At 66.8% G+C, this 57,671-nt stretch carries 49 protein-coding genes and 1 pseudogene (1 of these 50 only partly in view); 14 read left to right on the top strand and 36 right to left on the bottom strand.

Annotated features, from left to right (window positions below; genetic code table 11):
* The 14 genes from ACVW00_RS00480 to ACVW00_RS00415 form a co-directional block, all read right to left on the bottom strand.
* Window positions 1–1,659: the 5' portion of an AMP-dependent synthetase/ligase gene (locus ACVW00_RS00480; protein WP_457108941.1), read on the bottom strand. It extends 117 nt beyond the left edge of the window; the window shows 1,659 of its 1,776 coding nt (coding positions 1–1,659); the start codon lies at window positions 1,657–1,659; its stop codon lies off the left edge, out of view.
* On the bottom strand, window positions 1,656–2,573 hold the full coding sequence (locus ACVW00_RS00475) for an SDR family NAD(P)-dependent oxidoreductase (RefSeq protein WP_457108940.1): 918 nt from the start codon (window positions 2,571–2,573) through the stop codon (window positions 1,656–1,658). Before ACVW00_RS00475 ends, ACVW00_RS00480 begins: the two co-directional genes overlap by 4 nt.
* Window positions 2,566–3,702 carry an acyl-CoA dehydrogenase family protein gene (locus tag ACVW00_RS00470; protein WP_457108939.1) on the bottom strand — a complete coding sequence of 379 codons (1,137 nt, stop codon included), beginning with the start codon at window positions 3,700–3,702 and terminating at the stop codon, window positions 2,566–2,568. Before ACVW00_RS00470 ends, ACVW00_RS00475 begins: the two co-directional genes overlap by 8 nt.
* Before the next feature lie 29 nt (window positions 3,703–3,731).
* A complete protein-coding gene (locus ACVW00_RS00465) occupies window positions 3,732–4,907 on the bottom strand; it encodes an acyl-CoA dehydrogenase family protein (RefSeq protein ID WP_457108938.1) in 1,176 nt (391 codons plus the stop codon).
* Between the two features lie 60 nt (window positions 4,908–4,967).
* Window positions 4,968–6,056: a CaiB/BaiF CoA transferase family protein gene (locus tag ACVW00_RS00460; RefSeq protein WP_457113058.1), complete on the bottom strand. Its 1,089-nt coding sequence runs from the start codon at window positions 6,054–6,056 to the stop codon at window positions 4,968–4,970.
* 16 nt (window positions 6,057–6,072) lie between these two features.
* The gene (locus tag ACVW00_RS00455) at window positions 6,073–7,632 is read right to left on the bottom strand and encodes a class I adenylate-forming enzyme family protein (RefSeq protein WP_457108937.1); all 1,560 of its coding nucleotides are present in this window, start codon (window positions 7,630–7,632) and stop codon (window positions 6,073–6,075) included.
* The gene (locus ACVW00_RS00450) at window positions 7,629–8,063 is read right to left on the bottom strand and encodes a Zn-ribbon domain-containing OB-fold protein (protein ID WP_457108936.1); all 435 of its coding nucleotides are present in this window, start codon (window positions 8,061–8,063) and stop codon (window positions 7,629–7,631) included. The genes ACVW00_RS00455 and ACVW00_RS00450 overlap by 4 nt, the downstream gene beginning before the upstream one ends.
* Window positions 8,060–9,244 (bottom strand): thiolase C-terminal domain-containing protein, encoded by a 1,185-nt coding sequence (locus tag ACVW00_RS00445; protein WP_457108935.1) that lies wholly within the window; start codon window positions 9,242–9,244, stop codon window positions 8,060–8,062. Before ACVW00_RS00445 ends, ACVW00_RS00450 begins: the two co-directional genes overlap by 4 nt.
* On the bottom strand, window positions 9,245–9,643 hold the full coding sequence (locus tag ACVW00_RS00440; protein ID WP_457108934.1) for a MaoC/PaaZ C-terminal domain-containing protein: 399 nt from the start codon (window positions 9,641–9,643) through the stop codon (window positions 9,245–9,247).
* Window positions 9,640–10,146 (bottom strand): FAS1-like dehydratase domain-containing protein, encoded by a 507-nt coding sequence (locus tag ACVW00_RS00435; protein WP_457108933.1) that lies wholly within the window; start codon window positions 10,144–10,146, stop codon window positions 9,640–9,642. The genes ACVW00_RS00440 and ACVW00_RS00435 overlap by 4 nt, the downstream gene beginning before the upstream one ends.
* A 368-nt stretch (window positions 10,147–10,514) precedes the next feature.
* Complete coding sequence (locus tag ACVW00_RS00430; RefSeq protein WP_457108932.1) at window positions 10,515–11,606, bottom strand: NAD(P)-dependent alcohol dehydrogenase; 1,092 nt, start codon at window positions 11,604–11,606, stop codon at window positions 10,515–10,517.
* Between the two features lies 1 nt (window position 11,607).
* On the bottom strand, window positions 11,608–13,089 hold the full coding sequence (locus tag ACVW00_RS00425; protein ID WP_457108931.1) for an aldehyde dehydrogenase family protein: 1,482 nt from the start codon (window positions 13,087–13,089) through the stop codon (window positions 11,608–11,610).
* 5 nt (window positions 13,090–13,094) lie between these two features.
* Window positions 13,095–15,467 carry an acetyl-CoA acetyltransferase gene (locus tag ACVW00_RS00420; protein WP_457108930.1) on the bottom strand — a complete coding sequence of 791 codons (2,373 nt, stop codon included), beginning with the start codon at window positions 15,465–15,467 and terminating at the stop codon, window positions 13,095–13,097.
* A gap of 52 nt (window positions 15,468–15,519) precedes the next feature.
* On the bottom strand, window positions 15,520–17,949 hold the full coding sequence (locus ACVW00_RS00415; RefSeq protein WP_457108929.1) for a CaiB/BaiF CoA transferase family protein: 2,430 nt from the start codon (window positions 17,947–17,949) through the stop codon (window positions 15,520–15,522).
* Between the two features lie 139 nt (window positions 17,950–18,088).
* Here ACVW00_RS00415 and ACVW00_RS00410 point away from each other — a divergent pair, with 139 nt between their 5' ends.
* The 3 genes from ACVW00_RS00410 to ACVW00_RS00400 all read left to right on the top strand — a co-directional run bounded on the left by ACVW00_RS00410 (window position 18,089) and on the right by ACVW00_RS00400 (window position 21,412).
* The gene (locus ACVW00_RS00410; RefSeq protein ID WP_457108928.1) at window positions 18,089–19,009 is read left to right on the top strand and encodes a LysR family transcriptional regulator; all 921 of its coding nucleotides are present in this window, start codon (window positions 18,089–18,091) and stop codon (window positions 19,007–19,009) included.
* Window positions 19,010–19,865: 856 nt separating this feature from the next.
* Complete coding sequence (locus ACVW00_RS00405; RefSeq protein ID WP_457108927.1) at window positions 19,866–20,138, top strand: helix-turn-helix transcriptional regulator; 273 nt, start codon at window positions 19,866–19,868, stop codon at window positions 20,136–20,138.
* A 5-nt stretch (window positions 20,139–20,143) separates the two neighbouring features.
* Window positions 20,144–21,412 carry a site-specific integrase gene (locus tag ACVW00_RS00400; RefSeq protein WP_457108926.1) on the top strand — a complete coding sequence of 423 codons (1,269 nt, stop codon included), beginning with the start codon at window positions 20,144–20,146 and terminating at the stop codon, window positions 21,410–21,412.
* Window positions 21,413–21,957: 545 nt separating this feature from the next.
* Here the strand turns inward: ACVW00_RS00400 and ACVW00_RS00395 are convergent.
* The 9 genes from ACVW00_RS00395 to ACVW00_RS00355 form a co-directional block, all read right to left on the bottom strand.
* Complete coding sequence (locus ACVW00_RS00395) at window positions 21,958–23,487, bottom strand: AMP-binding protein (RefSeq protein ID WP_457108925.1); 1,530 nt, start codon at window positions 23,485–23,487, stop codon at window positions 21,958–21,960.
* 262 nt (window positions 23,488–23,749) lie between these two features.
* Window positions 23,750–24,637: a pyridoxal 5'-phosphate synthase lyase subunit PdxS gene (gene pdxS / locus ACVW00_RS00390; protein WP_457113057.1), complete on the bottom strand. Its 888-nt coding sequence runs from the start codon at window positions 24,635–24,637 to the stop codon at window positions 23,750–23,752.
* A 110-nt stretch (window positions 24,638–24,747) separates the two neighbouring features.
* Window positions 24,748–25,944, bottom strand: a complete 1,197-nt coding sequence (locus ACVW00_RS00385; protein ID WP_457108924.1) for a serine hydrolase domain-containing protein — start codon at window positions 25,942–25,944, stop codon at window positions 24,748–24,750.
* Window positions 25,941–27,032, bottom strand: a complete 1,092-nt coding sequence (locus ACVW00_RS00380; protein ID WP_457108923.1) for an ABC transporter ATP-binding protein — start codon at window positions 27,030–27,032, stop codon at window positions 25,941–25,943. The genes ACVW00_RS00385 and ACVW00_RS00380 overlap by 4 nt, the downstream gene beginning before the upstream one ends.
* Before the next feature lies 1 nt (window position 27,033).
* The gene (locus ACVW00_RS00375) at window positions 27,034–28,041 is read right to left on the bottom strand and encodes an ABC transporter ATP-binding protein (protein ID WP_457108922.1); all 1,008 of its coding nucleotides are present in this window, start codon (window positions 28,039–28,041) and stop codon (window positions 27,034–27,036) included.
* Window positions 28,038–28,928, bottom strand: a complete 891-nt coding sequence (locus ACVW00_RS00370) for an ABC transporter permease (RefSeq protein WP_457108921.1) — start codon at window positions 28,926–28,928, stop codon at window positions 28,038–28,040. Before ACVW00_RS00370 ends, ACVW00_RS00375 begins: the two co-directional genes overlap by 4 nt.
* On the bottom strand, window positions 28,928–29,863 hold the full coding sequence (locus ACVW00_RS00365; protein ID WP_457108920.1) for an ABC transporter permease: 936 nt from the start codon (window positions 29,861–29,863) through the stop codon (window positions 28,928–28,930). The genes ACVW00_RS00370 and ACVW00_RS00365 overlap by 1 nt, the downstream gene beginning before the upstream one ends.
* 81 nt (window positions 29,864–29,944) lie before the next feature.
* Window positions 29,945–31,582 carry an ABC transporter substrate-binding protein gene (locus ACVW00_RS00360; protein WP_457108919.1) on the bottom strand — a complete coding sequence of 546 codons (1,638 nt, stop codon included), beginning with the start codon at window positions 31,580–31,582 and terminating at the stop codon, window positions 29,945–29,947.
* Window positions 31,583–32,427: 845 nt separating this feature from the next.
* Window positions 32,428–33,471 (bottom strand): LacI family DNA-binding transcriptional regulator, encoded by a 1,044-nt coding sequence (locus ACVW00_RS00355; RefSeq protein ID WP_457108918.1) that lies wholly within the window; start codon window positions 33,469–33,471, stop codon window positions 32,428–32,430.
* A 232-nt stretch (window positions 33,472–33,703) separates the two neighbouring features.
* Here ACVW00_RS00355 and ACVW00_RS00350 point away from each other — a divergent pair, with 232 nt between their 5' ends.
* From ACVW00_RS00350 to ald, 5 genes are all read left to right on the top strand, one after another.
* Complete coding sequence (locus ACVW00_RS00350) at window positions 33,704–35,023, top strand: DegT/DnrJ/EryC1/StrS family aminotransferase (RefSeq protein ID WP_457108917.1); 1,320 nt, start codon at window positions 33,704–33,706, stop codon at window positions 35,021–35,023.
* A 53-nt stretch (window positions 35,024–35,076) separates the two neighbouring features.
* The gene (locus ACVW00_RS00345) at window positions 35,077–36,060 is read left to right on the top strand and encodes an SDR family oxidoreductase (protein ID WP_457108916.1); all 984 of its coding nucleotides are present in this window, start codon (window positions 35,077–35,079) and stop codon (window positions 36,058–36,060) included.
* Window positions 36,057–37,127: a Gfo/Idh/MocA family protein gene (locus ACVW00_RS00340; RefSeq protein WP_457108915.1), complete on the top strand. Its 1,071-nt coding sequence runs from the start codon at window positions 36,057–36,059 to the stop codon at window positions 37,125–37,127. The genes ACVW00_RS00345 and ACVW00_RS00340 overlap by 4 nt, the downstream gene beginning before the upstream one ends.
* Entirely contained in the window at window positions 37,124–38,011 is an 888-nt protein-coding gene (locus ACVW00_RS00335) for a sugar phosphate isomerase/epimerase family protein (RefSeq protein ID WP_457108914.1), read from the top strand. The genes ACVW00_RS00340 and ACVW00_RS00335 overlap by 4 nt, the downstream gene beginning before the upstream one ends.
* A gap of 234 nt (window positions 38,012–38,245) precedes the next feature.
* Entirely contained in the window at window positions 38,246–39,373 is a 1,128-nt protein-coding gene (ald, locus tag ACVW00_RS00330) for an alanine dehydrogenase (protein WP_457108913.1), read from the top strand.
* A gap of 203 nt (window positions 39,374–39,576) precedes the next feature.
* Here ald and ACVW00_RS00325 read toward each other — a convergent pair.
* From ACVW00_RS00325 to ACVW00_RS00315, 3 genes and pseudogenes are all read right to left on the bottom strand, one after another.
* Window positions 39,577–39,953: pseudogene (locus tag ACVW00_RS00325) on the bottom strand (IS30 family transposase); the annotation flags it as partial.
* An 82-nt stretch (window positions 39,954–40,035) separates the two neighbouring features.
* Window positions 40,036–41,034 carry a Gfo/Idh/MocA family protein gene (locus ACVW00_RS00320; RefSeq protein WP_457108912.1) on the bottom strand — a complete coding sequence of 333 codons (999 nt, stop codon included), beginning with the start codon at window positions 41,032–41,034 and terminating at the stop codon, window positions 40,036–40,038.
* Window positions 41,035–41,062: 28 nt separating this feature from the next.
* Window positions 41,063–41,263, bottom strand: coding sequence for a hypothetical protein (locus ACVW00_RS00315; RefSeq protein WP_457108911.1), 201 nt, complete (start codon window positions 41,261–41,263; stop codon window positions 41,063–41,065).
* Window positions 41,264–41,875: 612 nt separating this feature from the next.
* Here ACVW00_RS00315 and ACVW00_RS00310 point away from each other — a divergent pair.
* From ACVW00_RS00310 to ACVW00_RS00300, 3 genes are read left to right on the top strand one after another with little or no spacing between them, the layout of a single operon-like run.
* Window positions 41,876–42,619: a GntR family transcriptional regulator gene (locus ACVW00_RS00310; protein ID WP_457108910.1), complete on the top strand. Its 744-nt coding sequence runs from the start codon at window positions 41,876–41,878 to the stop codon at window positions 42,617–42,619.
* Between the two features lie 26 nt (window positions 42,620–42,645).
* On the top strand, window positions 42,646–43,902 hold the full coding sequence (locus ACVW00_RS00305; RefSeq protein WP_457108909.1) for a CaiB/BaiF CoA transferase family protein: 1,257 nt from the start codon (window positions 42,646–42,648) through the stop codon (window positions 43,900–43,902).
* Window positions 43,899–44,780 carry a Cgl0159 family (beta/alpha)8-fold protein gene (locus ACVW00_RS00300; protein ID WP_457108908.1) on the top strand — a complete coding sequence of 294 codons (882 nt, stop codon included), beginning with the start codon at window positions 43,899–43,901 and terminating at the stop codon, window positions 44,778–44,780. Before ACVW00_RS00305 ends, ACVW00_RS00300 begins: the two co-directional genes overlap by 4 nt.
* Window positions 44,781–44,824: 44 nt before the next feature.
* On the opposite strand, the gene ACVW00_RS00295 is transcribed toward ACVW00_RS00300, so the two are convergent.
* The 4 genes from ACVW00_RS00295 to iolD form a co-directional block, all read right to left on the bottom strand.
* Complete coding sequence (locus ACVW00_RS00295; RefSeq protein ID WP_457108907.1) at window positions 44,825–46,294, bottom strand: aldehyde dehydrogenase family protein; 1,470 nt, start codon at window positions 46,292–46,294, stop codon at window positions 44,825–44,827.
* 89 nt (window positions 46,295–46,383) lie between these two features.
* Window positions 46,384–47,238 (bottom strand): 5-deoxy-glucuronate isomerase, encoded by an 855-nt coding sequence (locus ACVW00_RS00290; protein WP_457108906.1) that lies wholly within the window; start codon window positions 47,236–47,238, stop codon window positions 46,384–46,386.
* The gene (locus ACVW00_RS00285; protein ID WP_457108905.1) at window positions 47,238–48,194 is read right to left on the bottom strand and encodes a carbohydrate kinase family protein; all 957 of its coding nucleotides are present in this window, start codon (window positions 48,192–48,194) and stop codon (window positions 47,238–47,240) included. The genes ACVW00_RS00290 and ACVW00_RS00285 overlap by 1 nt, the downstream gene beginning before the upstream one ends.
* A gap of 71 nt (window positions 48,195–48,265) precedes the next feature.
* Window positions 48,266–50,155, bottom strand: a complete 1,890-nt coding sequence (gene iolD / locus ACVW00_RS00280) for a 3D-(3,5/4)-trihydroxycyclohexane-1,2-dione acylhydrolase (decyclizing) (protein ID WP_457108904.1) — start codon at window positions 50,153–50,155, stop codon at window positions 48,266–48,268.
* 315 nt (window positions 50,156–50,470) lie between these two features.
* Here iolD and ACVW00_RS00275 point away from each other — a divergent pair, with 315 nt between their 5' ends.
* The gene (locus tag ACVW00_RS00275) at window positions 50,471–50,725 is read left to right on the top strand and encodes a hypothetical protein (RefSeq protein ID WP_457108903.1); all 255 of its coding nucleotides are present in this window, start codon (window positions 50,471–50,473) and stop codon (window positions 50,723–50,725) included.
* 350 nt (window positions 50,726–51,075) lie between these two features.
* Here the strand turns inward: ACVW00_RS00275 and ACVW00_RS00270 are convergent, their stop codons facing one another.
* Entirely contained in the window at window positions 51,076–51,906 is an 831-nt protein-coding gene (locus ACVW00_RS00270; RefSeq protein WP_457108902.1) for a hypothetical protein, read from the bottom strand.
* A 281-nt stretch (window positions 51,907–52,187) separates the two neighbouring features.
* On the opposite strand from ACVW00_RS00270, the gene ACVW00_RS00265 reads away from it, so the two are divergent.
* Together ACVW00_RS00265 and ACVW00_RS00260 are read left to right on the top strand one after the other, a co-directional pair.
* Window positions 52,188–52,538 carry a hypothetical protein gene (locus ACVW00_RS00265; RefSeq protein ID WP_457108901.1) on the top strand — a complete coding sequence of 117 codons (351 nt, stop codon included), beginning with the start codon at window positions 52,188–52,190 and terminating at the stop codon, window positions 52,536–52,538.
* A gap of 85 nt (window positions 52,539–52,623) precedes the next feature.
* Window positions 52,624–54,105, top strand: coding sequence for a hypothetical protein (locus tag ACVW00_RS00260; RefSeq protein ID WP_457108900.1), 1,482 nt, complete (start codon window positions 52,624–52,626; stop codon window positions 54,103–54,105).
* Between the two features lie 144 nt (window positions 54,106–54,249).
* On the opposite strand, the gene ACVW00_RS00255 is transcribed toward ACVW00_RS00260, so the two are convergent.
* The 5 genes from ACVW00_RS00255 to ACVW00_RS00235 form a co-directional block, all read right to left on the bottom strand.
* Window positions 54,250–55,242 carry a helix-turn-helix domain-containing protein gene (locus tag ACVW00_RS00255; RefSeq protein ID WP_457108899.1) on the bottom strand — a complete coding sequence of 331 codons (993 nt, stop codon included), beginning with the start codon at window positions 55,240–55,242 and terminating at the stop codon, window positions 54,250–54,252.
* Window positions 55,243–55,349: 107 nt separating this feature from the next.
* Entirely contained in the window at window positions 55,350–55,730 is a 381-nt protein-coding gene (locus ACVW00_RS00250; protein WP_457108898.1) for a hypothetical protein, read from the bottom strand.
* A gap of 236 nt (window positions 55,731–55,966) precedes the next feature.
* Window positions 55,967–56,680: a hypothetical protein gene (locus ACVW00_RS00245; protein WP_457108897.1), complete on the bottom strand. Its 714-nt coding sequence runs from the start codon at window positions 56,678–56,680 to the stop codon at window positions 55,967–55,969.
* Complete coding sequence (locus tag ACVW00_RS00240) at window positions 56,680–56,838, bottom strand: hypothetical protein (RefSeq protein ID WP_457108896.1); 159 nt, start codon at window positions 56,836–56,838, stop codon at window positions 56,680–56,682. Before ACVW00_RS00240 ends, ACVW00_RS00245 begins: the two co-directional genes overlap by 1 nt.
* Window positions 56,839–57,292: 454 nt before the next feature.
* Complete coding sequence (locus ACVW00_RS00235) at window positions 57,293–57,595, bottom strand: hypothetical protein (protein WP_457108895.1); 303 nt, start codon at window positions 57,593–57,595, stop codon at window positions 57,293–57,295.
* Window positions 57,596–57,671: the final 76 nt, after the last annotated feature.

The following is a 57,671-nucleotide window of genomic DNA, read 5'->3' as shown; positions in this document are numbered from 1 at the left end:
CTTCTTGATCTGCTCGGGCCGGCTGAGGCGGGCATTCGCCGCGTCGACCGCCTCGGTGATGCGCTCGAGGAGCCGCGGCTCGGTCGCGAGCTCGCCGGGCGAGAGGTGGCCGAGTCCCGCACCGTGCGCCCACTGCACGACGTACTCACGGTCGAGGACGATCAGCGCGACGAGGTACGGGCGCGCGTCGCCGACCGAGCACGCCTGGCTGATGAGGGGACTCGCCGACACGATCGCCGACTCGACGGTCACCGGCGAGATGTTCTTGCCCGACGCGTTGACGATGATCTCCTTCTTGCGCCCGACCACGCTCAGGTAGCCGTCCTCGTCGATCGCTCCGAGGTCCCCGGTGGCCAGCCATCCCTCCGCGTCGATCGCCGCAGCCGTTGCCTCCGGGAGGTTGAGGTAGCCCTTCATGATCCCGGGCCCGCGCAGGAGGATCTCGCCGTCGTCGGCGAGCCTGAGCTCCATCCCGCGCGATGCCGTGCCGACGGTGCCGAACCGGATCCGGTCGGGACGGCACGCCGTACCGGCAGCAGAGCTCTCGCTCAGGCCGTAGGCCTCGCCCATCGGGATGCCGATCGCGTGGAAGAAGCGCATCAGCGGGCCGGGATTGGGCGCGGTCGCGACGACGGCGACGCGGAGCCGGTCCAGACCCACCGACTCCTTCCAGGGCCCGAACAGCTCGCGCCGGGCGACGTCCGTGCGCGCCACGAGATCCGGCGGAACCTCCCGGCGGTCCTGCTCGAGGTCGACGCGCTGCTCACTGAGCGCCAGCTCGGCCAGGACGCGGTCGCGGTGCGCCTCGTCGAGGTCCAGCAGCCAGCTCTCGAAGGAGCTGCGCAGCTTCTCGAAGACGCGGGGCGGTCCGCTGAAGAAGTCGGGCCGGATGTCTGCGACCGCCTCCGCGATCAGGCGTGGGTTGTCGACGGTGACGATCTCCCAACCCTGGACGACCGCTGTGACGTAGCCGCTGCACCGTCCGCCGACGTGGGCGAACGGGAGCCAGGAGACCACGGTGCTGCCCTCGGGCACGCGCTGCGCGTCGAGCGTCGCCTCGGCGGTGCTCAGCACGTTGCGGTGGGTGAGCATCACGCCCTTGGACGGGCCTGTGGTCCCGCTGGTGTAGATCAGCGCGAGGACGTCCTCCGGTTCGGGGGTCGGTACGTCGGCCAGGTCGTCCGCGTCGCCGGGAAGCCCGCCCAGCTCGGCGAGGGCGGACCAGCCGCTGACCGGCTCGCCGTCCAGCTGGAACCGGTGCGCCGGGAGCCGCACCCCTTCGAGCGTGCTCATCAGGCCGGGCTCGGCGATGAGCATCGACGCGCCCGAGTCGTCGAGCACGTGCTGTTGCTGCTCGGGTGACGACGTGAAGTACAGCGCGACCGAGATGACGCCGAGCCGCACGAGCGCCAGGTCGATCGCGTAGAACTCGGGCCGGTTGCCCATCAGCAGGGCGGCGGTCTGGCCACGACGCAGTCCCAGGCGGTGGAAGGCAGCGGCGTACGCGACGGCGCGTGCGTCCAGCTCGGTCCAGGTCCAGGTGAGGGCGCCGTCGTGCCTGCGGACCGCCACCTCTTCGGGGCGCCTGCGGACGGTGTCCTGGAAGGCCGCCCACACGGTCGGCGGCATGTGGTCGACGATGAGCTCCGGCTGCCTCATGAGGTCTTCTCGACCCCGGACAGCGCCTCGTCGAGGCGAGCGGCCACGGTGCCGACGTCCCAGTTGGCGTCACTGGTGAGCCTCCGGTCCTCGGCCAGGGACCAGGGCAGCACTTCCCTGATCTCGCCGCCACGGACCGCGAGGACCCGCCCGGTGACCGTGCAACCCTCGGCGGCGAGGTGCGCCACGAGCGGCGAGACGTTGTCGGGGCTGTACTCGTCGAGCTCACCGTCGGCGACCACTGCACGCATGCGCTCACCGATCGCACCCGGTGTCGCCTCGGTCATCCGCGTGCGCGCCCCCGGAGCGATCGCGTTGACGCGTACGCCGATCCGGCTGAGCTCGGCGGCCGCGATGATCGACATCGACGCGATGGCGGACTTCGCCGCGCCGTAGTTGGTCTGCCCCGGCAGCACGACGTACGTGCCCGACGCCGAGGTCGTGTTGATCACCGAGGCCGCGACCTGGCGGCCCGCCTTGGACTCGCCGTGCCAGTGCGCGACCGCGTGGCGCAGGACACCGAAGTGACCCTTGAGGTGCACCGCGACCACGGAGTCCCAGTCGCCCTCGGTCATCCGGTGGAAGAAGTTGTCCCGCAGGATGCCGGCATTGTTGACCAGCACGTGGAGGTCGCCGAACTCGTCCAGGGCCTGCGCGACGAGCCGTCCGGCGCCGTCGAACGTGGAGATGTCGTCGTGGTTGGCGACCGCCACACCACCCGCAGCCGTGATCTCGTCGACGACCGACTGAGCCGGAAGCACGTCGGCCCCGCTGCCGTCGGCCGAGCCACCCACGTCGTTGACGACGACGCGGGCGCCCTCACGGGCGAGCAACAGCGCGTGCGAGCGGCCCAGCCCCCGGCCGGCACCGGTCACGATCGCGGTGCGCCCTCGCAGGGTCTGCGGATCAGCCATGGTCGGCCGCCTCACGGTCGGCGGCGACCCCGTCGGCCAGGGAGCGCCCCAGCGTCCGCAGCTGGTCGCGCGCGGTGCCCAGCGTCAGCTCGATGTACTTGCCGAACCGGTAGTAGCGGTGCAGGTCGTAGTCGAGGTCGATGCCCATCCCGCCGTGCAGGTGGTGCGCCGAGTGCAGCACCCGATGGCCCGCCTCGCCCGCCCAGTACTTCGCGATCGCGACGGCCCTGGCCGCACCCGGTTCACCGCTCGCCAGCATCCAGGCGGCCTGCAGCGAGGTGAGGCGGACCGCCTCCACGTCGATGTACGCGTCGGCGAGACGCTGCCGGACCGCCTGGAAGGCCGCCAGCGGCTGACCGAACTGCGTGCGCCCCGAGGTGTAGTCGGCGGTCATCCGGAGCGCCTTCGCGCAGACCCCCGCCTGCAACGCTGCCAGCCCCGTCTCGGCCCGGAGCATCGCGTCCTCCAGGACGCCGGCGCCCAGGTGACCGACGGGCTCGACGGGAGCGTCCACGAGGGTCAGCTGCGCGACCGGCCGCCCGGACACGGAGAGCTGTTCCTGCCAGGTCACTCCGGGCGCGCCCGGATCGACGATGAACAGGCCGGTCCGGCCGTCCGGGACGGATGCCGAGACCAGCACACAGTCGGCCTGGAGTCCCATCGGCACCTGCGTCTTGAGGCCGGTGACGGTCCAGCCGCCGGCCTGCGTGGCGCGGCTCCGAGGACTCAGGCGGTCGTGTCCACCCGGCTCGATGAGTGCGGCCGTCAGCACGGCATCACCGGAGACGACCCCTGGAAGGTGCCGCTGCTGCTGGTCGAGCGAGCCGTGGCGCACGATCGGGTCCGCCCCGAGCACGAGTGACTCCCACAGGGGGACCTGCGCGTTCGTCGCGCCCACCTGCTCGAGCACCTGGTGCAGCTCCAGGAAGCCCAGGCCCGCTCCGCCGACGGACTCGGGCAGAGCGGCTCCGAGCACGCCCGCGCGCGCCAGCGTGCGGTAGGCGTCGGCGTCGAACCACACCCCCTGGTCCGACAGCGCGGACCAGCGAGCGGCGCCCGAGTGGTCGCCGAGGATCTCGGCCGACAGGTCGCGCAGCGCGATGGCTTCGGCAGTGAGGTCGAAGTCCATGTTCAGCTCCTTGGGTGGTGGATGGCCGGTCAGCGGCCGGGACGAGGGAGGCCGAGACCGGCGCGGGCGATGATCTCCCGCTGGACCTCGTTGGTCCCGCCCCCGAAGGTCATGAGCACGGCCCATCGCATGGCGACCTCGAGGCTGTCGTGCAGGGCCCCGGTCGTGCCGTCCGTGAGCAGTGCATCGGGGCCGACGACCTCCATCAGCAGGCGGAACGCCTCGACGTACATCTCGGTGCCGTACACCTTGACCGCGGACGCGTCCGCTGCCTTGATCTCGCCGGTCTCCGCCGCCCAGGCGACGTGCCAGTTGAGGAGCTGCAGGACCTCGACCTTGGCCTCGACCTCGGCGAGGTTGGTCTGGACCCACTCCTGCTCGATCAGCGGTCTGCCGTCCGACCCGGTCACACCGCCTGCCCACCGCGCGACCTCCTGGAGGCGGCGGTGCAGGACACCGGCCGGCGCGATCGAGACGCGCTCCGAGTTCAGCTGGCTGGTCATCAGCTGCCAGCCCTGGCCCTCCTCGCCCACGAGGTTCTCGACCGGCACCCGGACGTCCTCGTAGTAGGTGGCGCTGGTGAACCCGTCGCGCAGGGTACGGATGGGCGTCCAGCTGAACCCGGGGGTGTCGGTCGGCACGATGATGATCGAGATGCCTTCGTGCTTGGGCGCCTCGGGGTCCGTGCGGACCGCCAGCCACAGGAAGTCGGCGTGGTGGATCAGGCTCGTGAACATCTTCTGCCCGTTGATCACCCACTGGTCGCCGTCACGCACCGCGGGCATCGCCAGCGAGGCGAGGTCGGTCCCGGCCCCCGGCTCGGTGTAACCGATCGAGAAGTGGATCTCGCCGGCCGCGATGCCCGGCAGGTAGCGCTCTCGCTGCTCCTGCGTCCCGTACCGCATCAGCGTGGGCCCCACCGAGTTGGTCGTGAGGTGAGGGATCGTGACACCCGCGAGCTGCGTCTCCTCGAAGAAGATGTAGCTCTCCATCGGCGACAGGCCCCGACCGCCGTACTCGGGCGGCCACGACACGGTCAGCCAGCCGTCCTTGCCGAGCTGTCGGATCGCCTCGCGGTAGTGCCGGCCGTCGTCCTGCTCGACCCCGGCGAAGGCGGCTCGCATCTCAGGGGTCAGCAGCTGGCGGTAGTAGTCGCGGATCTCGTCGCGGAACTTCTCCTGCTCCGGTGTGTACGCAAGACGCATGTGGGGCTCCTCGGGCTCAGACGACGTCGATGGTGTGGACGGGGCGACGGTCGGCGCCCGTCATGCCGGACACCCCCACAGCGCTGTGCCGTCGTGCTGCCCGAGCGGACCGGGTGGGGTGGGACGGGCCGCGGGAGTGCGTGAGAAGCGCGGCGCAGGTGCGGACTGGACGACACCGCCGACCTCGATCAGGACCTCGCGCTCGACGATGTGCGGGTGGCGCAGGCCCTCGTCGAAGGACAGCACGGGGGTGACGCATGCGTCGGTGCTGTCGAACACCGCCGCCCATTCCTCGCGCGATCGGGTGAGGATCGCGTCGGCAATCCGGACGCGCAGCCTCGGCCACCCGGCCCGGTCGTACTGGTCCGGCAGTGTCGCCGGGTCCAGGCCGAGCCGATCGAGCAGGATCGCGTAGAACGCCGGCTCCAGGCAACCGACCGCGACGTACCCGCCGTCAGAGCACGGGTAGACGTCGTAGAACGGCGCGCCGCCGTCGACCACGTTGCTGGCCGGCTCCTGCACCCACTCGCCGCGGCCACGGAGGCTCCAGAACGCCTGGGTCAGCAGGGCGGTGCCGTCGATCATCGCCGCGTCGACGACCTGCCCGCGCCCCGACGAGCTGCGCTCGAAGAGGGCCGACAGGATGCCCACGAGCAGCAGCATGGAGCCTGCGCCGTAGTCCCCCACGAGGTTGAGGGGCACTGTCGGCGGCTGTCCGCCACCGCGTCCGATCGCCGACAGTGCGCCGACGAGCGAGATGTAGTTGAGGTCGTGGCCGGCCCGCTCGGCCAGCGGCCCGTCCTGCCCCCAGCCGGTCATGCGTGCGTAGACGAGGCGCTCGTTGCGGGCCAGGCATGCGTCCGGCCCGATCCCGATCCGTTCGGCCACGCCCGGCCGAAAGCCCTCGATCAGCACGTCCGCCCTGTCCGCCCAGCGCAGCACCCGCTCGAGACCCGCCGGGTCCTTCAGGTCTGCGGTGACCGATCGCCGGTTGCGCAGCAGCTGGTCGGTCGCCGGGTCCGCAGCACCCAGCAGCGTCCCGCCGGGCCGGTCGACCCGGATGACGTCGGCTCCGAGGTCGCCGAGGACCATCGCGGCATGCGGGCCGGGGCCGATGCCGCCGAGCTCGAGCACCCGCAACCCCGCCAGAGGTCCGCTCCCTGCCTCAGTGATGGGGTCCGTCCTCTGTCCGGGCGGTCAGCCGGTCGAGGATGACGCGCTTGAGCACCTTGCCCGACGCGGTGCGGGCGAGGGGCTCGGAGGTGATCACGACCTTCTTCGGGCACTTGTAGTCGGCGATCAGGCTCCGACAGCCGTTGATGACCTCGTCGGGTTCCGTCGGCCGGAGCGGGTCGGTGACCACGACGGCGACGACCTCCTGCCCCCATACCTCCGACGGGACGCCGACGACCGCGACCTCGACCACGCCCGGCAAGGTGGCCAGTGCGGCCTCGACCTCCGGCGGGTAGACGTTGAGACCGCCGGTGATGATGAGCTCCTTGGAGCGGCCGACGATCTCGAACAGCCCGTCGCCGTCCTCGCGCACCAGGTCACCGGTGGCCAGCCAGCCGTCGCGGAACGTCGCCTCGGTCGCCACGGGGTCGTTCCAGTAGCCGGTCATGACCTGTGGACCCCGGAGCAGCAGCTCGCCCACGGTGCCCGGCTCGACGTCCGAGCCGCTCTCGCGGCTCACGACGCGCGTGCTCATCGCATAGCTCGGCCGGCCGGCCTTGCCCGCACGGCGGCAGTCCCTGACGTGCAGCTGCAGACCGGCTCCGCACGACTCGGTGAGCCCGTAGCCCTGCGTGATGGCTATGCCTCGGGCCAGCCAGGTCTCGATGAGGTCGACCGAGACCGGGGCACCGCCGACGCGTGCCTGGCGCAGGCTGGTCAGGTCGGTGCTGGACCACGCGGGTGCCTCCGCCATGCGCTGGGCCATGACCGGCACGCCGTGGAAGATCGTGGCCCCGTGGCGCTCGATCGCCGCGAGCGCGTGTTCCGGGTCGAACCGGTCGATCACGATGAGCTCACCACCGGCGTGGGCCATCGTCATCAGGGCGTTCAGGCCGCCGGTGTAGCACAGCGGGAGCGGCGTGATGACCCGGTCGCTCGCGCGGATCTCGTGGAGCAGGATCGGGTCCAGGGTCATCCAGTGGAACGCAGCGTGGGTCAGCTGCACGGCCCGCGGTGCGCCCGTCGAGCCGGAGGTGAAGCAGAGGAAGCCGAGGTCGTCCCACCGGGGTCCGGCCGGCGACGTCTCGACGGCCGGATCCGGGTCGGGCTCTGCGGGCCACTCGGCCGGCCGGCTCAGCGGGACCGAGGTCCCGGAGTCCGCCACCAGCTTCTCGAACTCCTCACCGACGACGAGGAGGGCCATCTCGACGTGCTCCACGGCGAACGCCAGCTCGCGAGCGGCGTACCTGATGTTGACCGGGACGAACACCGCACCGATGCGGGCGGTCGCGTGGACGGCGACGACGTGGTCGATCGAGCTGCCCAGCAGGCAGCCGACTCGGTCCCCAGCCGCCACGCCGCGGTCGTGCAGGTGCCCGGCCAGCGCCCGGACGCGCAGCTCGAGCGCCTGCCACGTGATCGAGGCGCCGCCCACGACGGTGACGGCGACGCCCTTCGGGTTGACCTCGGCCCACCGACGGACCCACGCGCTGACGCCCTCCACCACGAGTGGAGCAGTCGGCGGCACGTGGGCCGTGGCGACGTGCGTCATCCGTGAGCGCGCCACTGGAGGAGTGCGTACCCGTCGTGCTGCTCGAACTCCCCGTCGACACGGGAGCCGATCTGCACGTCCTGGTCCTTGGGTCCCAGCAGGTTGCCCACCATGCGCACGCCCGTGCCGTCGACCTCGACGAGGACGGCGATGTACGGCACCGCATCGGCGAGCGCGGGCGTCACGGGGTGCCAGACGCGCTCCCAGGAGTAGATCGTCCCGACGGGCTCGACCTCGGCCCACTCCAGCTCCTCGCCGAGGCACCGGTGGCAGATCCACTCCGGCCCCCACTGGAACGCATCGCACGGGATGCACCGCTGCAGCCGCAGCACCCCCTGGTCGAGGGCTTCCCAGAACGGCACGTCGAGCCCGTCGTTCATCGGTTCCGGCGCCGGCAGCGCGCCGGCCGGGAGATAGGTCTGTCCGCTCACAGCGTGTCCTCCGAGCCCATCAGCAGGTTCGACACCGGCGTGACCATGGGTCCGCTGTTGACGAACGAGACATTGACGTCCTGGACCTGGTTGACGGCGGTCCCCCGCAGCTGGCGGACACCCTCGACGATCAGCTCCATGCCGTGCATGTAGCACTCGGCGAGGTTGCCCCCACTCGTGTTCAGCGGCAGCCGGCCGCCGCCGACCGAGAGGTTCTCCACCGAGACGAACTCGTCGACCTCCTCCGGCTCGCAGAAGCCGTGCTCCACCAGGCTCATGACGACACCGCCGGTGAAGTTCTCATAGCTCTGCGCCACGTCGACGTCGTGCGGCTTCAGGCCGGCGGACTCGAAGAGTCGCGGTCCCGCGGCACGGAAGTTCGACGATCCGTAGTGCGGTGCGTTGTGGCTCCAGGCCTCGTAGCGGTTGTCGCTGCCCTGGGACACCGCAAGGATGTGGGCCGGCCGCTGGCTGAGAGCCCGGGCCCGGTCAGCGGTGGTCACGATGACCGCAGCCGCCCCGTCGTTCTCCTGGCAGCAGTCGAAGAGCCGCCACGGCTCGACGATCCACCGGGATTCGTCGTACTTCAACGACGACAGCGGTCGTCCGGCCATCACCGCCCGGGGATTGCTCTGCGCGTGTGCGTACGACGTCAGCGAGACCGCCTTCTGGGCGGCAGCACCACGGCCGCCGTTCTCGTGCATCCAGCGCTGGAACTTCATCGCGTACATCTGGGCGGGCACCATCACGCCGTACGGCTGGGTGAAGGCGAGCTCTCCGCTGACCGTGGCCGCTCCACCGCCCCGACCGAACCGCTGGAACTGGCCCTGGGCCAGCCCCCGGTAGACGACGACGGCGCTCGCGAGTCCGGATGCCACCGCGGCCGCGGCGTTCATCACGGCGCCTGAGCCACCACCGCCGCCACCACCCCACACCATCGAGGCGTGCTTCAGCTCCTTGACGTTGAGCGCCGAGGCCAGCCGCGCGGGCGTGTTGCGGTCGTTGGAGAAGGACGCGAAGCCGTCCAGTTCCTGTGGCGCCAGACCGGCGTCGGCACACGCCGCCAGGATCGCGTCGAGAGTCAGCTTGAACTCGGAGTCCGGTGACTTGCCCCACCGGTAGTACGTGGTCTCCCCGACCCCGGCGATCGCGGTCTTCCCGCGGATGGTCTCGTAGGACATCTAGCTGTTCTCCTTCATCGTCCTCGTGGCGGGCGAGTCGGTGACCAGCACCAGCGCCTCCGCCGTGATCTTGAGCTCCCCGGACTCGTTGCGCGCCGAGAGCCGGACCTGCCTGACGTCCCTCTGCTCCGTCGGCTCGGAGCCGTCGACCGCGAGGTCGAGGGTCTCCCCGGGCCACACCTGGGCACGGAAGCGCACCGTGAACCGCTGGACGGTCGACGCGCCGAACTCCTCGGCGAGGACGCGGGAGAGGTAACCAGCACCCAGAAGGCCCATCGCGAAGACGCCCGGCAGCCCCAGCGAGCGGGCGTAGACGTCGTCGTGGTGGACGGGGTTGAAATCGCCGCCGGCGCCGGCGTACCGGACGATGTCGGTGCGGGTGATCGGTCCGACCCTCATGCGCCCACCGTCTGCTCGGTCTCGATGGCGGTCAGCCGTTCGCTCAGGACCTTGGTGCCGGTGTCGTCGCGGTACACGACCTCCCGGACGACGATGCGCATGCCACCGCCGCGCCGACCGGTCTTCCGCTCGTCGGAGATCAGGCTCATGGTGCCGCGGAGGCGGGTGCCTGCGACGACGGGCGCGTGGTACTCCCACTCGTGCGCACCCTGCACGACGCGGCCCATGTCCATGCCGAGGTCGTCGACCAGGTAGGAGCCACCCGTGCGCGATGCGTCGGCGAAGTGGGCCGAGACCACGGAGAAGGTCAGCGGGGCGGGAATGCCGTCGTAGCCGCGAGAGCGCGCGACGTCGGCGTCCCGGTAGACCGGGTCGTCCTCACCGATCGCCTTCGCGAACTCCAGGATCTTGCCCTGCTCGACGAGCAGGTCGAAGGTCGTGATCTCGTGCGGCAGGTCGAACGTCGCTGCCCCACCTGCGCGTGAGATTTCGGCGTCCGGCATCGAGGGGCCTCTCGTTCAGCGGTGCTCGTCTGGAGGAGCCGACGAGGTGACGGCCGTCACGCCCGTGGCTGCCCTCAGTCTTGACGCGACGCGCACGCCGAGGCATCGGCCAACTGTTCGCAAAATGAGCGGCTCACCATCCAAATGGCTTCCGACCCGGTTCGGGGGCCGCGGACGCGCCGGCTCTCAGCGCCAGGCGCGTCAGAGCATCAGGATCGCGAGGATGATCACCAGGACCATTCCGACGCGGAGGCCGACGTTCATGCGGCCCACCCCCTGTCCCCGGTTCGCCGAGCCCTTGTGCGCTCAGGACGAAGTACCCCGCAGGACGCCGGAGGAATCGGGCAGCGGGGGCTGGGGTCGTCGGTTCAGTCCCCGAACACCAGCACCGGTTTGACGGCCGATCCGTCCCGCATGCCGGCGACGGCACGGTCGATGTCCGTGAAGGGAAACGTCGTGACGATGCGCTCCATCGGCAGCCGGCCCTCGCGATACCACTCGACGAGCCGAGGGATGAACGACTGCGGGTCCGCGTCGCCCTCGATGGTTCCACGCACGGTCTTCCCGCCGCCGATGAGGTCGGGCACGTCCAGGGTGACGTCGGCCCCGAGCCCCACCACGACCAGGGTGCCCCGCGAAGCGAGGGCCTGCGCAGCAGCGCGGATCACCGCCGGGATCGCCGTCGTGTCCACGGCATGGGTCGCGCCGCCTCCGGTGACGTCGCGAACGGCATCGAGGACGTCCGGGCGTGCGCCGTCGATGACGTGGGTGGCGCCCACCTCGAGGGCGGTCTCGCGCCTCGATGCGGAGAGGTCGACGCCCACGATGGTCTCGACCCCGCGAATGGCACCGGCCATGACGGCTGCCATGCCGACGCCGCCGAGGCCGAAGACGACGAGCCGGCCGTTCGGCGGCGGCTGCAGGACGTTGACGACCGCTCCTGCCCCGGTCTGGATCCCGCAGCCGAATGCCGCGACCTGGGTCAGGTCGATGTCGGGGTCGATGACGACCGCGTTCCGGCGGGAGGACAACGCGTACCGGGCGAAGCTGGACTGGCCGAAGAATGCTCCGGAGACCTGGCCGTCGGATCCGCCCAGGGTGGGCGAGCCGTCCAGCCGGCCACCGGACACGTTCGCCTCCTGGAACCGCGAGCAGTACGCCGGGGCCCCCTCGGCGCACGGGCCGCAGCTGCCGCAGCTCGCGAAGCTCAGCAGGACGGTGTCGCCCGGGCGAACGTCCGTGACCCGGTCACCGACCGCCTCGACCACGCCCGCGCCCTCGTGGCCCAGGACGATCGGGACCCCTTCGGGCCACATCGCCCGGAGGGCGAGGTCGGTGTGGCACAGCCCGACCGCCTCGACGCGCACGAGCAGCTCGTCGGGTCGTGGCTCGTCGAGGTCGAGCTCCTCGATGACGAACGGCTTCTCGGCGTGCGTGCTGACGGCGGCCAGGGTCTTCACGTCATGCGTCCTGTCGTGCGGTGCCGTCGGCCGTGCGGCGGAGACGCTGGAGCGCCTCCTGGCGGGCCTCTTCCACGTGAGCCCTGACAGCGTCGGCTGCCTCCTCGGAGCTCGCCGGCGCGCCCAGCATCCCGGTCATCCCGCCGGGGATGCGCGACTCGGCGACCGCCCGCCGATGGCTGAACGTGTCGAATCCGGCCTTGCCGTGGTAGCTGCCCATCCCGCTCTGTCCGACCCCTCCGAAAGGTACGTCGGGCAGGCTCAGGTGGACGGCGAAGTCGTTGCGCGTGATGCCGCCGGACGCAGTCCCGGCGCGGAAGGTGCGGAAGTCGTCGGTGTCGTCGCCGTACCAGTAGGCGACGAGCGGTGAGGGCCGGGCGCTGATGTAGCCGACGGCGTCACCGATGTCCTCGTACGGGTAGACGGCGAGCACCGGACCGAAGATCTCGTCGTGGGCCACCTCCATGTCGTCGGTCACGCCGAGCAGCAGGGTCGGCGCGATCCGCCGAGTCGCCGGATCGGGCAGACGCCGGGCATCGGCCTCAGAGACGCCCAGCACCGCCGTTGCTCCCTTGTCGAGAGCGTCGCTGATCAGTGCCGTCACGCGGACGAAGTTCTTGTCGTTGACGATCGTCGTCACCGCGGGGTTCGTGGGGTAGTCGGGAAGCAGTCGCAGGAAGGCCCTGCGGGTCTCGGACACGAACTGGTCGACCATGCTCTCGGGGACGAAGACATAGTCGGGGCACAGGCACACCTGGCCACCGTTGACCATCCGTGACGCTGCAATCCGCTCAGCCGCGAACGGGATGTCTGCGTCGTGGCCCACCACGACGGGGTTCTTGCCGCCGAGCTCCAGGGTGACCGGGGTGAGGTTCTCGGCCGCGGCCCGCTGCACGAGCTTCCCGACCGCCGGGGAACCGGTGAAGAACAGGTGGTCGAAGGGCAGGGCGGAGAAGGCCGTCGCGATGTCGAGACCTCCGTTGACGACGACGAGCTCGCGAGGGTCGAACTCCTCCTCGATGGCTCGTGCAAGGACCGCCCCCGCACGGCTGTTCACGTCCGAGAACTTGATCATCACCCGGTTCCCCGCGGCCAGCGCCTCAGCCGCCGGTTGGACGACGAGCCCCACGGGGAAGTTCCAGGGGCCGATGACGCCGACGACGCCCAACGGCGTGACGTCGATGGTCGTCGGCATCGCCAGCGCTTCGGAGCCGCAGACCTCGACCCCTGCCATCCACTCCTCCAGGTGGTCCTGAACGTGACGGATGTTGCCGATGGCGCTCGCCACATCCGCGAGCAGGCTGAAACCGCGTGGCCGGTGACCGAAGTCCGCGTCCAGGGCCTCGGCCAGGTCGTCGGCTGCTCCGAGGAGGGCAACCAGCAGGCGGTCCAGCCGGTTGCGACGAACGTCCGCGCTCGGGAGCCCGTCAGCGAGGTACCCGGCTCGTTGCGCCTCGAACAGACCCGTCAGGTTCGTGCCCACGGGATTCATCGGTTGCGCCAGACAGGTGGTCGCTTCTCGGCGAAGGCGGTGATCCCTTCGACAGCATCCTCGGTCGCGAGGAGCTCGTCGATCAGCCGGCTGCGATGGCGTACGGCGTCGACGGCGTCGGCCATCCCGGCGGTCTCCGCCATGAGGGCGAGTGAGATCCGCACCGAGGTCGGCGATCCGGCGAGGACGCGTGCGGCGAGTGCGCGCGCGCCGTCGAGGGCCTGGCCCGGCGGGGTGACCTGGTTGACCAGGCCTCGCTCGACGGCCTCGCCCGCGCCGACCCGGCGGCCGGTCAGGATCATCTCCGTGGCGACCTTGGGAGGAATGGTGCGGGGCAGCCGGATGACACCACCCGCCCCGGCGACGAGGCCCACGTTGACCTCGCTGAGTGCGAACTGTGCACTCTCGTCGGCAACGATCAGGTGACAGGCCAGCGCGATCTCGCACCCGCCGCCCATGGCGAACCCGTTGACGGCCGCGATGACCGGCTTGGTCATGTTCGCGCGGCTGGTCAGGCCGGCGAACCCGTTCAGCGGAACCCACATCGGCTTGCCCGAGGCGGAGTACACGAGGTCGTTGCCGGCGCAGAAGGCCTGTGTGCCCGCGCCGGTGAGGATCGCGACCCACAGATCGGGGTCCTCGAAGTAGACGTCGAAGATCTCGTCGAGCTCCGCGTTGGCCATGGGGTGCAGGCTGTTGCGCGCCTCGGGCCGGTTGATGGTGACCTCGAGCAGGTGGTCGTCCCGCCGTACGATCACGTGCTCGTAGTCGTCCCGAAGCACCTTCGGCCGCGCCGGGAACAGAGTCGCCATGCGTTCGGGGGTCTTCGTGACCCGGTTGCCGAAGCCGAACGACCGCACGAACAGCCGCTGCCCGACCGGCTGGTCGCCCTCGAGGAAGTCGGCCATCTCGTCGTCGCCGTCCGGCGTCATGGCGAGGAACCGCTCGCCGGTGGCCTCGAGCCGGCCGACGACGATGCCTGACCGGGACCCGTCCCGGTCGTACTTCACCGTGAAGGTCTCGACCGTGGCCCAGCCGTCCGCCCGCTCAGGCCGGGGCACGTCGGGGACGGCATCGAGCTCTGCCTGCAGAGCGGCGCTGCGGTCCGGCTGCCAGGCTGCCGGTGTCGTGGAGTACACACCCACGGAGTACTTGCTCAGCGTGCCCCCGTTGGCACCGACGAAGCCGTAGCTGCCGGGGGCGGTCCGCGCTCGGTGGACGGTCTCGGCGATGCCGTGCATGGAGTAGTTGTTCCCGGCGCCGCCGAAGAACGGGAGACCACCGGTGAGCGTCAGACCCCGCGGGTCGTCCGCGGCCACCCCGAGGCCGTCGATGACGGCCGAGACGGCGATCGGGAAGCACGAGTACAGGTCGAAGGTGGCGACGTCGTCTGGGCCGATGCCGGCAACGTCGAGGGCGTGGCGTGCGGCCGCGACGTGGGCGGGGGCCGCGCCGAGGTCGGGCCGGTCGAGGAGGCCCTTCTCCCGGGTGTCGGCGTGCCCGTGCAGGAAGACCCAGCGGTCCTCGGGGACGCCGAGCCGACGTGCGGCCTCGACCGACATGATCAGGACGGCCGCACCCTGGTTGACCTTCTCGCGGGCGACGACGTAGCGGGTGTACGGATCGGCGATCATGCGGTTGGTCCCGGTGGCGGCGACGAGATCGGCCGAGTTGCGCTCCACCGGCGCCGACGCATGCGGGTTCTTCGCCGCCACCCGCGTGAAGGGCTCGAAGAGCTGTCCCATGGTGGCGGCGTACTCGGCGCGGGAAAGTCCGAGTCGCGCGCGGCGGGCGTTGTCGAGCACGGCGTACAGCGCCGGCCCTCCGGTGAGCCCGTGCGAGGTGAGCTCCATGGACGTGAGGCCGGCGAGCCCGTACCCGCGGTCCTCCAGGTCGCCGTCGACGTGCTCGGTCCAGTCCGGCCTGTCGTCGGCCTTCGAGAGCGCCTCGGCGGTCGAGATCGCCTCGGCGCCGACGACGAGCGCGACCTCGGCCCCACCGCCGGCGATCGCCGCGGCGAGCTCGTTGACGAGGTGCTGCGGACTCTGCCCGCCCGAGACCTCGAGGATGGCCCGTCGTGGCTCGGCGCCGAGCCGCGAGGCCACCGAGCGCGGGAAGTTGTCCGACCTGCCCAGTGGGGCACGCGCCCTCGGGACCGAGATCTCGAACTGCCGGACGCCTGCGACGGTGTCGATGGCTGCTGCGACGGCGGTGATCTCGGCACCCGTGTCCCTCAGCGCGTTCCTCGCCGCGTCGGCGGCGAGCTCGACCGGGGAACGACGCGCGTAGTCGGGATCGCCGAGACGCTCGGACGACTGACCGACTCCGACGAGGACGGGTGTGCGGGGGTCGAGGTTCACCGAAGGCATGCGAGGCTCCTGGGACTGGTCGGTGGTTTGGTCGGATGGGTCAGTGGTGCGCTCATGTCATGACCGGCTCGGAGGCAGACAGGCTCGGCTCCTCGACGACACCGTCCCGGACGAGCTTCTCGATGCGCCCCTCGTCGAGGCCGAGGACGGCGGCGAGGACTCGCCGCGAGTGCTCGCCGGGCAGTGGCGCCGGGGCGAACGGGACGTCGCCGATGCCCTGGAACCGTCCTGGGTGGCCCTCGTGCGGCATCGGCTCGGCGACGTGCGGATGGCTCACCGTGCGGAAGAAGCCCCGGTGAACCACGTGCGGATCGGTCAGGAGGTCGCGCACGCGGTTCATCGGCGCCGCAGGCACACCCGCCCGCTGCAGTGCCTCGGCCGCGTCGCGTGGTGCACGCTCGGCAGTCCAGTGCCGGAGCACCCGGTCGATCTCGGTGCGGTGCTGCTCCCGAGCCGCTGAGGTTGCGAAACGTGGGTCAGTCGCCAGCTCGGCGCGGTGCAGCGCCGTCGCCAGTGCCTGGAACTGCTGGTCGGTGCGGACGTCGACGACCAGCCACTCGTCGTCGCCGGCACAGGGGAAGACTCCGCGCGGGGCGTCGCCCGGCAGGTCGTTGCCGACCGCCCGGATGCTGCCCGGGTGGACCGACTCGCGTGCGAGGTCGGCGGCGATCTGACCGAGGATCACCTCTGCCTGGGCGACGGAGACGGTGCCTCCACGGCCCGTACGTCGCCGGCGCAGGAGAAGCGCGAGCACCGCGACGGCGCCGACCCTCGCGGCGATGTGATCCGGATAGATGGTGGACGCGTCGCTGTAGGAGCCGTCCTCGCCTGGGTAGGCCCAGCGCTGCGTCACGCCCGTTTCGGCGCGGACGAGGGGCCCGTAGCCCATCCGGCCGCTCCAGGGACCGGTGGACCCGAAGGCGGAGCTCTCAGCCATGACGATCGCGGGATTGATCGCGGAGAGCACGTCGTAGCCGAGACCGAGGGACTCCAGGGTGCCGGGCTTGAAGTTCGACAGCACGACGTCGCTGGCAGCCGCGAGCTCCTTGAACAGCGCGACACCCTCAGGCGCACGGAGGCTGAGGCCGAGACCGGACTTGTTGCGGTGACCCCACGCGAACGACGCGGTCATGGCATCGCCGGACACCGACTGGCGGCCACCGTCCGGGAACGCCCGGTTCTCGACCTTGATGACCTCGGCGCCCATGTCGGCGAGCAGTCGGCCCAGCTCGGCGCCCATGACGATGACGCCGAGGTCCAGCACCCGGATGCCCTCCAGGGGGAGGCGTCGACCGGCGACCTCCGGTGCGCGGCCGTCCGGAAGGTGCGAGGCACTGCGCCGGGTGTCGGCGCCGGCTGCGGACTCTGCCCTGAGCTCGGCGTTGTGGGTGCCCGGCGCCGGTGCAGGCGTTCGGATGCCGGCGCGATGACCGTCGACCTCGACCATGCCGTTGACGAGCGAGACGTTCGCTCCCTCGACCTCGGCGTCAGTGAAGGCGTTGCGGTCGCGGAAGTGGTCCGCGCTCAGCACCTCGCCGCAGGACAGCAGCGCCGCAGTGGGTACGCCGTACCGCTGCCCTTCCGCGGTGATCATGGCGCGCGTCTTCGCGGCGAACATGCGGCCGATGGCCGGGTAGATCCGGTCTGCCGCCGCGAACCGCTTCGCCAAGGAGGCCAGCGCAGGGTCCGCGAACTCCGTCGGCCGGCCGAGCCAGGCGAACATCCCCTCCCACTGCCTGGGCGCCAGGACGCAGATCCGCACCCAGCCGTCGAGACAGGGGAAGATCGGGTAGAGGTGGCGCGCGTCGGGTCGGCCACGCGGACCGTGGGCCGCGGGTACGCCGCCGGTCGCTGAGCCGCCGATGCCCCATCCCGGATCGAGGGCCTGCATCGTGCACTCGAGGACGGACACGTCGACGTGGTCGCCCCTGCCGGTGTCCAGGCGGTTCAGGTAGGCGACCAGCGCGCACCACGCGGCCTGGATGGCCGCCGACTCGCTCGCCAGCTCCCCGGGCGGAAGCAACGGCTGCATGCCGGGGAGCCCGGACCGCGAGAGCACGCCGGACAGTGCGTAGTGGACGGCGTCGCCCCCCTGCCAGTCCCGGTACGGACCCGACTGGCCGAACTGGGTGAGAGACACGACCACGAGGTGGGGCAGCCGCTCCCGCAGGAGACCGGGCGCGACCGGGTTGTCGGCGTGCTCGGAGGGTCGCGAGCTCTCGACGACGATGTCGAACCCGGCAGCCAGTGCCCAGAACGCCTCGAGATCGGCGTCGGTGTCCAGATCGAGGCTCAGCGACCGCTTGTTCGCCGAGTGCGTGGCCCGGAAGAACACATCCTCGGCCCGGTCCCCCGAACGCTGCGTGGTGGACGGCTCGAGCCGGACGACGTCCGCACCCAGGTCCGCGAGACAGCGGGAGACCGGCTCACCCGTGCCCACGCAGAGATCGAGGACGCGCACGTCCTTCAGCGGCAGATCCACGTGTCAACGGTCACATCACGGGCGCGTCCCTGACCATCGCCCATTTGCGCACGAGCACGTGCCGCCGGACACAACGTGCAGCGGTGGCTCTGCTCGGCACCGGATTGACCCACCGGCGCGGTGGTCGCAGACTCCCGGGATGGACCTGCAGCAGCTGCGCTGCTTCCTCACGGTCGCCGAAGAGCTCCACTTCGGGCGCGCGGCCGAGCGGCTGCACCTGACGCCGTCCCCGGTGAGCCGGGCGGTGAAGGAGCTCGAGCGCGAGCTGGGAGTGCAGCTGTTCGTACGTCGCTACCACGACGTGCAGCTGACCAGCATCGGCAACGAGCTGGTCGGGCGAGTGCGGGACATCCTCGACAACGTGGACGGCTTGGCGGCGCTCGCCGCGGGCGCCGAGGGGGACGACGAACGGCCGGTGCGGATCGGCGGGACCTACCTGAGCCCGCCCGCTGTGTTCGACCGGTTCGTCGCCGTCGTCGAGGATGCGTTTCCCGGCCGGACCGTCGACGTCACGATCGCCCCGTCGTCGGAGCTGTTGCCCGACCTGGAGGAGGGTCGAATCGACGCGGCTCTGGTGCACGTGCCGCTGGAGCGCCCCCACCTGGCCACACTGGTCGTCGCCAGGTACACGTTCGTGCTGGCCATGCGCGCCGACGACCCCTGTGCCACCGCGTCGAGCTTGACGCTCACCGACATCGCGCACCGGACGTTGACGGTCGGCGCTCCTGCGCCGCAGCCCGTGGCGATGAACCGGCTCTACGCCTATCTGCGCGAGGCGGGCATCGAGTCGTTCCACCAGATGCCCGACAACAACAGCGCCGCCCTGGCCACGCACATCAGGCGCAGCCGTGGTCTCGCCCTGTCGCTGCACCCGAGCAGCGGCGGCTCGGCGCGGATCTTCGACGATCCGGCCTTCGCCATCGTGCCTCTGGAGGACAACAACCTGGAGTTCCTCCTGGGTCTGGCATGGCGACGTCAGGATGCCGTCGAGAACGACGTCGTTCGCCGCCTCCTCGAAGCCGCGCGCGACGAGTGGGAAGGAAACACGGCTCGCTTCTGAACAACACGCGAGCGTGCGGTGGAGCCGTGGAGCCGCCTGTCGGAATCGAACCGACGAGCTCTTCATTACCGACCGGCACCGTGCGCGCCATCGGTGAATCCCGCAGAGGGACGGGCTTGTGGAGCCGCCTGTCGGAATCGAACCGACGACCTCTTCATTACCGACCGGCACCGTGCGCGCCATCGGTGAATCCCGCAGAGGGACGGGCTTGTGGAGCCGCCTGTCGGAATCGAACCGACGACCTCTTCATTACCGACCGGCACCGTGCGCGCCATCGGTGAATCCCGCAGAGGAACGGGCTTGTGGAGCCGCCTGTCGGAATCGAACCGACGACCTCTTCATTACCGACCGGCACCGTGCGCGCCATCGGTGAATCCCGCAGAGGGACGGGCTTGTGGAGCCGCCTGTCGGAATCGAACCGACGACCTATTCTTCCCGGACCCCCAGAGCGGGCCCGCCGTCTCCACCACGATCTCCGCCGGGATGAGCGTTTTCGGCGGTCCGCTGAGGTTCGGAACGGACCGTTCGGGACCGCACGAGCACGACGAAACCTGTCACAAACGTGGCATTGCTTGCCGTGTCCGACTGTCGTGAATCCCTGGGTGCCTCTGGGGCCGGACGCTGAGCTCAGCCTATCCCCGCCAGATGATGCGCCCCAGATTCCCGGCCGCCCCGTCCTCGTCCCAGGGGCACGAGACCGAAAGCGTCGGGCTCCCGTGAGCACCAGGGAGCTCCTGACCACCTTATGTGGGCATGAGGCAGCTCCCGGGCCGAGGAATCGCCCACCGGGGCTGTACCCGGCAGCAATGCCGCGGCTCGGGACAGGCTCCAGGAATGAGTTGAAAGGACCCATGCAATGACGCAACCACTCGCCCGAACTGACAACGACGCCCACTCGCGAAGCCCTCACGCTGCAGCATCTCCGGCCGCTCACGATCCGGTCCTCTCACCCGAGGAGGTGTCCGCGATGCTCGGCGGCGTTCCGCTCGCAACGCTCAAGCGCTGGCGAAGCGAGCGCACTGGTCCTGTACCCCTGCACATCGGCCGTCACGTTCGCTACCGCCGGTCCGCCGTCGAAGCGTGGTTGATCGCCAAGGACCGCGAGGCCGAAGCGTGGATGGCCTCTTAGTAGCCATGGCACAAAACCGCATCCCTCGTGGCAGCCACGGCGAGATCAAGGTCAAGCAGCTCCCCGACGGCCGATGGACCGCACGCGCTCAGGTCCGTGACGTCGACGGCCGGATCCGGTCTGTTCGCGTCACCGAGAAGACCAAAGGGGCGGTCAGCCGCAAGATCCACCGCCGCCTCACCGAACGCGTTGATCTCAGCGTCAGCGGCGTCACCGGTGACACCACTGTCGAAGCGCTCGCCGAGAGGTGGCTGCAGCACCGCACCGACCACGGCAAGGTCAAGACCAAAGGACTGCTGGCCCCCCAGACATTAGCGACCTACAACGCCGAGATCGAGCACGTGATCATTCCCGCCATTGGCCAGGTCCAGGTGCGCGAGATCAACGTCCCCTTCCTCGACCGGCTCTTCGCCGACGTCGAGCATGGACGCAAGCACGGTCTCTACCAAGCCAGAGAAGGCGGCAGATCCACACGCCAGCTAAGGGTCGTGCTCGGGGGGATCATTGGCCTTGCCGTCACCCACGGCGCCCTGCCCGCCAACCCCATGCGCGACGCCTCCCAATCCGCCCGCGAACCCAAGCCCGAAGTTGAGTACCTCACCGTCGATCAGGCCCACCACCTCCGGGTCCGAGTACGACGCGAAACGATGCGACTTCAAGGGCGACGGATGCCGAACTGTGACCTCGAAGAGTTCGTCGACCTCATGCTCGGCACCGGCATGCGCGAAGGCGAAGGCCTCGCCATCCGACCCGTCGACCTCAGCGGACTCGACCCTAGCGATGACACACCAGATCGGCTGCCGGTGTTGCACGTGCGCGGAACGCTCATCGAACCCCGCAAGGGTTTCGTCGACAAGCTCCATCGACAAGACACCACCAAGTCCCGCGAAGACCGCCGGCTCATCCTCCCCGAGGCGGTCGCCGAAATGCTCCGTGAGCGAATGCGCCGCCAATCACCGGCCAGTCCCGAGTCCCCGATCTTCGCTACCCGCAACGGAAACTGGCTCTCACCCTCAAATATGCGCACCCGACTCCGAGTGGCCATCGCGCGCGCCGTCGAGCAAGGGTCACCCGCCGACAAGGAACTCGATGGCACCACCCTGCACACGCTGCGACGCACCGTCGGAACTCTCATCGCCCACGAAGTCTCCCTCGACGCTGCGCGCGAACAGCTCGGGCACAGAGACCCGTCTGTTACCTACCAGCACTACGTAGGCAAACGAACCCTCGCTCCCGACCTGCGGGCGACTCTTGATCTGCTTCTCCCACAGTGATCGGCTCCATGCACGCCCGGGTCACAGTCCCGGCCACAGCGATTCCGCCAACTGGCATCCGGCACGCCCCATATCGGTGCTCGGCGACGTCCGCCGTCGTGAGTTAGCTGTGGGCTGGTCAGCGAACCAGGTTCGGCGGCCGAGTGTGATGTCCGTCGGCGCACGCGGAACTCGCGGCCAGCATGATCGGATCGTCGAAGGCCAAATTTATGGAACGGCGCGAGCACCGCCTGACCCAGAGACCCGCGCCAGCCTCCGCGCCCGCTCCTGCTTCTTGGCCAGTAACCAGCGCAAGACATGGCGCGTTCAATAGCCATCCAGCTGCTTGCCCCCAGCGGGATTCGCTCAGCGCTAAGCGCCGACCTGTGCTTCTTTGCCTTGCGGCCAAGCGCCGGGCCTGTGCTTCTTTGCCTTGCGGCCGAAGTAGGGCGCCGTCGAGGAAGTCGGGGTATCCCTCACAACCAGTCGGGAAATGCTCTGCGCGGTAACGGGTTCCAGCAGTGGACGGTGCCAATCGCCAGCGACCGTGGTCGCAGCGGTGGCCATTAGTTGACCTGCCGGTCGCGGCCCTCCCAGTAGGGCGCCCGCAGCTTGAACTTCTGGAGTTTGCCGGTCGCGGTGCGTGCGAGCACGTCGCGGAACTCCACCGACGTCGGCGCTTTGAAGCCGGCCACCTTGGACTTGCAGTAGGCGATGAGGTCGGCCTCGGTGAGGTCGGAGCCCTCTGCCTTCACCACGAGCGCCTTGATCGTCTCGCCCCACTTCTCGTCCGGGACGCCGATCACGGCGACCTCCGCGACGTCGGGGTGGGAGAAGATCACGTCCTCGACCTCGATCGAGGAGACGTTCTCGCCGCCGGTGATGATCACGTCCTTCTTGCGGTCCTGGATGGTCAGGTAGCCGTCGTCGCCGATCACACCCCCGTCGCCGGTGTGGAACCAGCCGTCACTGAGGGCGGCCTGGGTCTCCTCGGGCTGCTCCCAGTAGCCCTCGAGGACGACGTTCGACCGGGCCAGCACCTCGCCGTCCTCGGAGACCCTGAGCGTCACCCCGATCGCCGGGGTGCCCGCGCGGACGAGCTTCGCGGCGCGCTCCTCCGCCGGCAGGTCGTCCCACTCCGACCGGGTGCGGTTCACCGTGAGCAGCGGCGAGGTCTCGGTCAGGCCGTAGATCTGGAGGAACTCCCAGCCCAGCTCCTCCTGCACGCGCACGATCGTCTTCGTCGGCGGCGGCGCACCGGCCACGATAATCCGCACCCGGTCGCGACCTGGGATCGCGCCCTCCCAGGTGGATGCGGCGTCGAGGACCGCATTCACGACCGCGGGCGCCGCGCACATCACCGTCACCCCGTACTTCTCGACGCGGCGCAGGATCTCGGCGCCGTCGACCTTGCGCAGCACGATCTGCGGGACCCCCATGCCGGTCATCGCGAACGGCATCCCCCAACCGTTCGCATGGAACATCGGCAGCGTGTGCAGGTAGACGTCGCGATCGGTCACCCCGGCATGCAGCGCGAAGGTGACCGCATTGGTCCAGATGTTGCGGTGGGTGATCTGCACGCCCTTCGGGCGGGCCGTCGTGCCGGACGTGTAGTTGATCGTCGCCGTCGCGTTCTCGTCGTGCTCCCAGGCACGCGGCTCCACCCCCTGCACGAACAACTGCTCGTCGTCCCCGAGCACGAACTTGTGCTCGCAGTCGACGCCCGCGAGGTGCTCCTCGAGCTCCGGGTCGACGTACAGGACGCGCGCGCCGCTGTGCTTGACGATGAAGCCGACCTCCTCGGCCGACAGCCGGAAGTTCACCGGCACCAGCACCCTGCCGTAGCCGGACACCCCGAAGAACGCCGTCAGCAGGCGCGCGCTGTTGTGCGAGACGAACGCGACGCGCTCACCGACCGCAATGCCGAGCTGGTCCAGCCGGACGGCGATCGCGGCGGCCCACGCGCCGAGCTCACCGTAGGTCAGGTCCCCCAGCGACGGAGCCGGCTGCTCGGGCTCGTCGACGACGCCGATCCGGTCGCCGTAGACCGCGAGGGCGCGGTCGAGGAAGTCGCTGGTACTGAAGGGAACGATCATGTTGTCAGTCCTTCTTGGTCGGGAGACAGGGGACGCCACCTGCTCTGGGTTCTCGGGTGTACTGCGGATGTCCGGCGGGCGCTCACCGCACTGCTTCCACTCCTTCGGTGGCAGTCCGAGACGGGCAGTGGTCTTCTCGGCGCATCTGCACCTTCCGGTTCCCGCCAACGGTCGCTTCGAGCGGCGGAGGGTCGACCTCACGGAAGGCGTGCGACTCAATGGATGACGGCTCCATTCGCTCGTCGCTGGCAGACCGCTGTGCTTACCAGCCGCGCTCGGCCAGCCGGTGCGGCTGCGGGATGTCCTCCACGTTGATGCCGACCATGGCCTCGCCGAGACTGCGGGAGACCTTCGCGACGACGTCGGGGTCGTCGTGGAAGGTGGTCGCCTTCACGATCGCCTCGGCCCGCTCGGCCGGGTTGCCGGACTTGAAGATGCCGGAGCCGACGAACACGCCCTCGGCGCCGAGCTGCATCATCATCGCCGCGTCGGCCGGGGTGGCGATCCCCCCCGCGGTGAACAGCACGACGGGCAGCTTCCCCTTGTGGGCCACCTCCACGACGAGGTCGTAGGGCGCCTGCAGCTCCTTGGCGGCGACGTACAGCTCGTCCTCGTTGAGGGCACCCAGCCGGCGGATCTCGCGACGGATCGTGCGCATGTGCGTCACGGCGTTCGACACGTCGCCCGTGCCGGCCTCGCCCTTGGAGCGGATCATCGCCGCACCCTCGGTGATCCGGCGCAGAGCCTCACCGAGGTTGGTGGCACCGCAGACGAAGGGAACCGTGAACGCCCACTTGTCGATGTGGTTCGCGTAGTCGGCCGGGGTGAGCACCTCGGACTCGTCGATGTAGTCCACCCCGAGGCTCTGCAGGACCTGCGCCTCGGCGAAGTGGCCGATCCGCGCCTTGGCCATCACCGGGATCGAGACCGCCTCGACGATCGAGTCGATCATGTCGGGGTCGCTCATCCGGCTCACACCGCCCTGGGCGCGGATGTCGGCCGGCACCCGCTCGAGCGCCATCACGGCCACAGCTCCGGCGTCCTCGGCGATCTTGGCCTGCTCGGCAGTGACCACGTCCATGATCACGCCGCCCTTGAGCATCTCGGCCATGCCCCGCTTCACCCGCGAGGTGCCGGTGGGCTCACTAATCTCAGAGTCTCCTCGACCGTTTGGGTGCGGACCCCCACAGCGTTCGGAGACATCTGCTGACACGCGGTTGGTTGCCACCGTTCCACCTCCGTCGTTGATGCAGCGCCCACTTAGGTTCGGTTGCCTCTGCCCATGTCCGCCACGCATGAATGAAGCGCCGCGAGCAGCGTTCGAGCTCGCGGGTCACCGTCCGGATGTGCTCGCATGTTGTTCATTGCATAGGAGAAGGTCACTCCGTGTGCCGGCCAAGCCCCATGTACGGACCCACCCGCGCCCGTGTGGCCGAACGCAACGTCAGGCGGGCCGAACGGCGAATCAGCTGTCTGTAGTTCGAATCCGGCGCTATAGGCGAGCAGTTCGCCGGTGAATGGATCAACACCCTCAGCAAGTAGAGTCGTTGTGCGCTCGAACGTCTTCTTGGAGATGATGGACGGAGAATTTCCTGGGAGGAGCGCCGCGTACAACCGTGCTATCGAGCGCGCGGTGGCGATGACGTTCGCCGCGGGGATCTCGGCAGCATGCCACGAGGCACGATTCCAAAGGACTTCGTTCGCGGGGAAGATTTCGGGATTCCGCCAGATAGCGCTCCAAAGGCCGTCGCCACCAAACGTCACACCGCTCAGGTACGGGTCTTCAATCCACTCCGAGCTGTATTGAAGAGTCGAGACGCGTGATTCAAACCGACTCGGGAGGCCAAGCCAGAGTTCGAGGCCTAATCCTTGCGCGAGTTCCTCCGCGACGAACTGGCCGATGGGTCGGCCGTCGACGCGGCGGACAATTTCGGCGCAGAGCCAACCGAAGGTCAGTGCATGATAGGAGACTTCAGTTCGGGGGTCAGTCTCGGGAGACTGCTTAGCCAGCAGGTCAGCCATGGCACGGCCGTCCAAGAACGTTGTCTCGTCAACCGTGGAACGAACGCAGGGCATTCGGGCGCGATGGGATGCGACATCGGCAACCGTGAGTCCAGACTTACCGGCGGAAGCGAACTCGGGCCAGTGTTTCGCCACCTTGTCACTGAGATCCAACATGCCCCGGTCGATCAGCAACGCAAGACATATCGCCACGACGCCCTTCGATCCTGAGAAGATCAATTGGAGCGTGTCTCGTTTCCAGGGCTCGCCACTCAAGGCGCTCTTAGCGCCACCCCAGATGTCGACAACCACCTCTCCATTGTGAGTCGCCGCGAAGGCTGCACCTACCTCGCCAAACGATTCGAAATTGGTGCGGAAGGCCTCGACAACAACTTCGAAGCCAGGGAGAACATCTCCCTGAATCCCGTTCCAATCGACAGCGATTGTTGTGCTCATCTTTGAAAGTCCCTTCTTTCCGCCGCCGCTGATCCGAGGTCATGCAACTCTGGTTCCGCTGCTCTCCAAGGTCCGGCACTGTTCTGCGCATGACACCATGCAGTGTGCCCAGTCGAGATCGTGACCGAAGGCGGGTCCACCTCCGCGCACAGCCTCTCGGCAATAGGGCAGCGCGTGCGGAAGCGACATCCGCTCGGAATATTCATCGCCGATGGCACCTCGCCGCTGACTGCGACTCGGACATGACCTCGCCTCGCACGCGAGGGTTGTGCACCCAATAGGGCAGCTGTGTAGGGATGCGAGGGGTTGCTAAATACCTTGTCGGTCGGACCAAACTCGACGACTCTGCCCAAATACATCACGGCAACGTCGTCTGCGACGTGCCCAACCAGTGGAAGGTCGTGCGATATGAAGATCATCGTCAGCTGGAGCTCCCGCTGCATGGCCGTGAGCAGGTTGAGAATCTGAGCCTGGATCGATACGTCCAGCGCGCTCGTCACCTCATCAGCTATGAGGACCCTGGGTTCGGTAGCCAACGCACGCGCGATTGCAACCCGTTGTCGTTGCCCTCCGGACAGCTCACGAGGCCTGCGATTCGCGATGTCGGAAGACAGCCCCACACTGTCGAGCAATTCACGGACCCGGGCAGGTCGCTGACTCTCATCTGCCAGCCCGTGCACGAAAAGCGGCTCCGTCAGTGCCTGGCCGATGGAAAGCCGAGGGTTCAGCGAGGAGTACGGATCTTGGTAGATCAACTGCACGTTCCGCCGGACTTGCCGTAGCCCCTCTGGGCTCATGCTTCCGATGTCTTGGCCCATGAAGTTCACCGACCCCGAGTCGAGGTCGAATAGCCGCACGAGCGCGCGCGCCAGTGTGCTCTTACCGCTGCCGGATTCGCCGACCACGCCAAGGGTGCGTTGCGGTTGAACGGCGATTGAGACTCCGTCGAGAGCTGCGACTTCGGGTGCTGCGCTACGAGTAAGGAGTTCCTTGAGCCCCAACCGTCCCTGGAATGCCTTCCTGGCGTCTCTAGCCTCGAGGATGGGAGTTCCGTCCCCCGAGCGTTGCGCGTCGATTGCCGTTGTCATCTCAAGACCTCATCCGCTCTGGGTCTACGCATGCCGACCCATGTTCCGGGACGGGCTTGTCCAGCGTCATATCTACAAGTGCACAATCAGCGTTGGCGTAGCCGCAGCGTGGGATGAAGGGACAACCCTCAGGCAGGTCACTCAGCTGCGGAGGCTGTCCGCTGATCGATGCGAGAGGCTGTCGATCCTTGATTCGGTCGGTGGGCAACGTTGATGCCATCAGGGCTGCCGTATAGGGATGCCGAGTGGAGTCAAGAACCTCGGAGACGCTGCCGTATTCGACCAAGTGGCCGGCATACATGACCGCGATCGCATCACACTCCTGAGCGATGACGCCCAGGTCGTGCGAGACAAGGACCATCGCCATGCCCTCTTCCTCACGCAAGTCCGCCAACAAGGCGAGGACTTGGTCCTGGACGGTCACATCCAGCGCCGTAGTCGGCTCGTCGGCAAGGAGTAGAGCCGGACGCGGAGCCACGGCGAGTGCGATCATCACGCGTTGACGCATCCCGCCACTCATTTGGTGCGGAAATTCATGGGCACGCCGAGCGGCTGACGGGATCCCGACACGATCGAGTAGAGCGACGGCTTCCTTCATCGCGTCTCGACGTCCCAGACCCCGTTTCACGCGAAGCACTTCACTGATCTGTGCTCCGATCGAAAGAACTGGGTTCAGAGCGCTCCCGGCGTCTTGAAACACCATGCCAATTTCGCTGCCGCGCACCCGTTCCAGCTCGCGAATGCCCAGCCGTAGCAGGTCACGCCCATTGAGCTGCACCTCACCCGAAAGGATGCGTCCCGGCGACGACAGCCCGATGAGCGACCGCAAGGTCGCACTCTTACCGCAGCCCGACTCGCCCACGAGTCCGAGAACCTGCTTGGGTTGTACGTCGAAACTGACACTGTCGGCGGCATGCACAAGACGCCCCTGGGGGTCAGCGAATGCCACCGACAGGTCACGCACCCGGAGCAGCGGTTCGGCATTGGGCGTGAGGGTCGGGAGGGTCATTTGGTCCATGCCAACCCCTGGCCCATCCGAGCTGCAAGACCGTCTCCGATCAGGCTGAGACTCAGGCCAATGAGGACGAGTACACCGCCCGGCATCACGGTGATCCACCATGCAGTGAGCACGTACTGCTGCCCGTCGCTGATGATTCCCCCGAGTTCTGCAGTGGGCGGTTGCACTCCCAGCCCCAAGAACGACAAGGTTGCGAGGGCGACGATGTTCATGACGACGTCGATCATGCTGTAGACGATCGCCGGCTGGACCACGTTTGGTAGCGCATGGCGGAGGAGAACCCGTGAACGCGAGTATCCGAGAGTCCGGGCAGCGCTGACAAAGTCGCGCTCCCTAATCGACAACATCTCCGCGCGAGTAAAGCGCGCATAGAGAGCCCAGCCTGCGAGCGGCACAGCGATATACACCCCTTTGAGACCCGGCCCAACTGCGGCGATCATGCAGATGATCAGGACCAGGAAGGGAAAAGCTAGAACGATGTCGGCCGCGCGCATGATTGCCGCGTCGATGAAGCCACCGCGCATGCCAGCGACCGCTCCCAACGAGATGCCGATGAGGACCGAAATTGCCGTCACCACGATGGCCACTCGAAGGTCGAGTGAGAGTGCTGAAACACTCCGGCTCAGGATGTCGCGCCCAACATCATCAGTTCCGAACGGATGTTGCATGGATGGTGGGGAAAGCGCCGCAGCGAGGTCCTGCTGGTGAGAGGGCGCCAGTGGCAACACGGGTTGTGCGAGCGCAGTTAGCACTAGAACGGCGAAGAGCACAAGACCAGTGCGGAAGGAGATCGCTTCCCAGCGCCGGTGCGACCTACGCCGACGAATCATGGCGGCTGCGATCGACTCAGGACGCACACCCGCAGAGATGATCGCCATCACATCCGCACCCTTGGGTCGAGGAACATGTACATCAGATCTGCTGCCAAGTTTCCCAACACGACAGCCGAGGCAAAGATGAAGGTGACAGCTTGAATTGTCGTGTAGTCGCGAACTTGGACTGCATGTACAAGCAGTGATCCGAGCCCGGGCAAGGCAAAAACTTGTTCGACCGCGACGTCGATGCTCAGGAGGGTTCCAATCGACGCGCCGATGTAAGTTACGCTCGACGTCAGCGAGTTCCGTAGAGCGTGGCGAGCGAGCACCCGTCCGCCACTTAGGCCGCGGGCCCGAGCCGATTCCACGTATTCTGCCTGCAACGTCTCTAGAGTGCTCGCTCGCAGAAGGCGCATCAGGATCGGGAAGACGAAGAGCGAAACCGTGATCGCCGGAAGTGTGAGAGTTCGAGCAATACCGGCGGGGGATCCGCCATCAAAGCCCGAAGTTGGGAATAGGCTCAACTTCAATCCGAAGACGATGGCCAAGATCAGCCCGAACCAGAATGACGGGATCGCGTACAACACCACGGACGCGAGTCTCACGGTGTGATCAATAATCGTGTTTGCTCTTAACGCGCTTAGCGTCGCGAGTGGGATTGCCGCCGCGAGCGAGAGAAGTATCGAGATGCCGACGAGAAGGAAGCTGGGCTCGAGGCGAGGACGGACCAGGTCAGCCACTGGAGCGTGATCGGTGATCGAGTCGCCTAGTTTGCCGTGGGTTAGCTCGCCGAGGTAGTTGGCGTATTGGTGCACGAGACTCTGGTCCAAGCCGAGTTCGTGCTGCAACTGCGTGACTGCCTCTTCCGTCGCCCGCGGCCCTAGGACCGCACGCGCCGGGTCGCCAGGGACGACGTGCATGGCGATGAAGACGACCACTGTCACCCCCCACAATACGAACACGCATTGCAGAAGACGCGTCACAACGTATCTGCCCATTCGGCTAGCTCTCCTAGCGCCCTAGTGGTGGGCGCCGGCCCGTTCGCTGGGCCGGCGCCGTCTCGTTTCGAACTCTTCAATTCAGGAGGAAGTCCACGTTCCGTACAAGAGGGGCCAGAATGTGCCCACTGCGACGAACCCGTGCACGTTGTCCCTGACTGCAAACAGGTTCGGCACGTGCACCAGGCTGATGATCGGCTGCTCGTCGTGGAGGATGCGCTGGTACTCGGAGAAGTTCCGCTTCCGAACGCCTTCGTCCATCGTGCTGGTTGCCTGCTCGACCAACTGTCGGGCCTGAGGATTGTCCCAGCCACTGAAGGGGAAGTTGCCCTTCGCTGGCTTGGCCACCATGAAGGAGTCGAACTCGTCATCGAGGGCAATGTCGGAGGTTTGATCAACTGGCCGGAACATGATCAGGTCGAAGTTCTGGCTTGCGGCCGCATTGGACAGCGAACTGAGATCGCGCTCTTGGACGTTGAGCTTCACGCCTGCCTTTGCCCAAGACTCTTGCAGAATTGTCGCCACCTGCTTGCCGATCGCGTCGCCGCTCACGATTGACAGGGTTACGCTGAGGTTCGCCTCGTTCGCGCTGGCCAGCAGTTTTTTAGCTTTGTCGATGTCATACGGGTATGGCTTGATCGATTCGTCCATGTACTTCGTTGGCATGTTCGCCGTTGCTGCTGCGGGCGCAAGGCCGTGAAAGACGACCTTCGAGATCTGCTCGAGCGGAGTTGCGTAGACGAGCGCTTGGCGGACCGCCTTCTTGCTCAGATCCGGGTCGAAGCCGTTGATGATGATCCAGTCACTCGCGAACGCATTCTGGGCGAACACACTTGTCTTAGCCGCCGCCTTCACCCGATCAACCTGAGAGAAGGGAACTCCTTCGGCGATGTCGACGTCGCCGCTCTCGACCGCAAGCATTCGAGCGTTGTCGTCCGGGATGTACTTGTAGGTGAGGCGATCGAGGTAGGGCAGCCCCTTGCGCCAGTAGTAGGGGTTCCGCACGAGCTCAATCGTGGGGTCACCCGGGGAGAACTTGGTGACCACGAAGGGACCGGTTCCGACGGGGTGTAGGCCGAATTCCTTGTCGCCGAGCCGCTGGACTTCTGACTTGCAGACGATGTGCGTTAGGGACAGGTAGTTGAGAATGGCGGGCGTGACTCGCTTGAGGTCGAGCCGCACGTGGCTGTCGTCGACGACCGAGACAGTTTTGATCGACTCCAGGAGCACCGATCGGTTAGGCGAGAGCTTCGGGTCGCGCTGGGTATCGATGGAGTACTTGACGTCCTCGGGACTCAAGGGCTGCCCGTTGGAGAACTTCACACCTGAGCGCAGGTGGAACGTATACGACAGGTTGTCGTCACTGATGACCCACGAGTCGGCGAGTGCCGGCTCAAGCTTCGCAGGATCCGGTGTTACCTCTACGAGTTGGTCGTATACCTGGACCTGCACCATCAACTCGGCGTTCGAGACGCCGATCCATGGCGTGAAACTTGTCGGCTGCGCACTTCGGGCGAACGTCAAGTGTCCGCCGCGAACAGGCGTTCCGTCCGGCTGGAACGGCTTATTCACCTGAGCAGCCGCGGCGCCCGCATGGACACCGTCCAAGCTGTTCTCTTTCTCGGAACTCGTGCCTGAGCACGCGCCAGCGAGGGCGGCAACCCCCAGCGTCAAACTCAACGCGGCCGCGGCCCGCGCCAGGTTTCGGTCTGAGCGCATGTCGTTCCCTTCCTTTGAGCGTGCCTGGCTACGTGGACATGAATGAGCGGGAGACTCTCTCAAGTCTGGGACTTGAGCCTGCGCTCATGTCAACGCAACCTGGATCGCCGGATCGGTCCGGCATTCCGCACAATAGATCGAGTGGACGCGCCCTGTCAACGAACATGTACGGACAACTTGTGTCCCGCCGGTCTGCCGGACCGCGTCGGCACGCAGTCGATGTTGCTCCTTCGTCGATTCGGATCGCACGACGCCCCCGCAAATTGACCGCCCCGTCAGAACGCTCGAAATCGCCGATCTCGAGACGGGCCCTCGCTTGTCCGAGCACAACCATCCCGATGCCTCGACGTGACGACCGGAGAACCGCTTCCTCACCTGGCCCAGCATCGCTACTGAAGGAGAGAGAGAGAGAGAGAGAGAGAGACGAAAGACGAACTCCCCTTACCAGTCGCGGAGCTACACGCCACACATACAGTGGTTCGGCTCGGACTCGCCAACGGTCGACCACGGAAACTCGGACGCGGTGCCGTCCGAATGACAATGTTGGACCTGACTAGGTAGGTCGACCTCAGAGGCACCGCGACAGAGGTGTCTGGTAAGCCGACAGCGCGGTCCTATCGGGTTCACGAACTGGATTCCTTGCGCAGAGCACGCGTCGTCGTCTTGCGGATCCGTGGTGGCGCCGGCGTGTTCGTCCTCCGGAGTGCTGCGATTGCGGGCCGCCGAACTGACAGATCCATTTCGTCTCCTGCCGACAGTCGTCGACAGCGGGCGGCTCTCGCCAATACGGACGGGTTCCTTTGGCGCAATCTGAACGGCCGGGCGCACCTCAAGGGAGGATCGGATCAGTCAACTCGATCGGCTGGAGGGGCGGTAGACCTGCGGACGATCAAGTCGGGCTCCAAAAGGCGCGGGGTCGCAGTGATCTCCCCGGCAAGCTGTTCCAGCACGGCACGGACGCTCATTTCCGCCAGCTCGGCAGCGGGCTGCATAACCGTCGTGAGCGCGATCATGGGAAGGCCTGCCATCTGGATATCGTCGAACCCCACGATGGACAGATCTCGGGGTACCTGCAACCCCAACTCACTAGCGCAGCCCATCAACTCGAGCGCGAGTACGTCAGATGTGGCAAAGACGGCTGTAGGCCGATCAGGCGCAGTCAGCATTGTCCGAATAGGTTCCAGGCGCCTCTCGTCTGACCGCTTGCCGGTGGTGCACCTGAGCGCAGCCTCCTGTCCGATATTCGCGCCCCTGAGAGCCGCCTTGTAGCCGGTAAACCGGGCATTGTCGACCGCCGGGGGCAGCAAGGCTCCGCTGAGGTAAGCAATACGCGTGTGACCGAGCTTTAGGAGATGATCAACGGCCATGATCGACCCCATGACATCGTCAACACCGATGCAGAGACCCGGTCCACTGGAGGCAAGTGAGACCACTGGGGTGGTGTGGCCCACGGTTTCCCGTACAACCTCCTCATCGTCTCCATAGGCGACGAGGATTAGAGCCGCTACCCGGTGCTCGGTCAGGTTCGTGAGCGCTCGTTCGGAATCTCGAAGATCCGGACCTGCTGTAGCCAGGAGCACCTTGAAGCCGTTGGCAGACGCGTAATGCTCGAGGTGGCCCGTTAGCTCAGAAACGAACGGGTCGAACAAGTCGCCGACCAATAGCCCCAAGATTTCACTGCGGCGCCGTATCAGGTCGCGTGCCCCGGCATGCGCGCGGTAGCCCAACGCCTTAGCAGCGTTCTCGACCCGTGTCCGGGTTGCGGTGGAGACTCGTCCGCGGTCCTGTAGCGCGTCCGAGGCCGTCGTCTTCGAGACCCCCGCCAACCGCGCGACGTCGCGGATCGTGGGCAGCGCAGTAGCACCCCAATTCGAACCCGTCCCAGTCACCGGGACAGTGTATAGATGCTCGGCTCGGTCCGGCACGGCAGACCGACGAGCTCGAAGCGTTCCGGTTGACAGGTGCCAACGGGGTCGAATAGCGTGTCGTTTCGATGCCGGAACGGTCCGGCACAATCCCGTCGAGGCGTGGAACGCGACCAGCATGGTCGAGACCAGCGGCGATCTGTTCATGCGCCCAAGCCCTAGGCGATTCGGGATGCAATCGGCAAGGGGACCACTCATGACCTTCATCAAATCGACCGACGTGGCCGATCGCCTCGCGCTGCTTGGTGGCCGGCCTGCTCGTGTTGCGGCGCCCCGCAAGTACCCGGTGTGGAGCGAGGAGTCACGCGCGCACGTCGCGCGCCTTCTCGAAGACGGTGTCGCGCTCGGTCTTAGCAAGCACCAGCCTGAGATCAACGCGATCGAGACGGCCCTTGCCGAGTTCTTCGGTGTTCCGTGGGCCCTTGGAACGTCGACCGGCAATGGAGCGCTCCACGGCGCTCTCATCGGACTCGAGTTGACTGCTGGCGACGAGGTCATGACGTCCCCATATACCTACGGGGTTTCGATCTCGAGCATCCTGCAGAACAACTGCATTCCGACGTTCTCTGACGTGATCGAGGGCACCGGGCTAATGGATCCCGAGTCGGTACGCGAACGCATCACCGAGCGAACGCGCGCACTGCTAGTGCCGCACATCTTCGGCAACCCAGCCGACATGACCGCTCTCTGCGCGATTGCCGATGAGTTCGATCTCAAGGTCATCGAGGACGGCAGCCAGGCCCACGGTGCTCGGCACCGAGGCAAGCGCATTGGTGGCTTCGGCGATGCAGCCGGGTTTTCGGCGAACGGGGTCAAGCCCATCGCAGCAACTGAGGCCGGGTTCATGGTCACCAAGCACGAAGAGGTCTACTGGAAAACGGTGGTGAGTACGCAGCACGCCGGAATGGGCGAACTGCCGGGTCGTGCCGCCGAGCCTGGATTCCCCGATGAGCTGCGAGACGCGGTCGACGGGTTGATCTACACCTTCCGTCTCGCTCCGGTCAGCGCAGCTCTGATGCAGGGTTGCCTTGAGCGTGTCGACCCCGACAACGAGGTTCGCCGCAGGCACCTGGAGATCCTTCGCGAAGGCATCGCAGATTTGAAGACGGTGTCGATCCCAAGCCTGTTGCACGAGGGCGACGTCTCGGCGATCCACCAGGTACTGGTGACGTTCGACGCAGAGGCGGCCGGGGTGTCCAAAGCGAGTTACCTGAAGGCGCTAAACGCCGAAGGCCTGTACTCATACGAGTACCTGCCGCGTCCCGTCCACCGTGCGCCGCGTCTATCGCCTGACTGGAACGGCCCGCGCGTGATGTGGACCGAAAACCTCAAGCGTGCGAACTACGACCCGACCAAGATCGAACTGCCACACGCTGAGAACCAGGTCAAGAACCATTTCAACCTGGTTTGGAACTACATCGACTACGACCCCGAGTTCATCCAGAGCATGGTCGACGCGTTCGTCAAGGTCGAGGCGAAGCTCGACGACTTGCGCGCCTACGAGAGGACCGCCTGAGCCGGCGCCGTACGGGTTCAGAGCGTGAAGGGCAATCGAAGGAGGTGGCACCAATGCGCGTAGTCGTCACAGGGGGCACGGGCTTTGTTGGTTCGAACGTCGTGAAACTGTGTGGCGAGTGGCACGGCGATGACGTGTTGGCTCTTGGTCGGACTGCTCCTCAGTTACAACTGCCTGGCGCGTTCGCCAGCGTGGACCTGCTCGACGGCTCGACTCTGTCTTCTACCGTCCGAGACTTCTCCCCTGAACTGGTGATCCACTCCGCGATCCTTAACGACTTCGAACAGATGTACTCGAACCGCACCGCGGCGTGGGACTCATACGTCGTCGCGACTCGCAATGTCATCGACGCCGCCAACAGTGTCGGCGCGACGATGGTCTACGTGTCAACGGATTGGGTCTTCGATGGGACGAGTCCTGATTCGGATGAATCGGCGCCCCCGAACCCAGTGAATCTCTATGGCTTCCTGAAGGCCGCCGGCGAGCTGGTTACGCTCGAGCGCGCACACGAGCCGATCGTTGCGCGCATCGCCGGGGTGAATGGCCTTCACTGGGCTCGACATGAGACACCGCGGTCCCAGGACTGGGGCTTCGGGTTCTTCGTGGCCTCACTTGTTGCGAGCCTCGAGAGGGGTGAGCCGTTCACGGTGTGGGAGAGCAACGACATCAACATGCGAGCGACCCCGAGCCTCGCGAGCGAGAGTGCTGAGATGATGCGACGGCTAGCGACGACTGGCCGGCGCGGCGTCTTCCATTGCTGCGGAGCCGATTCTGTGTCTCGCAGCGAACTCGCCGTCCTTGCGGCAGAGGTCTTCGAGCTCGACGCGAACCTGATCCTGGCGGGCCCACCGCCGAGATCGGTGATGCCCCCGCAGCCAATCCCGGAGGACACCAGTCTGAGCGCTCGCTCGACAGCTTTGTCGATCGGGTACGAGTTGCCCTCGGCGAAGCAGTTGTTGCTCGAGCTCAAGAATCAGTTGGCAACCGGCGAGGTCCGGCCCGTGGCTGAGCGGGTCACTCGTCACGACCAGGGGTGACCGACGGGCGTGCGCGGATCAGTTTCGAAGGTCAATCAGAGAGAGCGGAAGCATCAATGAATCAATATCGGATTGGCGTCGTCGGGCTGGGCCGCATTGGCCAGTTTCATGCCGAGACCATTAATGAGCTCTCCCGCGTGGGATCGCTTGTTGTCTCCGACATGGTGCCCCAGGTCACTGAGGCAGCAGCCAAGAAGCTCGGAGCTGAGGCTGCAGCGGACCCGCGGGCTCTCATCGCCTCGGATCTCGACGGTTTGGTAATTGCATCGGGTACTACTTCTCATCCCGAGCTCATTCTGGCGGGGCTCGAGGCGGGGATCCCCGTCTTCTGCGAGAAGCCAGTTGCACCGAGCACTGCGTTGAGTCATGAGGTTCTCTCGAGGTCCCGTGCAAGCAACGTACCTGTGCAGATCGGTCATCAGCGCCGTTTCGATCCGGCATTCCAAGCTGTGCGACAGGCGGTCAAGAACGGCGACCTCGGATGGTTGCACACGATTCGGTCGACGACGCTTGACCCTGAACCTCCGCCGGCCACCTACATTGCCTCGTCGGCGGGAATCTTTCCCGATTGCGGCGTCCACGACTTCGATGCGGTGCGTTGGATCTCAGGACAGGAAGTTGTCGAGGTCTTCGCGACGGGCTCGAACAAGGGCGACAAGACATTCTCCGAAGTCGGTGACGTTGACACTGCCGCGGCGATACTCACCCTTGACGACGGCACGATCGCGTTGGTGTCCAACAGCCGCTACAACGGGTCGGGTTACGACTGTCGATTGGAGGTGCACGGATCCATCGCCACAGCGGCGGCTGGTTGGGACGTTCACTCGCCGGTGCATTCGATGGAGAACGATGCCGACCAGCTGGGTCAGGACCCCCACCGACTCTTCATGAAGAGGTTCGGTGCGGCGTACGAAGCTGAGTTCGAGGCGTTCTTGGACGTCATCGAGGGGACCATCTCGTCGCCATGCACAATCGAGGATGCCGTGGAGGCTGGGCGTATCGCGGACGCCGCGACCTTGTCTCTGAAGGAGCAGCGCCCGGTGAAGATGAGCGAGGTGCGGCCGTGAAGATCGGAGCCGCGCCCGTCTCTTGGGGTATATGTGAGGTTCCTGGCTGGGGCTATCAGATTCCAGCTGCACGTGTGTTGGACGAGATGGCTCAGGTTGGCCTACGGGCGACCGAACTCGGCCCTCCCGGGTTCTTGCCCGACGACGGCAACAAGTTGGCCACTGAACTGAATGCGCGCGGCCTGCAGGCCATCGGAGCGTTCGCGCCAATCGTGTTACACGACCCAACTAGCGACGTAGTTGCTGATGCGCTTCCGTATCTTGAGCGACTCCGTGCCTGCTCCGCTGACACCCTCGTTGTTGCAGCAGCATCCGGTGTCGATGGCTATGACTCCCGCCCGCACCTGGACGACGAGCAGTGGGACCTGCTGCTCTCCAATCTAGAACTGTTGAGCGTGGCGGCAGCAGAACTCGGGATCACGGCAGTGCTGCATCCGCACATGGGCACCGTGGTCGAGCAGGAGTTCGAGGTACTCCGGGTACTCGACGGTAGCTCGATCCCGCTCTGTCTCGACACGGGACACCTGCTGATTGGTGGAACCGACCCGCTCGAACTGTGCAGCGCGCGAGGCGATCGAATTGCACATGTGCAACTGAAGGATGTTGACGCGCTGCTTGCGGCACAGGTCAAGGCCGGTGATCTCACCTACACCCAGGGGGTTGGACGAGGAATGTATCGGCCGCTCGGACAAGGTGATATCGATATCCGAGGCGTCGTGACGGAGTTGGCCGCTCGACGCTACACCGGATGGTTGGTCCTGGAACAGGATCGGATACTTCCAACTGAGCAAGCCGGAATCGACTCACTTGAGGAAGTGAAGGCGAGCGTCGCCTTTATGCAATCCGTGCTGGCTGAAGCCGGGAGCGGCAGGGGCCAGTCCTGATTTGGACTTCTCATGCTCTTCAACCGCATGGTGTAACGCCATCAAGATGCGCGGGTCTCGGGCTGTGCTGAGGAGCGTGTACGCGACGCGCGCAGTCTGTTAAGCGCGGTCGATTGCCGCACGCTCCTTGCACGCTCCTGACCCGAGATCTGGTCGATGCGGTCTGCAAGTGCTTTCGGCGAGCGTTGGATAACGCGCCGGTCCAGCAATCAATTAGGCAGGAGGACGGATCAAATGAGGGTCGGGATACCGAAGGAAGTCAAGAACCACGAGTACCGGGTGGCGATCACCCCGGTCGGAGTCCACGAGCTGGTCGAGCACGGCCACGAGGTCTTCGTCGAGCGTGGTGCCGGCCTCGGGTCGTCGATCCCCGACCACGAGTACGAGGCGGCCGGCGCCCAGCTGTCGGACTCCGCCGACGAGGTCTGGGGCAACGCCGAGACCGTGCTCAAGGTCAAGGAGCCGGTCGCCGAGGAGTACCACCGCCTCCGGGAGGGCCTGGTCCTGTTCACCTACCTGCACCTGGCCGCCGACAGACCCCTCACCGAGGAGCTGGTCAACCGCAAGGTCACCGCGATCGCCTACGAGACCGTTCAGCTGCCCTCGGGCGGGCTCCCGCTGCTCTACCCGATGTCGGAGGTCGCCGGCTGCCTGGCGCCCCAGGTCGGCGCGCACGAGCTGCTCAAGGCCCAGGGTGGCCGCGGCGTGCTGATGGGCGGGGTCGGCGGCGTCGCCAACGCGAAGGTGGTGATCATCGGGGCCGGCGTGTCGGGCCAGAACGCCGCGAACATCGCGCTGGGCATGGGTGCCGACGTCACCCTGCTCGACACCGACCTGGACAAGCTGCGGATGTCCTTCTGGCGCTACAACAACCGGGTCCACGGGCTGGCCTCTTCCAAGCTGGCGATCCGCCAGCAGGTGCTCGAGGCCGACATGGTCATCGGCGCGGTGCTGATCCCGGGTGCGAAGGCTCCCAAGCTGGTCACCAACGACCTGGTCGCGGAGATGAAGCCGGGCTCGGTGCTCGTCGACATCGCGGTCGACCAGGGCGGCTGCTTCGAGGACACCCACCCCACCACGCACGCCGACCCGACGTACCAGGTGCACAACTCGATCTTCTACTGCGTCGCGAACATGCCGGGCGCGGTGCCGAACACCTCGACCTACGCGCTGACCAACGCGACCCTGCCGTACGTCGTCGCGGTGGCCGACAAGGGCTGGGAGCAGGCGTGCCGCGAGGACCGGACCCTCGCCCTCGGGCTGAACACCCACTCCGGCTCGCTGACCAACGCACACGTCGCCAATGCACATGGGATCTTGGCCCTCGGGCTGACTGACCTGGGCTTGTCCGATGCGCGCTGACCGTGCCGTACGGGGACGGATGGATTTTGAACCCGAGGACACAGAACGGTCAGGTTCCGCCGCGCGTTGCTCATCAGTCGGACGTCGCGGACTTCAAACGTGGATCTCGTCCATCGACCTTCTCTGTTGATGGAAAATTGGGGCAGTCGCCCACAGTAGCCATTCGAGGAAGGCGCGGAGGCCGCAGCGGGTTCAGGGCGGTCACGTGACGCCTCGGCTAGTGCTTGTGATGGTGTCTTGAAAATCTGTCGAGGGCGTTCGTTGAGCTCTTGGGGGGATGGCGTCAAAGTCGGCCTGGGTCAGCGTGCGGAAGTCGAGGCGTCGGGGCAGATACTGGCGCAGCAGGCTGTTGGTGTTCTCGTTGCTGGCCCCGCTGCCAGGGCGACTTCGGATCACAGAAGTAGCCCAGCGTTGGTGAACCGCTGGCACTCGGCCGTTTCGTGGCTCAGGCCAGGTCAGCGATCGGGCCAGGTGTCTAGGCAGCGTGGTGACCGCAGCAGCTAACGCGTCGGCCTTGTTGTTTCCGTCCGGGGAGCGCCACGAGCATCAGACTCGGGTGGGAGCGCTCGACGAAGGTGGCGGACTCATGTTCTTAACCGAAGACCAGGCTGACCGCGACGGCGTAGTTGAGCCGTCTGGCGGAGAGGGCCAACCATGTTGACTTAGACCTCCGTCAGTTCGACCGGACGATTGAGCTGACATGACATCGCGGCTGCGGTCGCGATGCGCAACGACTCGAGCCCGTTGATCGCCGGACACGGGTTCTCCGCCTCGCCCGAAGTCCAAGTCACGAACGCTGAGGTTTCGCGACCGAACGCCTCCCGGAAACGTGACAAGAAGTCCGGGCAAGGGCTCAGCGTGGCGCCTCCACGGATCCCGTCTGCGTTTCGAAGCGGCGCGTGTTCGTCGTATCCAACGACAACGTTATGGCGTGATCCGTACAACTCGGCACGCACGTCATGGCCATCCGGGCTGTGTCGCGCACTGCTCACGACGATGCCAATGCCACTCTCCATGGTCAACACGGTGAGCGCTGTGTCAACGTCGTTGTAGGTCGCGAAGTAGTCCCGGTCGGTTCGATTGGCGCCAACGGCGAAGACCTGGACTACCTCTTCACCTGTTAACCAGCGCGCGAGGTCGTAGTCATGAACGCCGAGGTCTCGGAACAATCCCCCGCTGCCGCTGACGAAGAGTTCGGACGGAGGTTGGTGATCGTGCGAGATCAGACGAACGCCATAGAGCCTCCCTAGAGTGCCGTCGTCGAGGAGCGTCTTCGCCATGGAGTACTCATGGTCGAAACGCCGCTGGAATCCGATCTGGACTCCGACGCCGGCATTCTCGGACTCGCGCACGATCGCGCGGCAGTCCTCGAGGTCTATGGCCAGCGGCTTCTCCGTGAGCACTGGGAGGCCGAGCCCAAGTCCTAACCTGATGTGGGACGCGTGGTCGTCGCTCGAACCTGCGACTACGAGTGCGTCCGGGCGCTCGGCCAGTACCTCCTCAATCTCACCAGAGAACGCTGCACCTAGCTCGCGCGCGAGTCGCGCGGCGCGATCAATATTGGCACTCGCTATGCCGACCCACGAGACACGCTGGTCGGCCAGCAAGTGCGCCGCGCGCACGCGGGCCATCAGTCCCGTTCCGAGCACTGCGATTCTCACGCCCTACTCCTGTCTGTGGATGCCGGTATCAAGAGCTCGATTCACGCTGGATCACACATCGGCAGACCTGCGCGGCCAGCGGTGGCGTACTTCCAAAATGTGCCGGTTTCCAGTCCGGCGTTTCGGAAAGTACGATCCGCTCGAGCATTTTGGCCGATCTGCTGACGCGTTCAAGCCAGTTGACCAGCACGTCCTCGTGCTCGACGATCAACGGTTTGTCGTAGCCCACCGACCGCAGGGTATGGACGAGGTTCGACCGGAATGCCTCTCGCGCCTCCTGCCCGAGGCCCAGTGTGGATCAGCGACGGCGGCGACTTGGACGTCGGGATAGACCAGCCACGTGGGCAGGTGTGGTTGGCGTGCGATATCTCCAGCACCGATTACGTCGACACGCACTTTGGGGGGCACGCTGCTCCAATCTCAGCCGGTGCCGCTCGGTCGGGCGACTTCGGAGCACCTGAGTTTGAACGGTCGTACATTGTTCGACACTAGCCTCGGGCCGAACAGTGGTACGTACATGTAAGTCTGGATCTACGAAGTTGTCAAATACTTGTACGTACCTGTTCGGCATCATGCTATTCCGCGAATATCTCGACCGACGGTCGCCCTACCGCCGTTGCACTGTCGGCTGCCTCCGTTAAAGCGTGCGTACAAGGAGGCGACCTCTACACCTCCGCATTGCTAGGCAAACGGGGACGGCAGGGCCTAGGGCGGGGTGGTCTTTGGGAAGACATCTTCCACGTCCGACTCAGACTTGCCTCAGAGTTGTACGTACGTGTTACAGTGAGTTGTGCCTCGGACCCGTAAGAGCCAACCTACGGTCGGTCTTCCGCCTATCGCCTTGGACAGAGAAAATGGCGGGCCGCTGTACCTCAGGCTGGCGCGCCACATTGAGACGTCCATCGTCGATGGTCACCTCTCGCCAGGCGACCGCCTCGACGGCGAGATCGGCCTCGCGGAGACGCTGGGAGTTTCGCGGCAGACGATGCGTAAGGCGATCGACGAGTTGGTCCGGTCCGGCCTGCTTGTCCGTCGGCATGGATCCGGCACTCAGGTGCTCCCTACGCGTGCGGATCGCACAGGCGGGGGCGTCGAGGGTTTGTATGACGAGCTCAAGCGCGCGGATCGCCGCCCGAGCACGAAGGTGATCACCCTCGAAGTCCGCGGAGCCGAGGTCGATATCGCCGAGGAACTTGGGTTGGGACCCGGCGACGAGGTCACCTACTTGGAGCGGGTGCGAGAGGCAGACGGCGTGCCGATCGCAATCATGCGCAACTGGATTCCGACAGGCCTGACTGAGCTCGATGCTCGTGATCTGGAGACCCATGGTTTCTACGAGATCCTCCGCAAGGGCGGTGTGAGAATGCGTATGGCGCAGCAGAGCATCGGCGCCGAGGGCGCGAGCAGCGTTTCGGCGCGCCTACTGGGTGTCAAGAAGGGCATGCCGCTGCTCACGATCGAGACCACGACGTACGCCGACTCCGGTAAGCCGGTAGAACTCGGCCGACACGAGTATCGCGGCGACATGTACCGCTTCCCCGTGACCAAGGTCGAGCGGCAATACGGCACCGAGGCCACTCGCTGAGCCTTGGACACGACAGCCGATTAGGGATGCGTCAAGAAGACACGAAAGGTGACCACCCGATGCCCTCTGGTGTTGAGGGACCGTGGCGAACCCGAGCAGGCGCCCTGTCCGGTCTGAAGGTGCTCGACCTGACCAGGATCCTCGCTGGCCCGTACTGCACCATGATCCTCGCCGATCTCGGCGCGGACGTGATCAAGGTCGAAGACGTCTGGTCTGGTGACGACACGCGCTCTTGGGGTCCACCGTTCATTGGCCGTGACGCCGCCTATTACCACGCGATTAACCGCAACAAGCGATCCATTGCGCTGGACCTGAAGGACTCTTCCTGCCTTGAGCAGCTCCGCAAGCTCGCGCGCAGCGCTGATGTGGTCGTGGAGAACTTCCGCCCAGGCACGGCCGCGCGCCTCGGCCTCGACCAAGCCACGCTGCGCGACGAGAACCCTGCACTGGTCTACGCCTCAATCAGCGGGTTCGGGCAGACGGGACCGATGGCGGCCCAGGCCGGATATGACGCGACCGCCCAAGCACTCAGCGGGGTCATGAGTGTCACTGGCCACCCCGATAGTCCGCCGGCTCGCTTCGGCGTATCGGGCGCTGACTTGGGTGCCGGGATGTGGGCTGTCATTGGCATCCTCGCTGCGCTGTCCAAGCGCCGCGAGACCGGCACCGGCGACTATGTCGATGTCGCGCTGCTAGACGGGCAGGTCGCTTGGCTCACGTACCACGCCACCGGCTATTTGGCCTCGGGCATAGTCCCGGGGCGCTACGGCACTGCGCATCCCAGCATCGTCCCCTATCAGGCCCTTCGAACTGCGAATGGTCACCTGATGGTCGCTGCGGGCAACGACAAGCTATGGGCCAAGCTCGCGCAGACGCTGGGTGTGCCACAGCTCGTGGAAGACCCAGCATTCCGGACCAATGCCGACCGCGTTCGCAACCGGGACGAGCTGGTCGTGCTGCTCGAGGACGTGTTGCAGACGAACACCTCCGAGCACTGGGGTGAGGAGCTGACCGCCGCCGGAGTGCCGGCGGCCGCGATCCTGAACGTCGATCAGGTGCTAGTACACCCACAAGTCCATGCGCGCGAGATGCTGGTTCGCTTGCCCGATGGGGACGGCGGCGAGATCGGGGTGGTCGGGAGCCCGATCAAGCTGCTCGACTCTCCTGTCGCGATGGAAGTACGTGCGCCGCGGCTTGGCGAGCACACCGACGAGATCCTCGCCGGTCTGGACATGCACGACTTGGACATCGCGATCCTTCGAGACCGTGGGGTCGCGCGATGAACGACGTCTGCTCGGTCGACGAACTGCTCCGACTCGGTGCAGACCGCCCACGGTTGGTCAGAGAGGCGAAGAAGGCGCGGCGGCGGCCGACCTCTGCGCTCAATGGCTGCGGGCGGATGTTCGTCATCGCCGCGGACCACACGGCACGCGGAGCGACGGGCGCAGGTGGCCAGGATCTGGCCCTCGCGAACCGGCGAGAGCTGCTCCAACGGCTCGTCGTGGCACTGAGCCGGCCTGAGGTCAACGGTGTCTTGGCCAGCGCGGACGTCCTCGAGGAGCTGCTGCTCTTGGGCGCTCTAAAGGACAAGGTGGTTTTCGGCACCATGAACCGCGGTGGGCTCCAGGGAGCCGACTTCGAGTTCGACGACCGGTTCACCGCCTACACCCCCGACGCTCTAGCCGAATCAGGCTTCGAGGGAGGCAAGATGCTCCTGCGCATCGCACCGGACGACCCGGGCACGGTGCGCACTCTAGAGGCGTGCGCGGCAGCGGTCGACGCGCTCGCGCGCCATTCGCTCATGGCAATGGTCGAGCCGTTCATGTCTCAGCGCACCGGTGGAAAGGTGACGAACGAGCTCACTGCTGGGGCGATGGCGAGAGCCATTGGGATCGCGGCGGGTTTGGGCTCTTCGGCCGCGCATGTCTGGCTCAAGGTGCCCGCGGTACCTGATCTAGAGAGCGCACTTGAAGCGAGCACGCTCCCCGCGCTGATCCTCGGCGGAGAGGTTCCTGACGATCAGGCTCGCATGCTCGATGAATGGGCCGCGGCCCTCGCACTGCCGACCGTGTTCGGGCTGGTGGTAGGTCGTTCACTTCTTTTCCCACCTGACGATGACGTCGAAGGTGTGTTGGATGCAGCGATCGCACTTATGGAGTAGCTCTCGGGGCCCTGACGCCGAGTCTGGAACGCGTGGTGTGACGCTTAGCCCGTCGTGCATGCGGGGCCGAGCCGGACATTGATCTGCTTGGTCTGGCTGAAGGCGGCGATCGCACCTTCCAGGGAGAACTCCCGGCCCGTGCCTGACTCCTTGTACCCCCCGTAGGACTGGCCCACCATCTGACCGCCACCCTGGTTAATCTGCACCCATCCGGTTTCGAGCCGATGTGCGGTTGCGAGCGCCTGGTCGAGATCGTTGGTCCAGACGTAGGCGGCGAGGCCGTAGCGGGAGGCGTTTGCCAGGGTGACGACTTCGTCGGTCGTCGAAAATGGGATGACGGCGAGTACAGGACCGAAGATCTCTTCCTGGGCGAGCCGGGAGCCGTTGTCGACCATGGACACAATGGTCGGTCCCATGCGGAGCAGGGAGGGATCGCATCGATCGCTGGCCAGACCGTCAAGAGCAATCGTAAGACTCCTTTGATTCCGCGCCTCGTCAACATAGGACGAGATCTGGTCGTACTGGCGGCGGCTGATGATCGATCCCATGTCGGTGGCCTCCTCCAATGGATCACCGACCACCAGCCGGCTTGCTTCTGCCACGAGCTCCTCGAGCACGGTCTCGTAAACATCCCGGTGTACGAAGAGTCGCGACCCGGCGGTGCAGGACTGCCCTTGGCGGGTGAACCGCATCGCAAGCAAGATTCCGGCGACTGTCTCCTGAAGCCGCTCGGGTGTGTCGACGGCCGACGGGTAGACGATGCTGGGGCTCTTGCCGCCCAGTTCCAGGGAGAAGTGGATCAACCGCGCGCCGGCCACGCGAGCAACCTGCTGGCCGACCTCGGTGGAGCCCGTGAATGAGACCTTGTGCACATCGCGGTGACCTACTAAAGCTGCGCCTACGGTTGAGCCCGGACCGGTGACGACGTTGAACACCCCCGGCGGCACGTAGTGATTGATGATCTGCGCGAGTCGTAGCACTGACAGGGGCGCGTCCTCGGCGGGCTTGACAACCAGCGTGTTTCCGGCGGCCATTGCGGCAGGGATCTTCATTCCCGCGATCATGAGCGGGGAGTTCCATGGCAGGATCGCTGCCACCACGCCGAGTGGTTCCAACCGGGTGTATTGGAGCTGGTCGTCGCCGGCGGGGAGCACAGAACCCTTGAACTCGCCGGCGACGCCGGCGAAATAGCGGAACAGCGAGGCCAACACGGCTACCTCGGGTCGAGCCTGTGGCCGCAACGCGTTGCCAGTGTCTTGGGCGGTGAGAACAGCAAGTTCTTCGGCATGGGTCTCGATGGCATCGGCGATCCGCAGCAGTGCTGCCTGACGGTCCTTGAAGTGGAGAGACCGCCATCCTCTCAGGGCTCGATGGGCGGCTTGCACGGCGCGGTCGACATCCGCGGCTGTGCCGATCGCTACGCGGGCCAGCACGGTGCCTGGACGGGACGGACAGGTGACGTCGAACATGTCTGCACCGTCGGTCGCGACGATTGCCTTGCCGTCGATGAACATTGGCCAGACTGGAACACCGTTGAGGCCGGGCTCGAGGCTTGTCCGGAGGCCGGAGCGCGGGGTCGTGGCGTCGGGGATGGGAAGAGTGCTCAAGTCGAGTCGCCTTCTGCGTCGGTCGTGGCGGGTCTTGGCCGGCTGGGCGGAACTGCGGGCAGCCGCATAGTGCCGTCGGTCGCGCTGTCTGGCGTCCACTCGCCGGTGATCCAAGTTTCGGACGCGTCTAATAGCGCGGGGCGGTCTCGGTCGGCAGGAGTGCCGGCGAGGAAGTTGAGGATCCAGGCGTTGCTGGACGGGCCTGCGGCGCAGAGGTGGTAGCCGCATGGAACTGGGACCAACGTGCGGTCCTCGATCGGGATCAGGTCGTTTTGGCCGCGCGCGACGTCGAAGTTGCGGTGGATTCCGAAGCCACGATCCCGGTCAAACCGGTAGTAGTAGGTCTCCTCCAGGTACGGCGATCCGTCGCGGCCGTCGTGGCGGTGTGGTGGCCAGCCGGTCCATGAGCCGCGGGGCACCCATGCCTCGTAGGCGATCAGTCGCTCCGCGGGCTGGTTGGGTCCGTAGGTGGTGACGACCTGGCGGGTGGCGTTCCCGCCGCCGCGGATCTCTCCGGTCATCTCGTCCGGGCGGACCACGCGAGGCGAGTTGCGACCCTCGGCCGGGGCGGATCCGATGGCGATCTCGCTTGCGGCCACGGCGTGGACCGTGACCGGGAACCGTGGTGGTAGGTAGACGACGGAACCGAGGGAGGTGAAGGGGCTGGGTCGGGTGACTAGGACGCCCAGGTCCTCCCCAGTGACGTGGATGGTGCCTTCCACGAGGACCAGGAGTTGTTCGTCGGTGTCGCTGGCGAGCTCGATGACGTCGTCGCGCTCGAGTTGTTGGACCTGGCAGGAGAGGAACCTCCAGGACACGTTGGCGGGCCCGATGTCGTGGAGAACCTTCATCACACGTCCGCCTCAATCGACGGAGCCAGGGGCTCGATGCCGAGGTCTTCAGTCGTGGGGAATCCGGTCGAGCAGTACGGCTGTCCGACGGTCCATGCCGCTACTGTCATGGCGAGACGCAACGCGTCTTCCCAGGTTTGGCCGGCGACACGAGCGGCGACGAGTGCACCGGCCGTTGCGTCGCCGGCACCGACGGTGCACACCGGGTCGGTGCTCAGTGCGGGCACCTCGATCGCCGGGAACCCGTCCAGGTACAGGGTCGCCCCGTCGGCGCCACGCTTCAGAACCACCCTGGCGAGCCCTCGGTCTCCGATCGCCTTCTCGAACAGGTCGATGCTGCTCAGGTCGTCGAGGTCAAGAAGGGCAGCGAACTCTTCCTCGGTGCCGACCACGACCGCGCGGCGATCGATCTGAGCGGTGACCGCCTTGCTGTAGGCGTGGTTGTCGGGCCAGGAGTTCGGGCGCAAATCGAGGTCCCACCAAACTTGAACGTCATGGTCGAACGCGGCATGCGCCACGGCCGCGACCGTCTCAGCCATCGCGCCGGTGGCGATGGCGTCGGCGGACAGCACCACCGCGCGCAGTGAGGACCACGGCAGCTCTTCGACCACCGACGGCTCGACGTGGGCATCGGCAGGGTTGTGGCGGTAGAACTGACGCTCGCCCTTGTCGACGCCGAGCGTGGACAGCAGCGCCAGCGAGGTAGCGCCGGTCGAGCTCTCCAGCAGCCAGTCAGTGCTCACTTCGTGCCCCTGGAGCTGGTTGCGCACGAACTGGCCACTGAAGTCGGCGCCGGTCGCGGACAAAATCGCGCTCGAGAGGCCGAGCTTACGGACGACAATGGCGATGTTCGCCGGACTGCCGCCCACCGAAGCGACGTAGTCGGTGGCATCTGCGATCGGCACCCCCGTGGCCGACACGTAGAGGTCCAGGTTTGCCCTTCCGACCGTGAGCACGACGCATGGGCCTGGCGACGCAGCGAACCCGGCTCCCCTGGAACGGAAGATCGGATCGTCGTGAGAGGCCATCAGGCCTCATCGGTTGGCGTCGTGCTCAACCAGCGCTGTGTCTGCTTGTTCTTCACGTAGTCCTCGCGAGCAGCCTCAACGGCCGGCATCTCTGATACCTCAGCGGTCGCCATGTCCCACCAGCACGTCGAGTATCCCGGCACGCGCTCGTGCCAGTCGGTCTCGACCACGATGGCCGTTGCCGCCGTAGCCGCACGAGCCTCGGAGAGTGCCTTCGTGAACTGGTCGAGCGTCGATACCCGCATCGTGTGCACGCCGAGGCCCTCACAGATCGCCGCAACGTCGTGGTGCTGAACGCCGCCGCTGTACTTGCCGTCTTCACCTCGGTAGATGTAGTGGCAGCCGAATCCTTCGCAGCCGACCTGCTCGGAGACATTGCCGACGCTCGAGAATCCGTGGTTGTCGATCAGGACCAAGATGATCTTCAGGTTCTCCTGCTGGGCGACGGCAAGCTCGGAGTTCATCATCAGGAAGGATGCGTCGCCGGACATGACGAACACTTCCCGGTCCGGAGCGGCCATCTTGGCGCCGAGGCCGCCGGAGATCTCATATCCCATCACCGAATATCCGTACTCGACCTGGTAGCTCTTCGAGTCCCGGCACTTCCACAGCTTGAGAAGGTCGCCCGGAAGGCTGCCGGCGGAGTTGACGACGACATCGGTGGCTGCACTGGAGTCGACGATGGCGCCGATGAGGGAGGCCTGGGTCGGAAGTTCACCTGCGACGCTGTCATACAGGCGGCGCACTTCGGCGTCCCACCAGTCACGCTGGTCGGCAACCTCGGCCTGATAGGTCTCACTGGTCCGGTAGTCGCCCAGCGAGTCGAGCAACTCCTCGAGCGCCACCCGCGCATCACCGGTGACCGCGACACCACCGTTCTTGTAGCCATCCATCTCGAACACGTTCACGTTCACAAACCGCACGTCTGGGTTCTGGAAGGCTGTCTTCGAGGCGGTGGCGAAATCGGTGTATCGGGTGCCGACGCCGATGATCACATCCGCGCTCTGGGCGAGCTCGTTGGCGCCGCGAGTCCCCGCGACGCCGGCCCCACCGAGACTGAAGGGATGTTCGTCGCTGAGGGTTCCCTTGCCGGACTGGGTCATGGCGACCGGGATCCCCGCACGCTCTGCAATCTGCGCCACGATCTGCTCGGCGCCGCTGTAGCGGGCGCCTCCGCCGCACAGGATGAGCGGACGCTCGGCGTTCCTGATGACCCGCGCCGCGCGCTCGATGGCGCCGATGTCGGGACGGTTGCGAGGGATGTGCCAGACGCGCGGCCGGAAGAATTCGGCCGGGTAGTCGTAGGCGAAGGTGCCGACGTCCTGGGGCATCGCAATGAACGCGGCGCCCGTGTCGGCCGGTGACGTCAGGGTGCGCATGACCTCCGGCAGCGACGTGATCAGCTGCTCCGGGCGATTGATGCGGTCCCAGTACCGCACGACCGGCTTGAATGCGTCGTTGGCGGTGACCTCTTGGGAGTGCTCGGATTCGATCTGCTGCAGCACCGGCGCCTGGACGCGCTCGGCGAACGAGTCGCCAGCCAGGATCAGCACCGGCAAGCGGTTCACGGTCGCTGTCGCAGCGCCGGTGACCATGTTGGTGGCACCCGGCCCGATCGAGGACAGGCAGGCGAACGCCTGGGTGCGGTTCTTCATTTTCGCGTAGGCGATCGAGGTGTGCACCATCGCCTGTTCGTTGCGGGACAGGTAGTACGGGAACTCGTCCTCGTACTGCTGGATCGCCTGCGCGATGCCGCCAATGTTCCCGTGCCCGAAGATCCCCCAGAGACCCGCGAAGAACCGGTTTACCTCGCCGTCGCGCTCCACGCTCTGGTTGATCAGGTACTTGATCAATGCCTGCCCGGCGGTTAGGCGGATGGTCTCGGACACGGGAACGCCCCTTTCGCTACCACGGATCTTCACGGTGGGTGTGCCGCCCAACGCAACCGCCGTCGGCGCGAGCAAGGTGATCGGCACACATGTACGTACATGTTGTCGGTCAAGCATCCGCCATGTCAAGGGCTCCAACCACATGTACGTACATCTCTTGACATGTTGCCGGGTCGTGCTGTTCCGTGTACGCCTATCAGGAGGTTGGCCAGGACCAGGGCGACGGTCTCGGGACGCATCTCCGACCATTCCTTTGGGACAGCGCCATTGGTCGAATCTCGCCTCGTTCCGGCTAGCCAGACACCAGGAGCCTCGATGGCAACGTCGAACCGGAAGACCGCGCCACGAGCTCTGGAAGGTGCGTCCCACTTCGACCCCGACTACCTGCTCGGCGCACTTCACCGACAGCTCGAGCAAGCCACCGGGTTCGCGAAGATGTGTCGCCACGTCGCACCTGAACTGGAACAAGCGACCGAAGAACTGGTCGCCTCCGAGACCGCGCTGTACGAGGCCACCTCGGCCCTCGTCTTGCGCCATGCGCTCGGCGAGACCGGAAGGTCGACCCAATGACGACCATGCTCAAAGCGCTGCTGAATCGGATCGCAGGCTCGCACTGCCCGGGCTGCAACCAACGCGTCGCCCAGCTCGTGCCGCACTTCGCCGCAGCCCACTCGCTCTGGCGCGAACAACGTCGCGCCCGAAGTGGCTGACCGACCCAACCAAACGTCCGACACGGCCCTTTCCTCTTCCGTCGGACAACCGACCGACGCACTCTCCCTCTGGAGGCACCCTGTGCCAGCGTGAGTACTGAACCGTCAGGATGTGGCCGGTCCCGGCCAAGCGATGCCTGCGACCGGTGTCCGGCACGTCCGATCTCGGTGCTCGCCGACGTCACCCGTCGTGAGTTAGCGGCGGGCTGCTCAGCGGACCAGGTAGAGCTCCCGTTGTACCCGCGTTGTGAGGTCGGCCGACTGAGCCTTCGCGAAGCCGCGGATCCGTTCAACCCGGTCGAACGACCCCGGCTCGCACGCCGAGCGCACCGCGAACTCGAGTTGGTCGCCGAGACCCGCACGAGCCACCCAACGGTCCGCCGCCGCCTCGACTCGACGCCGCCAAGCCCGCGCGCACGCGGGCCCGGTGTAGGACACCGCGATCAGCGTGCCGGTCGTCACAGCGATCGTCAGTTGGTGAGCTTGGAGGCACTGCCAGACCGCGACGATCCCGAAGACCGCCCGGATCCGCCACAGCCCTAGCACGCCCGGCACCCATGTGAACCACCGCGCCACCCGGACGAAGCCGGCGACCACCAGGGCACCGGGAGCAGTCAGCAACCGCACCGCCAAGTCGAACCTCGACGGCCCGACGCTCAGACCGGCGGCCGCCTGCGCGACGACGGCTGCTACGACCGCCTGCGAGACCTGCTGCCGATGCAGCCACCCCAGCAGCCGCGGAGCGACCACGACCGAGTGCTGACCACACGGCTCAGCCGCCGCCCGGCCCATATCGCCGCGCGCCACGTAGAGGTCGGGCACCGCTACGGCGCGACCATCCAGCCAGCCGGCGAGGCCACGGAGCAGCTGCTCGTCCCCCATCGTGGCCCGCCGGGAACGACCCAGCACACGAACGGCCGGCGCCTCGAACGCCCCGCACGCCAGCATCACGGCGCCGACGACGTAGGCAACCAGCAGCATCCCGCCCAGCGTCGCCGGCAGGCACGCCGAGACCACCAACAGGAACGCTGCGCTGAGCACGATCCCAGGCAGGACCGCCCCCAGCCTGTAAATCCGGGTCCCGATACCCATCGCCCTACCTCTTCTCCAGGGAATAGTGAATTTCGAGCGACTTCCTCCTCCGGTGAGCACCACGACGGTGCCGCTCGCCTTCTGTGGGTGACGAGCCGAGCCATTCACCACCAGTTTGTGCCCACGCGCCGACACGAAAGGAGTTATCCACAGGCTCCTCGCACCCGTCCCCACACCGCCCCGAATCCCGGGTTGCATGGATCAGCAGACACCGGAAGGAGAACCAAGCCATGCCGAAGACTGTCGCCACCGACCTGTCCTGGCAGCCGCTCGGCGAGATCGCCTGCCTGCTCCAGTTAGCTGCCGATCACCTGTGGCAAGCCGCGGACACCGCCGGCATCGACTCGCCCCTGCATTCCCTCGGACTCGGCTTGTTCCTCGCCGCATCTCAGGCCACCGACATGCTCCCCGCCGACAAGGAAGTCCCCGACCACTCCCCCAGCCAGTCCAGCGACCCACTGCGAGTCCTTGAGGCCGCCGAGCAACTCACCCAGCAGCTCGACGCCCGCGTGGCCGGCGCCAGCGACCTCAGGATCACCATCGCCGACTTGGTCCGAGAGGCCCGCCACAGTGCCGCTTGATCTCACCCTCCCGGTCCCCGGCACCTTCACGCCCGGAAGCCTCAAGCACGCACCCATCGGGGCACCAGCGCCCCGAACCGGGGACGTGCGCAGCGTCGGCGAGCTCCTCATCGACGCCGACTACCACGCCCGGACGTTGCTCCTCGACGCCGAGGCAGCCGCAGCCCCAGGACTCCTGCGCTCTTGGGTCGACACCGTCGCCTCCGCCGTCGACCTATGGAACTCCTTCCCCGGCCGCGACTACGCCGGCGCCGACGCCCGCCGAACGATCGAACGTGTCACCGAGCTCGCCACCTCCATCCGCGCCGACCTCGCTACTGCGCGCTGGCCAGGTACCGGCGCTGGCGACCACTGCATGCATGCGATCGACGACAATCTCACCCGAGCTCGCGATCTCGTCGATAAGTACGGCGAGGAACTCCAGCCGCACGTCACCCGCGTGCACAAGGACCTCGAGGCGGCCCGCACCCGCGTCGTCCACACCCTCTATATCGCCACCCACGGCGTCGGCGTCGCCCTCAGGGAGGACGGCCGCCAGCGCGCCGTCAACCCCTCACGTGTGGAGGCCGTCCGGGCCGCCGCCTCATCCCGGCGCCGCTACGAAGTCGGCCCAGGAGTGCGGTGGGCTGACCGCCTCGGCGTCGTCGAGCGTGTCCTCGGCTGTTATCTCCAGCCCGGCCACTACGCAGAAGCACTCGCATATGAACAAGCCGCACCCGTCGTCGGGCTCCCCCGGCTCCGCGAGACACTGGCCCTCTTCGACATCCAGGCGCATCGAACCCTGGTCGAGGCACCCAGTCCGGGCAACCTGGTACTCGCCACCCGCACGCAAGGGATGTTCTTCGGCGCTGCCCTGGTCCTCGCCCGGGCGGCCGCAGAGACTGGCCACGTCGACCAGGTCGGAGTCGGCCCGGCTCGCTTAGAGCAAGTGCTCAGTGCCGCCGGCGAAGCATGGATGAGTCTGGGCCGCCGCTGGCGCGACCTGATGCCCCAAGGCTCCCGTCTAGATCCCGCTCTCTCCGCGGCGGCGGGCCAGCTCCGCGCTGCCTGCCGCGAGCTCACCCACGACGGCGACCGGCTTGCATCGCCGGCAGGCGTCGCGCAGCGCGTCGATCTCGCTGCGGCCATGCCCGTCATCGCCCACTACGTCGACGCGGCCGCCGAGCTCGCCGAAGCCACCCGACCCGCCCTGCGCGACCCCGACCTGTCGGCGCCCACGCGCGCGGTCGTGCGACGGCTCACCCAAGACATTGAGGACGGACTTCTCCCTGAGAACTGCAACGCCTTGGACAGCGGGCTGATCTCCATCGCCGTTCGCGAGAATCGTCTCGGGCCTGTGCCGGACCATTTGCTCGATGCCTTGCACTCCTCCGCCGCTGATGCGGCGAGCACCTCGTACGCGGCCGCAAGCCTTATGACCACATGCCTAAGCAGCAGGGTGGAGCGCCCGAGCACCGTCACAACAGACGTTCAACGCTCACGTTCGGCGACACCCACCACACCAGCCGCAGCCATCTTTGATTCCTTACCGCCGGATCGACTATTGCGCCGTGGACCGAGCCTGTAGCGCAGGAAGCAGGCAGGCACGGCTTGGTGGAACCAGACGGTGCAGAAGCCGTGCTCGCGACAGGGCAGGGCGGGCGATCGCACGCCGTAGGCATTCGTGACGCCGCGCACCTGTACCAGCGTTCCGGCAGGTCCGCTGCCCTGATCAGCGGCTCGTCATCGCCCGTTCCTCTGTCCCGATGGCGGGCGGTGGTCGGCGCCGTGGTGGTGCGACCGCGGACTGGGTGACGGCAACCGTTCCAGCGACAGCTCGGTTGGCTTGTTGGCCGCGGGCAGGTGTGGTGGTGACTTGCCCGTCAAGCATGACCGCATGTCGTACATCGCCGCCGGTGCCGGAGGGCGCGGCCTTCGGGATGTCCTTGGCGATCTGCTCTGTAAGCTCGCGCAGGGGCGGCGTCTTCTCGACGCGTCGGGTGGAATGGAGTACGACCGCATGGTGGCGGTCGTCGAAGTCCGCCGCGATCTTGGGCAGGCTCAGCCCTTTGATCCGGGCAGCGGTCATCGCCACCGCACGAGCATCGGCGACCATTCGGGTTCGGTCCGGTCCGCGCACCAGTTCCAGGTGGGTGCCGAACTTGCGTGCTGCGGCCTCGATCGCGGCAGCGACGACAGTCAGGTCCTGCGGGATGGGCTTGTGTGCGGCGCTCGTCGTCTCGGGATCGCGGATCAGACGCAGGCCTGGGCGTTCCTCGATGACCTGCTGGTAGCGGCTGGTGATGTCCTCGGCGATCACGGAGGCAGCGGCCGCCAGCCGCGGTCGCTCGCCGGTACGACGGATCGCGTGGATCACGGAGCTGTCGTCCCGGCCGAAGTGCTCCGCGATCTGGGGCAGGGTCAGCCCGTTGGTCCGCGCGGCCGCCTCGGGCGTGGTGCCGAGCATCTTCGCGGCAGCCTCGATCGCGACGTTGCATAGATGCGCGGCGGAACTGATGCCCTGCGCGGTAGGGGTGACCGACGGCGGGGCTGGCGGAGCCTGGCCGACCTCCTGATCGCGGGCGATCTGCGTGGCCAGAGCGGCGGCCAGGGAGCGCAGCTGGACGTTGCTCAGCGATTCCAGCATTATCTCGAGCTGGGCCGGGTCGTGCTCGGCCGCGAGGCCGACGACTGCCTCGGTGATGCCGTCGTGCTGGGCGTTCATACCTGCCTCCTCGTCAGCGCCACTGCTACCCACAGAAGGCATGGAGCCAGCGCCTGGTGCTCACGCAGGCGGGGGCGAGTTCGCAGAACCTCGAGGTCCGGTGTTGGTCACCTCGTCACTGCCGGCGAGGGTGCGGTGTTCGCGGCCCCAGGGATCGTGCCGGTCTGCTCGGCATTCAGCCGGCGGCGGGCGGCCTGGTCGACACCGAGTAGCGGGACAGGGGAGTCGAGGTGCTCGAGTGCCCACGTGGCTTGCCGGCCCATGAGGACGGCGTTCGCGGGCACCTCGCTGGGGCGGCTGTCGGGGTGAACGATCAGGACTGCTTCGCCACTGAGGCTGTAGTTGGCACTCACGATGGTGCCGTGCCGGGGGTCGATGTCGCCCTGCTCGTAGGCGACGCGACGGCCGACGAGGTTGGCCAGGTGTGTCTCGTGGTTGTGGTGTGGGTCTGGGGGTTGCCCGGTCCGGTCGTCGCGCATCACGCTCATGGCTGGCTCCTTCTGGATCCGGTCGGCCGCGGTGTGCGGTCCGCTCAGCCACAGAACGCATTGAGGCGGGCCCCGGTGCTCACGAGACAGGCTGCGAGTTGGTGTGTCCGGCCCCGCAGGTGCACCTCCCCGGAGGAGAGCAGGGGATTGTTGATTTCCTTTGCCGCATGACCGACAGCGTTGACGGCGCCGGACCAAGACATCGGGCTTCCGTTCTTCCGGTCTCGTCTGATTGGTCAACGACCTGGGGCATAGCCCCCGCCGGCAAGGCCGGTGCCGGTCGCGCGCTGCTGCTCGGCGGCCAGGCGCGAGCGGGCGGTGTCGTTGATCTCCGCCGCGAGGCTCGCGGTCCGCGAGGCGGCGCCGCGGACGTGGTCGACGACGGCATCGGCCATGCGTACGTCCTCGTCGGCACGAGAGACTTCGTGGCCAACGGTGGTGATCCGCTGCTGGAGCCGGAAGGAGTCCCTGTTGATGGCCGCATCGGCGACTTCGGCCCCCAATGCGACGTCGTGTGCGTTGTTGAGATGGGTGAAGGCGGCTCGGGCGATGGGCTCGGTGACGGCCAGGAAGTCGCGCAGCGCGTCGAGCTGGGGTGTCAGATAGCGGGCTCCATCAGGGTGGCTGGCGGCGAGCCGAGTCGCCTGGTCGAGGTGCCTGCGAGCCTTCGTGACCACGTCCACCAAGTCGGCTGAGAGGTCTCGGCCCGATCGGCACCGGGCCGAGACGTGGCCCAGACCATCGAGGGCGGCCTCCATGAACCGGTCACGGCGGTCGGGCTCGGCCAACTGCGCCTTGGCGGCGTCGAGCTCGGTCTCGTCGAGGTAGTGGGAGGCGGAGCGGACGGTCTGGTGAAGCTCGTCGACCAGGTGGCGCGCGTGGATAAGGGCCTGGTGGGTCTGGGTGATCTCGAAGGTGGCCCGCTCCAGGGCGACGTCGGCGGCGGCCATCACTGCTCACCTCCGAGGCGGGCCGCTGGCGGTGCGGCCGCGTCGTCGTCGGCCGGCATGGGGGCCAGGAGGGCCTCGAGCTGGGTAAGCGCACCCTTGGCGGCCGCCAACTGCCGACGGATCTCGCTGGTGTTGGCGACGTCGAGAGATGGCTCCATGGTTGGGTGATCCCTTCCCGTAGCGGTGCCTTCACCCACAGAAGGCATCGGCATGGGTCCTCGTGCTCACTGATCCGCCCACCCTTTTCGGGCGTTGGTTCCAGCGGGGTTAGGAGACCCTTTCGCCCTCGCCGCCGGCGACTGCGGCCGCAACGGTTACCCCACCGGAGACGAGCTTGAACCCGACAGTGTCGCGGCGCGATCGGGGAAGGCCGCGACGAGGGCGGCGGTGACCCTGTTCGGCGGCAGCATTTGGGAGCCCTCGGCCCGTCCATCGCAGAAGGCTGTCGAAGATGACGTACACCGACGAGCCGTGACCGAAGGTCACACCCACACGTTCCAGGTCGGGGACGGGGCGCCTGTCGCGAAGGGCATCAACTCGTCGCTCTGCCTTGAGAGCGTTGTCGAAGCCGGTCACGATCCAGTTGCTGTCCAGGCATGCGCTCGTTTCCGATCACCAGCCGTAGGAGGGGCGCTGACAGTCGTTCGCGGCGGCGCCAGGGATGTCCCGAGCCTGTTCGGCATCGATGCGGCGGCGGGCGACCTCGTCGGCGGGGAGCAGGTCGTTCGCCACGACGGACAGGTCGGTGGCCAAGTCGTCGACGTCGGTGGTGTTCAGGCACCGGATGAGCCTGTCTAGGCTCTCGGTGCTGCCGTCGTAGGTAGCTGCCATCGCCTTGGCAAGGTTGTCCAAGGCTTCCTGTCCTTCCGGCGTCAAGGTGACGTTCACGCCATCGCCGGCGGGCATCGAGCTCATGAACCTGCTCCTTGGTGTCCGGCCCGCTCTGGTGCGGCGCCATTACGCACAGAAGGCATCGAGTGAGGTCCTCGTG

It is taken from the genome of Marmoricola sp. URHA0025 HA25, from assembly GCF_054059435.1.
Note: the sequence above shows the minus strand (reverse complement) of the source record. Positions and strands in the feature narration are given on the sequence as shown.

Bases quoted from the DNA above. Each gene is read 5' to 3' on its own strand.
- ACVW00_RS00475 (WP_457108940.1), bottom strand. From the start codon at position 2,573: ATGGCTGATCCGCAGACCCTGCGAGGGCGCACCGCGATCGTGACCGGT.
- ACVW00_RS00470 (WP_457108939.1), bottom strand. From the start codon at position 3,702: ATGGACTTCGACCTCACTGCCGAAGCCATCGCGCTGCGCGACCTGTCG.
- ACVW00_RS00465 (WP_457108938.1), bottom strand. From the start codon at position 4,907: ATGCGTCTTGCGTACACACCGGAGCAGGAGAAGTTCCGCGACGAGATC.
- ACVW00_RS00455 (WP_457108937.1), bottom strand. From the start codon at position 7,632: ATGACGCACGTCGCCACGGCCCACGTGCCGCCGACTGCTCCACTCGTG.
- ACVW00_RS00445 (WP_457108935.1), bottom strand. From the start codon at position 9,244: ATGTCCTACGAGACCATCCGCGGGAAGACCGCGATCGCCGGGGTCGGG.
- ACVW00_RS00440 (WP_457108934.1), bottom strand. From the start codon at position 9,643: ATGAGGGTCGGACCGATCACCCGCACCGACATCGTCCGGTACGCCGGC.
- ACVW00_RS00435 (WP_457108933.1), bottom strand. From the start codon at position 10,146: ATGCCGGACGCCGAAATCTCACGCGCAGGTGGGGCAGCGACGTTCGAC.
- ACVW00_RS00420 (WP_457108930.1), bottom strand. From the start codon at position 15,467: ATGCCTTCGGTGAACCTCGACCCCCGCACACCCGTCCTCGTCGGAGTC.
- ACVW00_RS00410 (WP_457108928.1), top strand. From the start codon at position 18,089: ATGGACCTGCAGCAGCTGCGCTGCTTCCTCACGGTCGCCGAAGAGCTC.
- ACVW00_RS00405 (WP_457108927.1), top strand. From the start codon at position 19,866: ATGACGCAACCACTCGCCCGAACTGACAACGACGCCCACTCGCGAAGC.
- ACVW00_RS00400 (WP_457108926.1), top strand. From the start codon at position 20,144: ATGGCACAAAACCGCATCCCTCGTGGCAGCCACGGCGAGATCAAGGTC.
- ACVW00_RS00395 (WP_457108925.1), bottom strand. From the start codon at position 23,487: ATGATCGTTCCCTTCAGTACCAGCGACTTCCTCGACCGCGCCCTCGCG.
- ACVW00_RS00385 (WP_457108924.1), bottom strand. From the start codon at position 25,944: ATGAGCACAACAATCGCTGTCGATTGGAACGGGATTCAGGGAGATGTT.
- ACVW00_RS00380 (WP_457108923.1), bottom strand. From the start codon at position 27,032: ATGACAACGGCAATCGACGCGCAACGCTCGGGGGACGGAACTCCCATC.
- ACVW00_RS00375 (WP_457108922.1), bottom strand. From the start codon at position 28,041: ATGACCCTCCCGACCCTCACGCCCAATGCCGAACCGCTGCTCCGGGTG.
- ACVW00_RS00370 (WP_457108921.1), bottom strand. From the start codon at position 28,928: ATGGCGATCATCTCTGCGGGTGTGCGTCCTGAGTCGATCGCAGCCGCC.
- ACVW00_RS00365 (WP_457108920.1), bottom strand. From the start codon at position 29,863: ATGGGCAGATACGTTGTGACGCGTCTTCTGCAATGCGTGTTCGTATTG.
- ACVW00_RS00360 (WP_457108919.1), bottom strand. From the start codon at position 31,582: ATGCGCTCAGACCGAAACCTGGCGCGGGCCGCGGCCGCGTTGAGTTTG.
- ACVW00_RS00350 (WP_457108917.1), top strand. From the start codon at position 33,704: ATGACCTTCATCAAATCGACCGACGTGGCCGATCGCCTCGCGCTGCTT.
- ACVW00_RS00345 (WP_457108916.1), top strand. From the start codon at position 35,077: ATGCGCGTAGTCGTCACAGGGGGCACGGGCTTTGTTGGTTCGAACGTC.
- ald (WP_457108913.1), top strand. From the start codon at position 38,246: ATGAGGGTCGGGATACCGAAGGAAGTCAAGAACCACGAGTACCGGGTG.
- ACVW00_RS00305 (WP_457108909.1), top strand. From the start codon at position 42,646: ATGCGTCAAGAAGACACGAAAGGTGACCACCCGATGCCCTCTGGTGTT.
- ACVW00_RS00300 (WP_457108908.1), top strand. From the start codon at position 43,899: ATGAACGACGTCTGCTCGGTCGACGAACTGCTCCGACTCGGTGCAGAC.
- ACVW00_RS00295 (WP_457108907.1), bottom strand. From the start codon at position 46,294: ATGTTCATCGACGGCAAGGCAATCGTCGCGACCGACGGTGCAGACATG.
- ACVW00_RS00290 (WP_457108906.1), bottom strand. From the start codon at position 47,238: ATGAAGGTTCTCCACGACATCGGGCCCGCCAACGTGTCCTGGAGGTTC.
- ACVW00_RS00275 (WP_457108903.1), top strand. From the start codon at position 50,471: ATGGCAACGTCGAACCGGAAGACCGCGCCACGAGCTCTGGAAGGTGCG.
- ACVW00_RS00265 (WP_457108901.1), top strand. From the start codon at position 52,188: ATGCCGAAGACTGTCGCCACCGACCTGTCCTGGCAGCCGCTCGGCGAG.
- ACVW00_RS00255 (WP_457108899.1), bottom strand. From the start codon at position 55,242: ATGAACGCCCAGCACGACGGCATCACCGAGGCAGTCGTCGGCCTCGCG.
- ACVW00_RS00250 (WP_457108898.1), bottom strand. From the start codon at position 55,730: ATGAGCGTGATGCGCGACGACCGGACCGGGCAACCCCCAGACCCACAC.
- ACVW00_RS00245 (WP_457108897.1), bottom strand. From the start codon at position 56,680: ATGGCCGCCGCCGACGTCGCCCTGGAGCGGGCCACCTTCGAGATCACC.
- ACVW00_RS00240 (WP_457108896.1), bottom strand. From the start codon at position 56,838: ATGGAGCCATCTCTCGACGTCGCCAACACCAGCGAGATCCGTCGGCAG.
- ACVW00_RS00235 (WP_457108895.1), bottom strand. From the start codon at position 57,595: ATGAGCTCGATGCCCGCCGGCGATGGCGTGAACGTCACCTTGACGCCG.